Annotated in this window: 50 protein-coding genes and 1 tRNA gene (1 of these 51 running past the window's edge); 24 read left to right on the plus strand and 27 right to left on the minus strand. The window is 71.0% G+C overall.

Translation table 11 applies throughout. The features are described from left to right. Positions 1–344: 344 nt before the first annotated feature. A complete protein-coding gene (locus RUR49_RS21345) occupies positions 345–1166 on the minus strand; it encodes an N-formylglutamate amidohydrolase (RefSeq protein ID WP_409148464.1) in 822 nt (273 codons plus the stop codon). 64 nt (positions 1167–1230) lie between these two features. Further along, positions 1231–2640, minus strand: a complete 1410-nt coding sequence (locus tag RUR49_RS21350) for an aldehyde dehydrogenase family protein (RefSeq protein ID WP_409148465.1) — start codon at positions 2638–2640, stop codon at positions 1231–1233. A gap of 219 nt (positions 2641–2859) precedes the next feature. Here RUR49_RS21350 and RUR49_RS21355 point away from each other — a divergent pair, with 219 nt between their 5' ends. Beyond that, complete coding sequence (locus RUR49_RS21355) at positions 2860–3615, plus strand: SDR family NAD(P)-dependent oxidoreductase (protein WP_409148466.1); 756 nt, start codon at positions 2860–2862, stop codon at positions 3613–3615. Between the two features lie 318 nt (positions 3616–3933). Here RUR49_RS21355 and RUR49_RS21360 read toward each other — a convergent pair whose 3' ends face one another. Continuing rightward, positions 3934–5115: a cobalt-precorrin-5B (C(1))-methyltransferase gene (locus RUR49_RS21360; protein WP_409148467.1), complete on the minus strand. Its 1182-nt coding sequence runs from the start codon at positions 5113–5115 to the stop codon at positions 3934–3936. Positions 5116–5216: 101 nt separating this feature from the next. Here RUR49_RS21360 and cobA point away from each other — a divergent pair, with 101 nt between their 5' ends. Together cobA and RUR49_RS21370 are read left to right on the plus strand one after the other, a co-directional pair. Further along, entirely contained in the window at positions 5217–6047 is an 831-nt protein-coding gene (cobA, locus tag RUR49_RS21365; protein WP_409148468.1) for a uroporphyrinogen-III C-methyltransferase, read from the plus strand. Continuing rightward, positions 6044–7399 carry a cobyrinate a,c-diamide synthase gene (locus RUR49_RS21370; RefSeq protein ID WP_409148469.1) on the plus strand — a complete coding sequence of 452 codons (1356 nt, stop codon included), beginning with the start codon at positions 6044–6046 and terminating at the stop codon, positions 7397–7399. Before cobA ends, RUR49_RS21370 begins: the two co-directional genes overlap by 4 nt. Before the next feature lie 250 nt (positions 7400–7649). Here the strand turns inward: RUR49_RS21370 and RUR49_RS21375 are convergent, their stop codons facing one another. The 7 genes from RUR49_RS21375 to RUR49_RS21405 all read right to left on the minus strand — a co-directional run bounded on the left by RUR49_RS21375 (position 7650) and on the right by RUR49_RS21405 (position 15501). Beyond that, on the minus strand, positions 7650–8702 hold the full coding sequence (locus RUR49_RS21375) for an Ldh family oxidoreductase (RefSeq protein WP_409148470.1): 1053 nt from the start codon (positions 8700–8702) through the stop codon (positions 7650–7652). 48 nt (positions 8703–8750) lie between these two features. Beyond that, positions 8751–9695 (minus strand): dihydrodipicolinate synthase family protein, encoded by a 945-nt coding sequence (locus tag RUR49_RS21380; RefSeq protein ID WP_409148471.1) that lies wholly within the window; start codon positions 9693–9695, stop codon positions 8751–8753. Between the two features lie 110 nt (positions 9696–9805). Then, complete coding sequence (locus tag RUR49_RS21385) at positions 9806–11128, minus strand: TRAP transporter large permease subunit (RefSeq protein WP_409148472.1); 1323 nt, start codon at positions 11126–11128, stop codon at positions 9806–9808. Between the two features lie 51 nt (positions 11129–11179). Continuing rightward, positions 11180–11746, minus strand: coding sequence for a TRAP transporter small permease subunit (locus RUR49_RS21390; protein ID WP_409148473.1), 567 nt, complete (start codon positions 11744–11746; stop codon positions 11180–11182). Positions 11747–11926: 180 nt separating this feature from the next. Further along, on the minus strand, positions 11927–13093 hold the full coding sequence (locus RUR49_RS21395; RefSeq protein ID WP_409148474.1) for a TRAP transporter substrate-binding protein: 1167 nt from the start codon (positions 13091–13093) through the stop codon (positions 11927–11929). A 390-nt stretch (positions 13094–13483) separates the two neighbouring features. Then, positions 13484–14773 carry an ATP-dependent RecD-like DNA helicase gene (locus tag RUR49_RS21400; protein ID WP_409148475.1) on the minus strand — a complete coding sequence of 430 codons (1290 nt, stop codon included), beginning with the start codon at positions 14771–14773 and terminating at the stop codon, positions 13484–13486. Then, complete coding sequence (locus tag RUR49_RS21405) at positions 14773–15501, minus strand: GntR family transcriptional regulator (RefSeq protein ID WP_409148476.1); 729 nt, start codon at positions 15499–15501, stop codon at positions 14773–14775. The genes RUR49_RS21400 and RUR49_RS21405 overlap by 1 nt, the downstream gene beginning before the upstream one ends. 118 nt (positions 15502–15619) lie before the next feature. Between RUR49_RS21405 and RUR49_RS21410 the strand changes: the two genes are divergently transcribed. The 4 genes from RUR49_RS21410 to RUR49_RS21425 all read left to right on the plus strand — a co-directional run bounded on the left by RUR49_RS21410 (position 15620) and on the right by RUR49_RS21425 (position 19397). Then, positions 15620–16432, plus strand: a complete 813-nt coding sequence (locus RUR49_RS21410) for an FAD binding domain-containing protein (RefSeq protein WP_409148477.1) — start codon at positions 15620–15622, stop codon at positions 16430–16432. A 76-nt stretch (positions 16433–16508) separates the two neighbouring features. After that, positions 16509–17006: a (2Fe-2S)-binding protein gene (locus tag RUR49_RS21415; protein WP_409148478.1), complete on the plus strand. Its 498-nt coding sequence runs from the start codon at positions 16509–16511 to the stop codon at positions 17004–17006. A gap of 11 nt (positions 17007–17017) precedes the next feature. Continuing rightward, positions 17018–18394 carry a xanthine dehydrogenase family protein molybdopterin-binding subunit gene (locus tag RUR49_RS21420; protein WP_409148479.1) on the plus strand — a complete coding sequence of 459 codons (1377 nt, stop codon included), beginning with the start codon at positions 17018–17020 and terminating at the stop codon, positions 18392–18394. Then, positions 18387–19397: a xanthine dehydrogenase family protein molybdopterin-binding subunit gene (locus tag RUR49_RS21425; protein WP_409148480.1), complete on the plus strand. Its 1011-nt coding sequence runs from the start codon at positions 18387–18389 to the stop codon at positions 19395–19397. Before RUR49_RS21420 ends, RUR49_RS21425 begins: the two co-directional genes overlap by 8 nt. Before the next feature lie 30 nt (positions 19398–19427). Here RUR49_RS21425 and RUR49_RS21430 read toward each other — a convergent pair whose 3' ends face one another. The 5 genes from RUR49_RS21430 to RUR49_RS21450 all read right to left on the minus strand — a co-directional run bounded on the left by RUR49_RS21430 (position 19428) and on the right by RUR49_RS21450 (position 24811). Beyond that, positions 19428–19766 carry a DUF190 domain-containing protein gene (locus tag RUR49_RS21430; protein ID WP_409148481.1) on the minus strand — a complete coding sequence of 113 codons (339 nt, stop codon included), beginning with the start codon at positions 19764–19766 and terminating at the stop codon, positions 19428–19430. Positions 19767–19791: 25 nt separating this feature from the next. Further along, entirely contained in the window at positions 19792–20187 is a 396-nt protein-coding gene (gene crcB / locus RUR49_RS21435; RefSeq protein ID WP_409148482.1) for a fluoride efflux transporter CrcB, read from the minus strand. Positions 20188–20217: 30 nt separating this feature from the next. Further along, complete coding sequence (gene murA, locus RUR49_RS21440; RefSeq protein ID WP_409148483.1) at positions 20218–21507, minus strand: UDP-N-acetylglucosamine 1-carboxyvinyltransferase; 1290 nt, start codon at positions 21505–21507, stop codon at positions 20218–20220. 111 nt (positions 21508–21618) lie between these two features. Continuing rightward, positions 21619–24180, minus strand: a complete 2562-nt coding sequence (locus RUR49_RS21445; RefSeq protein WP_409148484.1) for an HWE histidine kinase domain-containing protein — start codon at positions 24178–24180, stop codon at positions 21619–21621. Continuing rightward, positions 24167–24811 carry a biliverdin-producing heme oxygenase gene (locus RUR49_RS21450; protein WP_409148485.1) on the minus strand — a complete coding sequence of 215 codons (645 nt, stop codon included), beginning with the start codon at positions 24809–24811 and terminating at the stop codon, positions 24167–24169. Before RUR49_RS21450 ends, RUR49_RS21445 begins: the two co-directional genes overlap by 14 nt. Before the next feature lie 396 nt (positions 24812–25207). On the opposite strand from RUR49_RS21450, the gene RUR49_RS21455 reads away from it, so the two are divergent. Beyond that, positions 25208–26626 carry a hypothetical protein gene (locus tag RUR49_RS21455; protein ID WP_409148486.1) on the plus strand — a complete coding sequence of 473 codons (1419 nt, stop codon included), beginning with the start codon at positions 25208–25210 and terminating at the stop codon, positions 26624–26626. Between the two features lie 182 nt (positions 26627–26808). Here the strand turns inward: RUR49_RS21455 and RUR49_RS21460 are convergent, their stop codons facing one another. Both RUR49_RS21460 and RUR49_RS21465 read right to left on the minus strand, forming a co-directional pair. Then, positions 26809–28548, minus strand: coding sequence for an ABC transporter permease (locus RUR49_RS21460; protein ID WP_409148487.1), 1740 nt, complete (start codon positions 28546–28548; stop codon positions 26809–26811). A 140-nt stretch (positions 28549–28688) separates the two neighbouring features. Continuing rightward, on the minus strand, positions 28689–32201 hold the full coding sequence (locus tag RUR49_RS21465; protein ID WP_409148488.1) for an ATP-binding protein: 3513 nt from the start codon (positions 32199–32201) through the stop codon (positions 28689–28691). A gap of 242 nt (positions 32202–32443) precedes the next feature. Here RUR49_RS21465 and RUR49_RS21470 point away from each other — a divergent pair, with 242 nt between their 5' ends. The 8 genes from RUR49_RS21470 to RUR49_RS21505 all read left to right on the plus strand — a co-directional run bounded on the left by RUR49_RS21470 (position 32444) and on the right by RUR49_RS21505 (position 39072). Then, entirely contained in the window at positions 32444–32851 is a 408-nt protein-coding gene (locus RUR49_RS21470) for a phasin family protein (RefSeq protein WP_409148489.1), read from the plus strand. 317 nt (positions 32852–33168) lie between these two features. Continuing rightward, entirely contained in the window at positions 33169–33678 is a 510-nt protein-coding gene (locus RUR49_RS21475; protein ID WP_409148490.1) for a phasin, read from the plus strand. Positions 33679–33953: 275 nt separating this feature from the next. Beyond that, a tRNA-His gene (locus tag RUR49_RS21480) sits at positions 33954–34030 on the plus strand. A 316-nt stretch (positions 34031–34346) separates the two neighbouring features. Further along, on the plus strand, positions 34347–35957 hold the full coding sequence (locus RUR49_RS21485; protein WP_409148491.1) for a hypothetical protein: 1611 nt from the start codon (positions 34347–34349) through the stop codon (positions 35955–35957). A 114-nt stretch (positions 35958–36071) separates the two neighbouring features. Then, the gene (locus RUR49_RS21490) at positions 36072–36548 is read left to right on the plus strand and encodes a DUF2948 family protein (protein ID WP_409148492.1); all 477 of its coding nucleotides are present in this window, start codon (positions 36072–36074) and stop codon (positions 36546–36548) included. 248 nt (positions 36549–36796) lie between these two features. Beyond that, the gene (hisD, locus tag RUR49_RS21495) at positions 36797–38089 is read left to right on the plus strand and encodes a histidinol dehydrogenase (RefSeq protein ID WP_409148493.1); all 1293 of its coding nucleotides are present in this window, start codon (positions 36797–36799) and stop codon (positions 38087–38089) included. A 13-nt stretch (positions 38090–38102) separates the two neighbouring features. Then, the gene (locus RUR49_RS21500; RefSeq protein ID WP_409148494.1) at positions 38103–38588 is read left to right on the plus strand and encodes a UPF0262 family protein; all 486 of its coding nucleotides are present in this window, start codon (positions 38103–38105) and stop codon (positions 38586–38588) included. A 58-nt stretch (positions 38589–38646) separates the two neighbouring features. Further along, positions 38647–39072, plus strand: coding sequence for a low molecular weight phosphatase family protein (locus tag RUR49_RS21505; protein WP_409148495.1), 426 nt, complete (start codon positions 38647–38649; stop codon positions 39070–39072). A 19-nt stretch (positions 39073–39091) separates the two neighbouring features. Here the strand turns inward: RUR49_RS21505 and RUR49_RS21510 are convergent, their stop codons facing one another. From RUR49_RS21510 to RUR49_RS21530, 5 genes are all read right to left on the minus strand, one after another. Next, positions 39092–40330 (minus strand): PLP-dependent aminotransferase family protein, encoded by a 1239-nt coding sequence (locus RUR49_RS21510; RefSeq protein WP_409148496.1) that lies wholly within the window; start codon positions 40328–40330, stop codon positions 39092–39094. Positions 40331–40570: 240 nt separating this feature from the next. Further along, positions 40571–41584, minus strand: coding sequence for an arginase family protein (locus RUR49_RS21515; RefSeq protein ID WP_409148497.1), 1014 nt, complete (start codon positions 41582–41584; stop codon positions 40571–40573). A 114-nt stretch (positions 41585–41698) separates the two neighbouring features. Further along, a complete protein-coding gene (locus RUR49_RS21520) occupies positions 41699–42460 on the minus strand; it encodes a LuxR C-terminal-related transcriptional regulator (RefSeq protein ID WP_409148498.1) in 762 nt (253 codons plus the stop codon). 101 nt (positions 42461–42561) lie between these two features. Beyond that, on the minus strand, positions 42562–43563 hold the full coding sequence (locus tag RUR49_RS21525) for an adenosine kinase (RefSeq protein ID WP_409148499.1): 1002 nt from the start codon (positions 43561–43563) through the stop codon (positions 42562–42564). 93 nt (positions 43564–43656) lie between these two features. Continuing rightward, a complete protein-coding gene (locus tag RUR49_RS21530; protein ID WP_409148500.1) occupies positions 43657–44439 on the minus strand; it encodes a 3-hydroxybutyrate dehydrogenase in 783 nt (260 codons plus the stop codon). Positions 44440–44633: 194 nt separating this feature from the next. Between RUR49_RS21530 and RUR49_RS21535 the strand changes: the two genes are divergently transcribed. The 3 genes from RUR49_RS21535 to ispG all read left to right on the plus strand — a co-directional run bounded on the left by RUR49_RS21535 (position 44634) and on the right by ispG (position 47459). Next, a complete protein-coding gene (locus tag RUR49_RS21535; RefSeq protein ID WP_409148501.1) occupies positions 44634–45125 on the plus strand; it encodes a Fur family transcriptional regulator in 492 nt (163 codons plus the stop codon). A 50-nt stretch (positions 45126–45175) separates the two neighbouring features. Then, complete coding sequence (locus tag RUR49_RS21540; protein ID WP_409148502.1) at positions 45176–46087, plus strand: DMT family transporter; 912 nt, start codon at positions 45176–45178, stop codon at positions 46085–46087. 82 nt (positions 46088–46169) lie between these two features. Then, positions 46170–47459, plus strand: coding sequence for a flavodoxin-dependent (E)-4-hydroxy-3-methylbut-2-enyl-diphosphate synthase (ispG, locus tag RUR49_RS21545; RefSeq protein ID WP_409148503.1), 1290 nt, complete (start codon positions 46170–46172; stop codon positions 47457–47459). Here ispG and RUR49_RS21550 read toward each other — a convergent pair. Next, positions 47420–47989, minus strand: coding sequence for a low molecular weight protein-tyrosine-phosphatase (locus RUR49_RS21550; RefSeq protein WP_409148504.1), 570 nt, complete (start codon positions 47987–47989; stop codon positions 47420–47422). The two genes, ispG and RUR49_RS21550, sit on opposite strands and share 40 nt — an antisense overlap. A 208-nt stretch (positions 47990–48197) precedes the next feature. On the opposite strand from RUR49_RS21550, the gene RUR49_RS21555 reads away from it, so the two are divergent. The 4 genes from RUR49_RS21555 (at position 48198) to RUR49_RS21570 (ending at position 51817) form a co-directional block, all read left to right on the plus strand. Further along, positions 48198–48605: a YkvA family protein gene (locus RUR49_RS21555; protein WP_409148505.1), complete on the plus strand. Its 408-nt coding sequence runs from the start codon at positions 48198–48200 to the stop codon at positions 48603–48605. A gap of 181 nt (positions 48606–48786) precedes the next feature. Beyond that, the gene (locus tag RUR49_RS21560; protein WP_409148506.1) at positions 48787–50292 is read left to right on the plus strand and encodes a sensor histidine kinase; all 1506 of its coding nucleotides are present in this window, start codon (positions 48787–48789) and stop codon (positions 50290–50292) included. Further along, entirely contained in the window at positions 50289–50726 is a 438-nt protein-coding gene (locus RUR49_RS21565; protein WP_409148507.1) for a response regulator, read from the plus strand. The genes RUR49_RS21560 and RUR49_RS21565 overlap by 4 nt, the downstream gene beginning before the upstream one ends. Beyond that, positions 50726–51817: a sensor histidine kinase gene (locus RUR49_RS21570; protein WP_409148508.1), complete on the plus strand. Its 1092-nt coding sequence runs from the start codon at positions 50726–50728 to the stop codon at positions 51815–51817. The genes RUR49_RS21565 and RUR49_RS21570 overlap by 1 nt, the downstream gene beginning before the upstream one ends. Before the next feature lie 95 nt (positions 51818–51912). Here RUR49_RS21570 and ilvC read toward each other — a convergent pair whose 3' ends face one another. From ilvC to miaA, 4 genes are all read right to left on the minus strand, one after another. Further along, positions 51913–52932: a ketol-acid reductoisomerase gene (ilvC, locus tag RUR49_RS21575; RefSeq protein ID WP_409148509.1), complete on the minus strand. Its 1020-nt coding sequence runs from the start codon at positions 52930–52932 to the stop codon at positions 51913–51915. 164 nt (positions 52933–53096) lie between these two features. Further along, positions 53097–53642, minus strand: coding sequence for an acetolactate synthase small subunit (gene ilvN / locus RUR49_RS21580; protein ID WP_409148510.1), 546 nt, complete (start codon positions 53640–53642; stop codon positions 53097–53099). Between the two features lie 10 nt (positions 53643–53652). Beyond that, positions 53653–55419, minus strand: coding sequence for an acetolactate synthase 3 large subunit (locus RUR49_RS21585; protein ID WP_409148511.1), 1767 nt, complete (start codon positions 55417–55419; stop codon positions 53653–53655). 260 nt (positions 55420–55679) lie between these two features. Next, a complete protein-coding gene (miaA, locus tag RUR49_RS21590) occupies positions 55680–56645 on the minus strand; it encodes a tRNA (adenosine(37)-N6)-dimethylallyltransferase MiaA (protein WP_409148512.1) in 966 nt (321 codons plus the stop codon). Here miaA and serB point away from each other — a divergent pair. Continuing rightward, positions 56644–56876, plus strand: partial view of a phosphoserine phosphatase SerB gene (gene serB, locus RUR49_RS21595; RefSeq protein ID WP_409148513.1) — the beginning only. 694 nt of this gene lie beyond the right edge of the window; 233 of the gene's 927 nt are visible here — the first part of the coding sequence; it begins with the start codon at positions 56644–56646; its stop codon lies off the right edge, out of view. The two genes, miaA and serB, sit on opposite strands and share 2 nt — an antisense overlap.

A 56876-nucleotide genomic window follows, 5' to 3' on the forward strand; every position in this document is an offset into this window, starting at 1 on the left:
GGGGGGGGGGGGGGGGGCCCGCGCCGCCGGGAGGCGGCGGGAAAGACAGCAACATCGGTGGCGGTGAGCCTCGTGCGCGGGCTCCCGCCCGCGGCCACCCCACCCCGCCGCGCCTTCGGCGCGACGACCCTCCCCCTCCAGGGGAGGGTGGGCAGACGACTGTTGGCTTGAGAGGTGCCGGCGACAGCCACGTCCACACGACCGCCTCCAACCCCTCCGAAGTCATTCCCGGGCTTGTCCCGGGAACCCATGCGACGACGCCGCGGGTGCCATGCAGAGAGAGTACCGTTCGGGGCTGGCGGATGGGTTCCCGGGACAAGCCCGGGAATGACCTCGAAAGGAGATCACCCGCCACGGCGCGCCTCCCAATCCGCCAGCGCCGTCTCCAGCGCCGCGCCGATGCGCGCGGCGTGCGCCGCGACGTCGGCCTCCGTCGCCAGCAGATCGTTACGGACCTCGAGGTAGAGGGCGACCCGGCCGCCGATGCGGGTGTCCTGCAGGGTGTAGCCCTCCGCCTCGCGCCAGTCGTAGGGCTCGTTGTCGCCCACCGGATCGTAGCCCTGCGCCGCCAGCGCGTCGATCAGCGGCGCGGCGAGAACCGCGCGCTCGCGCCAGAGCACGCCGACCGGCCAGGGTCGGCGGTGGGCGTGGTAGACGGGCGTGCAGGTGTGGACGGAAAGCACCACCTCGCGCCCGGCAAGCGCCCGGTCGGCGGCGGCATCGAACGGCGCCCGCGCCACTGCGATCCGCGCCGCCAAATCCTCCGCCGTCACCTCGAGATTGCCCGGCACCGGGATGCCCGAGCAGTCCGGCCGCGTGCATTCCCACGCCTGCTCCAGCCGGTTGAGGTCGAGGAACAGCCGCGACCAGCGCCCGATCGCCGCCGGCGCGCCGAGGCGGGCCGCGAGCGCCCGGGTCAGCGCCGCGGCCCCCGGGTCATAGCCGAAGTGGGAGGCGAGCAGTGCCGGAGGCAACCCGAGGTCCGCCCAAGGCGCCGGCACGGCGTTGCCGCCGTGCTCGCAGAGCAGCGCCAGCGGCCCCGGCCGGACGGCCGCGATCTCCTCGACGCCGGCGGCCGCGAGGGACGAAAGCGTCGCGGCATCCGGCAGGCGAGCGCCGGACGGGCCTTGGCGCGGGGGGATGGGCACGGGCGAGACGACGGTCATGAACCCCTCTCGGTCACTCCCCGCCAGCCGCCGATCGGCGACCGGTTCGATCCGGTGCCCCGCCTCAGCCGAGGCGGCGGCGGACGTGGAAGGACTTAGCCTGCGTCGCCTCCAGCACGCCGGTGCGGGCATTCGCCCGGCCGATGCCGGAGGCCTTCACCCCGCCCCACGGCAGGTAGAGGTCGGCGTGGTCGCAGCGATTGACGAACACCGTGCCGGCCTCGAGATCGCTCGCGATCGCCTCGGCTTCCGCGATGTCGGCCGACCAGACGCTCGCCGTCAGGCCGTACTCGCTGTCGTTCATCAGCGCGACCGCCTCTTCGTCCGACGACACCGTCTGGATGCAGGCGACCGGGCCGAACAGTTCGTCGCGCATGATCGGCATGTCGGCGGTGCAGGAGGCGAGCACCTCGGGCTCGACATAGGCGCGGCCGAGCTCGGCGGCGCCGAAGCGGTTCGCCGCGTGGGTGCGCCTGGCCCCCATCGCCAGCGCCTGCGCGACCTGGGCGTTGATCTGCTCGGCGGCGACCGCCCGCACCACCGGGCCGATCATCGGCTTGCCGTCGAGCGGATGGCCGAGCGTCCAGTTCGCCGCATCCGCCGTGAACGCCTCGATGAAGCGGGCGGCGATGTCCTTGTGCACATAGATGCGCTCGACCGAGCAGCACGACTGGCCGGCATTCGAGAAGCAGCCCTCGGTCAGGAGCGGGATGGCATCAGTGAGGTCGGCGTCCGGGCGGAGATAGGTCGGGTCCTTGCCGCCGAGCTCGAGGTGGACGTGGGTGTGGGTGCCGGCCGCGGCGGCATGGACGCGCCGGCCGCCGCCGACCGAGCCGATGAAGCGCACGGCGCCGAGCCGGTTCGAGCCGATCAGCGCCTCGGCCGCCGGGTGCGAGAGGTGCAGCGCCTGGAAGACGCCGGCCGGTCCGCCGGCGGCCGCGAAGGCTTCCGCCGCGATCTCGGCCGTGAGCGGCGTCTGCGGCGAGTGCTTGAGGATGACGACGTTGCCGGCGATGAGCGGCTCGGTGACGAGCATCGACATCATCGCCGTCGGATAGTTCCACGGGCAGATCGACAGCGTCACGCCGAGCGGCTCGCGGCGCACGTAGCGGCGGATGCCAGGGTCGGTCGGATAGGCGGCATCCGCCAGCACCTCGGCCGCCTCGCGCATGGCGATCTCGCCGACGAGCTTCAGGCGCGGCATCTCGTCGGCCTGCCACCGCGGCCGCCCCATCGAGCGCGACAGCGTGTCGGCGAGGTCGCCGCTGCGCTTCTCCATCTCGACGAGCCACGCCCTGACGACGGCGACGCGGGCGTCGAGCGGCGTCCGCCGCCAGGTCTTCTGCGCCGCCTCCGCGGCCGCCATCGCCGCCTCCACCTCGGTGGCGGTGGCGTAGGGGCGGGTGACGTAGCTCTGATCGTCGACCGGCGAGATCACCTCGAAGGCGTGCGGCGCGACGGCGGTAACGGGCATGGGAGAGGCTCCGGACGGCGGCAGACGCGCCGGGCGGCGCGCGGGAGGCCGAGCGTTAGCACGATTTTCCGTTTTAGAAAATCTTTGCGATTTCGCTTGATCGGGTCCGGGACGCATGGCAACGATTTTCGCCGGATCGGCGGTCGGCCGGGCTTTGGCCGGTGCGCCGCCGCGCGTCATCGCGAGCGAACCGCTCGCTCACTTTCGGGGAAGGCTGCCATGCTCCGCTACGACTTTTCCGGCCGCACGGCGGTCGTCACCGGGGCCGGCGGCGGCATGGGCGAGGCGATCGCCCGCGACCTCCTGAAGGCCGGCGCTTCCGTCACCGCGATCGACATCAAGCCGGCGCCCGAGAGCCTGTCGGGCTTCGGTGACCGCCTCGTCTTCGTGCAGGGCGACCTGCGCGACGCCGCCTTCGTCGAGAAGACGATGGTGGACACCGCCGCCCGCACCGGCCGCCTCGACTATCTCGCCAACGTCGCCGGCGTGCTCTGGTTCGGCCGCGACAAGGGCTTCCTCGACATCGAGCTTTCCGTCTGGGACGAGGTGATGGACATCAACCTCAAGACGATGCTGCTGACGTCGCGCTTCGCCGTGCCGCTGATGAAGAAGACCGGCGGCGGCGCCATGGTGCACTTCTCCACCATCCAGTGGCTGCGCGGCGACCTGAAGCCCCAGGAGGCCTATCAGGCCTCGAAGGCGGGGGTGTGCGCGCTGTCGAAGTCGATCGCCATGCAGTGTGCCCGCGACGGCATCCGCTCCAACGCCATCCTCCCCGGCCCGGCTCTCACGCCGCTGCAGGCGCGCTGGGATTCGGCCGAAATCCAGGCGGCGGTCGCCGACTACGTGCCGATCGGCCGCATCGGCACGGCCGAGGACATGGCCAACGCGACGCTGTTCCTGCTGTCGGACGCCGCGTCGTTCATCACGGGCGTGGAGCTGGCGGTGGATGGTGGCGTGCTGATGCGGACGTGAGGGGGGGGGTACCCTCTCCTTCGCCCCCTCTCCGATCCCCACCCCGGACGCGAATACGCTCGGCTCAGGGCCGGAGGCCCTGCTAGCTTCTCAAACCGACGACAAAACCTCTGAGTCATTCCCGGCCTTGTGCCGGGAACCCATCCCCCTCCCCGCACGCCGGCGCCGAGGGTGGGCCAGCGTCGCATGGGTTCCCGGCACAAGGCCGGGAATGACTGCGGTTGGGGTGTTGCCCACTGACCTGGCGGCCTGTGGTTCGCCGGCCCCACGCGATGAGAAGCACCGCCGGCAGCCCCAGTTCCCCGGGGCGCGGGTGCCTCACCCCAGATGCCGCCCCTCGAACGGCGCGCGGCCGACGATCTTTCCGCCGCGGTCGAACACCACCACCTCGACGTCGATGCCGGCGCCGCGGACCACCTCGGCGGCGGTGGCGCGGGCGAGTTTCGCCACCCGGTTACCGAGCGCGACCGCGTCCTCGCCAGCGAGCGAGAACGCCTCGAGCACCGTGTTCGCCGCCCGGATCGCCGTCACCCGCTCCGGCCGCACGCCGCAGGCCTCCGCCGTCGACGCCAGGAATCCGAAATCCACCGTGCCGCGCTTCGAGTGCAGGTCGAGCATGCCCTGGGCGAGCTTCGACATCTTGGCGACGCCGCCGGCGACCGTGACGCGCCCCACCGGGTGGGTGCGCAAGTACTTGAGCATCCCCCCGACGAAGTCGCCCATGTCGATCAGCGCCAGTTCCGGCAGGCCGTGCAGTGCCCGCACAGCCGCCTCGGACGTCGATCCGGTCGCCCCGGCGAGGTGTCCGAGGTGGGCGGCCCGCGCCACGTCGATGCCGCGGTGGATGGCGTGAATCCAGGCGGCGCACGAATAGGGCACGACGATGCCGGTGGTGCCGAGGATGGAGATGCCGCCGAGGATGCCGAGCCGCGGGTTCCAGGTGCGCTCGGCAATCAGTTCACCGTCCGGCACCGAGATCTCCACCACCACGTCGCCGGCGCCGCTGTGGGTGGCCGCCACCTCGGCGATGGCGGCGGCGATCATCTGGCGCGGCACCGGATTGATCGCCGGCTCGCCGGGTTCGAGGGGCAGGCCCGGCAGCGTCACCGTGCCGACGCCAGGCCCGGCGCGGAAGACGACGCCCGAGCCGGGGGCGCCGCGGCTGACGGTCGCGACGATCAGCGCCCCGTGCGTCACGTCCGGGTCGTCGCCAGCGTCCTTGACGACGGCGGCCATCGCCGCGCCGTCATCCAGTCGGGTCGTGGCCAGCACGAAGGCGGGCGTCAGTCCGGCCGGCAGCGTCACCATCACCGGGTCGGGAAAGTCGCCCGTCAGCAGCGCGGTGTAGGCGGCCTTGGCGGCGGCGGTGGCGCAGGCGCCCGTCGTCCAGCCGCGGCGCAGCGGCCGGCCGAGATCGGCCGCCGCCTCGTCGGCCGCGTCGCCGGCGTCTTCGCCGGGCCGTTCGTCATCCGGTCTTTCGTCGGCTTCCGCTGCACCCATGCCTTCCACTCGACGCTTCCCACCGTCTATAGGACGACGGCGGACGGGCGTCATCCCGGCCGCGCCGGCACGGCCGGCCGACGGACCAGGAGCGCGAGCAGGTGAGCGGCAGGGAGCATGCGGAGCGGATCGCCGGCCTCGTCGTCGGCTTCCTCGACGACGTGCCGCCGCTCGTGCCGGGCGAGGTGGCGCTCGTCGGCGCCGGCCCCGGCGACCCGTCGATGCTGACCCTCGCCGCCGTCGCCGCCCTCTCCCAGGCCGAGGTGATCGTCCACGACGCCCTCGTCGACGACCGCATCCTGGCGCTCGCCCCCCCCACGGCCATCCTCGAATATGCCGGCAAGCGGGGCGGCAAGCCGTCGGCGAAGCAGGCCGACATCACACTGCGGCTGATTTCCCACGCCCGCGCCGGCAAGCGGGTCGTTCGGCTGAAGGGCGGCGACCCGTTCGTCTTCGGCCGCGGCGGCGAGGAGGTGCTGGCGCTGTCGCTGGAGGGGGTCCGCTTCCGCGTCGTGCCCGGGCTGACGTCTGGGCTGGCGGGCCTTGCCGCGGCGGGCATCCCGGCGACGCTGCGCGAGGTCAACCAGGCGGTGATCCTCGCCACCGGCCACGCCGGCACGGGCGCGGGCAGCCTCGACTGGGCGGCGCTCGCCGCCACCGGCCAGCCGATCGTCCTCTACATGGCGATGGCGAGCCTCGGCCCGATCGCCGAAGCCCTGATCGCCGGCGGCCTGCCGCCCGGCACCTCTGCTGCCGTCGTCGCCTCCGCCACCACCGGCCGCGAGGCGGTCGTCGTCTCGACGCTTTCCCGCATCGCCGAGGACGCAGCCGCCGCCGGCATCGACCCGCCGGCGATCGTGGCGATCGGCGAGATCGTCGCGGTCCGCGCCCGCCTCCTCGGCACCGCCCGGCTGATCGAGGCGATGCGGTGAAGGCCCCCCCGCGCGGCCTCGTCGTCGCCGCGCCGCGCTCCGGCTCCGGCAAGACCTCCGTCACCCTCGGCCTGATCGCCGCCCTTCGCAGGCGCGGACTGACGGTCGCCGCCGCCAAGGCCGGGCCGGACTATATCGACACCGCCTTCCACGCCGCCGCCACCGGCCGGCCGGGCGTCAACCTCGACACCTGGTCGATGCGTGGCGGCCTGCTCGACGCGCTCGCCGCCACCCAGGCCGACGGCGCCGACGTGATGATCGTCGAGGGCCTGATGGGCCTGTTCGATGGAGTCGCCGCGCCCGGCGCCTGCGGCGACGGCTCCACCGCTGACCTCGCCGCGCGTCTCGGCCTGCCGGTGCTGCTGGTGCTCGACGTCTCCGGGCAGTCGCAGACCGCCGGGGCGGTGGCGAAGGGTTTTGCGACATTTCGGCCGGACGTGACGGTGGCGGGCGTCATCCTCAACCGCGTCGCCAGCCCCCGCCACACGGCACTCGCCTCCCGCGGCATCGCGGCGGCGGGGCTTCCGGTGCTGGGCGCCCTGCCGCGCACCGACGGCCTCAGCGTGCCGGAGCGCCACCTCGGCCTCGTGCAGGCGGAGGAGCACGAGCGCCTCGATGCCTTCGTCGCCGAACTCGGCGACTTCGTCGCGGCGAACTGCGACCTCGACGCGATCGTCGCGGCGGCCCGGCCGTTGCGCGCACCGGGACAGGCCGATGCTGCGACTGACGGCGGTCGGCCCGCCGATGCCGTCGGTCTGCCGCCGCCGGGCCAGCGCATCGCGCTCGCTCGCGATGCCGCGTTCTCCTTCGTCTATCCGCATCTGCTGGCCGGCTGGCGCGCCGCGGGCGCCGAGATCGTGCCGTTCTCGCCGCTCGGCGACGAGGCGCCAGACGTAAGCGCCGACGTCTGCTGGCTGCCCGGAGGCTATCCGGAGCTGCACGCCGGCCGCCTCGCCGGCAACGCCCGCTTCCTCGCCGGCCTGCGGGCCTTCGCGGCGTCGAAGCCGGTGCACGGCGAGTGCGGCGGCCACATGGTGCTCGGCGAGGGGATCGAGGACGCCGACGGCGTCCGCCACGCCATGGCGGGGCTGCTCGCCCATGCCACCAGCTTTGCGAAGCGCCGCCTCCACCTCGGCTACCGGCGGGCGGTTCTCGCGGAGGGGTGCCCGCTCGGCGCCGCCGGCGACGCCTTCCGCGGCCACGAGTTCCACTATGCGAGCGTGACCGAGGCGGGCGGCGACGCGCCACTGTTCGCGGTCACCGACGCGAACGGGGCGGTCGTCGCAGATGGCAGCGGCGGAAGGCGGGGGATGGTGACGGGGTCGTTCTTCCACCTGATCGATAGAGGGTAGGCGCCGGATCCTGCCGCTGCGCGTCCCTCCCCTGCCAGGGGGAGGGACTTGCGCGACGCGTCCTCCCCCTGCCAGGGGGGAGGACAGCCGGCGAAGCCGGCAGGTGGGGGCCCGTCGATCCGGAAGACGACGTCAGCTGTCTACATCCGGATTTCACGGGCCCCACCCTGGCCGCTTCGCGGCCTGTCCCTCCCCCTGGCAGGGGAGGGACGCGTCGCGGGTGTTGAAACGCCGCGGCCCAAAGCGCCGGCTATCCCCCGACCGCCTCCACCCCCGCCACCCCATGCTTTTCCGCCAGCGCCGCGATCTGCGCCGCGACCTCGGGGTGCAATTCCACCCCCTCCTTCAGCGCCCGCGCCTTGCGCGCCAGCGCCGCCTCGCCCGGCATCCGCACGGGCACGGCCGGGTCGCGCGGCGTCGCGGCCCGGCAGGCATCCGCCAGCCAGTCGACCTGCGCGAGGAACGGCGTGAGCCCCGCGAACAGCGCCGGGGCGAAGGCGATGACCGTCACCCCGGCGCCCCAGTCCGTCGGCTTTTCGGCGCGGCCGTAGCCGCCGAGGCCCTGGGTCAGCGCCTCCACCATCAAGGACAGCGCAAAACCCTTGTGGCCGTGGTCGAGGCCGCCGACCGGCAGCAGCGCGCCGCCGGCGCTCGCAACCGCCGGGTCGTCGCTCGCCCGGCCCTTGGCATCGACGAGCCAGGCGCCGGGCAGCCGGCCGCCCTCCCGCGCGGTGCGGGCGACGAGACCGTTGGTGGTGATCGAGGTGGAGATGTCGATGAGGACCGGCCCGCCTGTCGCCGGCAGGGCGACGGCGAGCGGGTTCGGCGTCATCACCGGCGTGATGCCGCCATGCGGGGCGACGGTCGCCACAGCAGGATCGGAGGAGAGCACGATGACGGCGAAGCCGTCCCGCGCGGGCTTCTCGAGGAAGGCGGCGAGGCAGGCGATGTGGTGGCTGCGGCTGATGACCACGACGCCGACACCCTGGGTCGCAGCCTTGGCGGTCGCCGCCGCGACGGCGAGGCCGGTCGTCCACACACCGGGAAGCCGACGCCCGTCCCAGACGGCCGCGGCCGGCGCATCGGAGACGATGGCGGGCAGCCCCTCTCGCTCCATCGTGCCGGCGGAGAGCGCGCCGAGATAGGGGCCGAGGAGGGCGAGCCCGTGGGTGGTGTGGCCGAGCAGGTCCGCCTCGACGAGGCCCGCAGCCACCGCGGCGGCCGGTTCGGCGGGCAGGCCGGCGCCGGCGAGCAGCCGCTCGGAGAAGGCGACGAGGTCTTCCGCCCGGTAGCGCTCGCTCATGGTACGCTCCCTCGCCTCCCCGCGGTGCATCGCCCGGAGGGCGCAGCCCTACACCAGCGCCCGCACGGCGAAGCCGAAGCTCTCCTCGAGCGTGCGGAGGAGCTCGCGACCCTTCTCGACGGGGGCCGGCAGCAGCGGCGGGCGGACGTTGCGCCAGCGACGGTCGCCGGTGGTCTCGGCCAGCACCGCCTTCATCGCCGGGATCGGCGCATAGGGCTGCACGGTCTTCCGGAAGGCGTCAACGACCGCCTGCCGCGCCCCGCCGCCGCCGTCGCCGTGCCTGGCGACCACCTCGGCCACCGCCGGTGCGTTGAGGTTGGCCGTCGCGGTGATGCAGCCGGGGGCGCCGAGCGCCAGCATCGCATCGAGGCCGATCTCGGAGCCCGGATAGATCGCAAGCTTCGGGAAGCGGGCGAGCAGGGCCCGGGTGTTCTCGGCGTCGCCGGAGGAATCCTTCAGGCCGACGACCGTCTCGGGGAACGCCTCGGCGAGGCGGCCGACGAGGTCGAGCGACAGCGGCGTCTGCGACACCGGCGGGATGTGGTAGAGATAGATGCGCAGCGCCGGCCGGTCGACGGCCTCGATGAGCTTCTCGAAATAGGCGTAGAGCCCGTCGTCGCTGACGCCCTTGAAGTAGAACGGCGGCAGCGTCATCGCGCCGGCGCAGCCGAGATCGACGGCGTGGCGCGTCAGCTCCGCCGTGTCGGGGAACGAACACAGCCCCGTGCCCGGGATCAGCCGCTTCGGGTCGACGCCGGCCTCCACCAGCGCCTCGAGCAGCCGCTTGCGCTCGTCGATGCCGACCGAGAGCGCCTCGCCCGTCGTGCCGAAGGGGGCGAGGCCGGCGCAGCCGTTCGCCAGCAGGTGCTGGGCGTGGGCGACATAGAGCTCGGGCACCACCGCCAGCGCGTCGTCGAAGGGCGTGAGGTTGGGCGCGATGACGCCCCGAATGATGCCGTCCGAACCCGCGACAGACGAACCAGCGACCGACATGCCGAACTCCTGCGACCGGGACCGCCGCGAGACTGCGGCGGCCGTCGCAGCCCTCTTAGCAGACGCCGGCCGTCGCGGCACCCGCCCCTGGGCCCGCCGAGGTCAGACCCTCACCGGCCGTAGATCGCCTGCGGCAGCCACAGCCCGATCTGCGGGAAGGTGTAGAACAGCACCATGGTGATGCCGACCATGATGAGGAATGGCAGGATGCCGCGGAAGATATCGACGAGCTCGATACTTCGCGATTGGATGCCCTTGAGGTAATAGGCCGACATCGCCATCGGCGGCGTCAGGAAGCTCGTCTGGATGTTGAGGGCGACGAGGACGCCGAACAAGAGCGGATCGACGCCGAAGGCGGGCAGCAGCGGCAGGAAGATCGGCACGAAGATGATGATGATTTCCGTCCACTCGAGCGGCCAGCCGAGCAGGAAGATGATCAGCTGCGTCAGGAGCAGGAACTGCAGCGGCGTCAGATTGAGCCCGAGCATGAACTGTTCGACGACGTGGTGGCCGCCGAGGAGCGAGAAGACCGACGAGAACGTCCACGAGCCGACGAACAGCCAGCACACCATGGCGGTGGCGCGGGCCGTCAGGAACACCGATTCCTTGAAGCCGGTGAAGGTCAGCCCGCGATAGGCGAGCGCCAGCACGACGGCACCGAGGGCGCCGATGCCGGCCGCCTCGTGGGGCGTCGCAAAGCCGAACAGGATGGCGCCGAGCACGGACGTGATCAGCACGAACAGCGGCAGGAACGAGGTCGCGAGCTTTCCGGCCACCTCGCTGAAGGGCACGTGCTGTCCGGCCATCGCCGGCCGCGGGGCGGATTTCGGGTCGATGACCGCCCGCCCGACCACGTAGACGACGTAGAGGCCGGCGAGCAGGAAGCCGGGGATCAATGCCGCCGCATAGAGGCGAACGATCGATTCGCCCGCCATCGCGCCATAGAGGATCAGCATGATCGAGGGCGGGATGAGGATGCCGAGCGTGCCGCCGGCGCAGACGATGCCGGCCGCGAGCTTCTTGTCGTAGCCGGCCTTCACCATCTGCGGGAAGGCGAGCAGGCCCATCAGCGTCACCACCGCGCCGACGATGCCGGTGGCGGTGGCGAACATCGCGCAGGTGATCAGCGTCGCGACGCCGAGCGAACCCGGCACGTTGCGCAGCGCCAGCTGCAGGCTGTCGAAGAGCCGCCCGAGGACGTTCGCCCGTTCGACGATGTAGCCCATGAACAGGAACAGCGGCACGGCGATCAGCACGTCGTTCGACATCACGCCGTAGGCGCGCTGGATGAACAACGGAAAGATGGAATCGCCGATCGCGTAGTAGCCGAAGCCGACGGAGAGCGCGATCAGCGTGAAGGCGATGGGAAAGCCGATCAGGATGGTGACGATGAACACACCCAGCATCAGGATCCCGATCATCGGATCGGACATTTGTTCACTCCGGTGCGCGGGACGGGGGGAGGCGGGCGGCGGCGGACACGCTCAGGCGCGCCCCTTCTCCTGGATGAGCTGGCGTTCGAGTTCCTCGACGTCGTGCATGCGCGGCGGCCAGCGGCCGGTGCGGATGCAGTCGACGCAGCGGATCACCTCGGCGATGCCCTGCAGGAACAGGAACACGCCGGAGATCGGGATGAGCGCCTTGAAGGGGTAGACGATCGGGCCGTTCGGGCTGAACGACGACGCCTCGCCCATCATCCAGGACATCCGGGCGAAGAAGAAGCCGGAGTAGACGAGGGCGATCACCGCCGGAAAGAAGGCGATGATGTAGAGCACGAGGTCGATCCAGGCCTGCGTGCGCGGCTTCAGGAAGCGGTAGATCACGTCGGCGCGCACGTGGCCGTTGCGCGACAGCGTGTAGGCGCCGGCCATCAGGAACAGCGCACCATAGAGCATGTAGCTGGTGTCGTAGGCCCAGCCGGTCGGCCGCCGGAAGGCGTAGCGGACCACCACCTCGTAGGTGACGACGCCCGTCAGGATGACGACGCACCAGGCGAACAGCTTTCCCGACAGCGCCGACAGCTCGTCGATGACGAACAGGAACTTCTGCATCGTGTGTGCTCCGCGGCGCACCGTGCCGCCGGCCGACTTGATCTACCCCGCGCGGCCTGCCTTCGCCGACCGTCAGGCCCGCAGCCGGCGGAACGTCGCGTCCCGCCGGAGATCGCACACCCCTCGCACCACCCCCCGCCCGACGGCTTTCGCCGGGCGGGGGACGGACGCGACGGGGCCTCAGCCCTGGCCGAAGAAGTGCTGGTAGGCCGGCTCCTTCGGCGCGTTCGCGTCGAAGAAATAGGAGCCCATCGACTTCACGAACGCCTTCTGGCTGTCGATCACCTTGGTGAAGAACTGGCCGGTCTGTTCGTTGCCGCTGGCGTTGGCGATGACGCGGTCCCACGAGGCGAGCTGCGCCTCGAGCACGCTCTCGGGCGTGCGCGTCACCTTCACCCCTGCCTCCTTCAGCGCGGCGAGGTCCTGCGGATAGCGGGCCATCGCCTTCCAGTACATGTCGGAGGAAGCGGCATAGGCGCCGTAGCGCAGGATCGCCCGCAGATCGGGGTCCAGCGCCTCGTATTTCTGCTTGTTGAAGATCACCTCGAAGCACTCGCTGTCCTGGTGATAGGACTGCAGCATGTAGTTCTTCGAGACGTCGGCGAAGCCGAGGATGCGGTCCGACGAGGGGTTGTTGAACTCGGCCGCGTCGAGCAGGCCGCGGTCCATCGACGGCACGATGTCCGGGCCGCCGACGATGGTGACGGCCGCGCCCATGTCGTTGAACAGGTCCGCCGACAGGCCGACGGTCCGGTACTTGAGGTTCTGCAACTGCTCGGCGCTGGTGATCTCGTCCTTGAACCAGCCGAGCGGCTGGGTCGGCATCGGGCCGGTGAGGAAGCCGGTGAGCGGCAGGTTGAGGATGTCGTTGACGAGCTCGTTGTAGAGCGCCTCGCCGCCGCCGTGGTAGAACCACGACAGGAACTGGTTGGCGTCCCAGCCGAAGGCCGGCGGCGTGCCGAACAGCGAGTAGGCCTTGTGCTTGCCGTACCAGTAGGCGGTGACGCCGTGGCCTCCGTCCAGCGCGCCGGCGAGCACCGCGTCCTGCATCTGCAGCGCACCGACGACGGCGCCGGCGGGCAGCAGCTCGAGCTTCAGGCGTCCGCCCGACATCTCGTTGACCATCTTCACGTAGTCGGCGGCGAACTCGTGGAAGATGTCGCGCGCCGGCCAGGTCGACTGGAAGCGCCAGGTCGTCGTCTGGGCGCGCGCGATGGCGGGCATCGCCACCGCGCCGGCGCCGGCGACGGCCGCTCCGGCGAGAAACTTGCGCCGCCCGATGCCGGGCTTCGCGCCGTCGGTGGCAGGTGTGGGGGTGGCGACAGGCGTGGTGGTGTCGTCGGTCATGGTGATCCTCCCCTGAGGTTTCTTCCCGGGCCGCCGTTTTCGGCTGGCCCCTGTTGTTGGTTCGCCGCCGTTCCGGCGGTCGCCTCCTGGTTCGCCGCCGTTCCGGCGGTCTTGGCTGTCGTGTTCAGGCCGTAGCGCGGTATACGACGGGACGCCGTCTTCGGTTCTTTCCCGCCCAACGACGACTTGCGAGCATCGAGCCGCGCGAGTCTTCCCCGCACGCTCGCCGCACGACGACGATGGAATGCAGTTAAACGCGCCCGTGACGGCAATACAAGCGCGCACGCAGGGCCTACGTCCTTCGACCAATTCTTTGGATTGGCAGAGCGTTGTGCTGCAGTGCGATAGGGCAGTTGTCGGACAGCCCCGCCGATCCGCCGTTCTAGTCGGCTAAGCGCGCTCCAGAGCCTCGACGAACGCCACCACCCGCGGGTCGACGCGGATGTCGCGGGGGCGCAGCGGCTGCACCAGCGACAGGCCGGCGAGCGAGCGCGCCCGCGACAGCGCAACATAGGCCTGGCCGGGCGCGAAGGAGTAGCCGAGGTCGATGCGCACGTCCTCGAGCGTCAGGCCCTGCGCCTTGTGGACGGTCACCGCCCACGCCGGCACCAGCGGCAGCTGCGTGTAGCTGCCGACCACCTTCGAGGTGATGCGCTCGCCGCTCTCGTCCGCCTCGTAGCGGATGCGTTCCCAGGTGTAGGGCTCGAGTTCCATCTCGATGCCGCTGTCGAAGCGCACCCGCGCACAGTCCTCGTTCAGCCCGACGACGGTGCCGGTCGAGCCGTTGACGAAGCGGCGGGCGACGTCGTTGCGCACCGCCATGACGCGGGCGCCGACCTTGAGCATGAGCCGCTCGGGCACCGGCAGCCGGTCGCCGGCGAGGCCGAACTCGCCGGCGCTGGTGCCGGTGAAGCCGATCTCCCGTGCGGGCAGCCGCGCCATGCCCTCGGCGTTGTAGGCGTCGACGCGGGCGTTGGTGCCGGCGAGCAGCACCGGCGCGCGGCCCTCCCGGTGCGGCCCGACGCAGGCCTCGTTGAGCGCCGCCACCGCCCGCTCGACGTCGCGCCCGCGGCGGAGATCGTCGAGCCAGCCGACGAAGGTCGGATCACTTTGCCGGTGCACGGTGGTGAAGCCGACGCCGGCGACCGGTGCGCCGGCGAGCACGCGGGCGTGGAAGGCGTAGGGGCCCTCGTAGCCGAGGCCGGCGAGGATCTCCTGCTCGACCATCGGCACCACCGGCGCGAGTTGCAGGAAGTCGCCGACGAGCACGACCTGCACGCCGCCGAACGGCTCGTCGCGATTGCGCGCGATGCGGAGCGACAGGTCCATGGCGTCGACGAGGTCGGCGCGCGCCATCGACACCTCGTCGACGACGAGACGCTCGAGCTTGCGCATCAGCCGCCGGGCGAACGGCCGCGGCTTGATCTCGTCGCGGTTCAGCAGCCGCGGCGGCAGGCCGAAGAAGGAGTGGATGGTCTGGCCGCCGACATTCAGCGCCGCGACGCCCGTCGGCGCGACGAACACCTGGCGACGACCTTCGTCCTTGCGCAGCCTCTGCAGGAAGGTGGTCTTGCCGGTGCCGGCGCCGCCGTGCACGAGCACCAGCGGCGCATCGCCCTCGATGAGCGCCAGCGCCCGCGCCGCCGCGTCGGACGGCGCCTCGCCGTCCTCGGCCGACACTACTCCGCCGCCGTGGAAAGGTTGCCGAACGGCACCGGCAGCGTCTCGAAGAAGTCCTGGTGGACGCGGGCGAGGCGGGCGGCCTCCTCGGCGTCGCCGCGGGCCATCGCGTCGACGATCGGCTGATGGCTGGTGGCGGCCTCCATCAGGTCGAGGCCCTCGGTCATCAGCGTGATCGTCGTGCGCGTCTCGATGGCGAGCGACGACCAGATCGCGAGCAGGAGCGCATTGCCGGACGACACCATGACGGCGCGGTGAAAAGCGACGCTCTCGTCGCCGAGGCGCGCGACGTCGCCGGCGGCGGCGGCGGCCACCATCGCGTCGACGTTGGCCTGCAGGTCGGCGACGTCACCGGCCCGGCGCTGGGTCGCGAGCCGCGTCGCCGCCTCCTCCAGCGAGCCGCGCACGACGTAGATCTCACGGATGCGCTCGGCCACGTCGGCGGCGACGTAGGTGCCGCGGCGCGGATTGTTGACGACGAGGCCGGTCGCCTCGAGCTCGCGGAACGCCTCGCGCACCGGGCCCTGGCTGGTGTCGAACTCGGCCGCGATGCGCATCTCCAGCAGCCGCTGCCCGGCCGCATAGCGCCCCGCCAGGATGCCGGTGAGCAGGGCATGCTTGATGACATGGCGCAGCGGCGCGGACGCCGTGGCGCCGGCCGCCGCACGACGCCCGTCGCGTCGCCTGCCCGCCTTCGAGAATCCTGCCGTATCGTCGATCGTCTCCACGGCGGGACCCTAGCGTGGCGCCATCCGCATTGACAATCATCGTCGGTCTTATCGATAATCGAACTCCTAAAAGATCACCCGCCGCCATGAAGCGCGCGGGGATGGGAGGGACGAAACGATGCTCACGGCCGTGCGCGCGCCGGAGGTGCTGTCCGACGCCGTCTCCCTGCTCTCCGCGGATGCCGGCGCGCTTCTGATCGGCGGTGGTACCACTACGGTGCCTGGCCTCAACCGCGGGACCCCCACCACGATCGCCGTCAGCCTGCGCCGCCTGCGGAGCGGCCTCGCGGGGGTCACGCTGGAGGGCGACGTCGTCACCGTCGGCGCCCTCACGCCGCTTGCCGCGCTCGAGCGCGAGCCGCGGCTCGCCTTCCTGCACGCGGCACTCGCCACCGTCGGTTCGCCGACGCTGCGCTCGACCGCCACGGTGGGCGGCAACTTCTTCGTCGAGGAGCCCTATGGCGACGTCGCCTGCGCGCTGATCGCGCTCGGCGCCACCGGGACCGTCGTCGGCCCCACGGGCGAGGAGATCCTCGCGGCGGAGGCGATCGCCGCCGACGGACTTCCGCACGGCCGCATCCTGACGTCGCTGTCGTTCCGCCTGCCGCCGGACGGTGCCTGGCGCTTCCGCAAGGCGGCACGGCGCGCCCTCAACTCGGCCTCGATCGTCACGGTGGCAGCCGTCGTCGTCGAGGACGGCGGTGTCGTCTCCACTGCCCGCGTCGCCCTGTCGGGTGCGACGCGCCGGCCGAAGCGCTCGCCCGCGGCGGAGGCCGCCCTGGTCGGCCGCCCGCTCGACCATGCGACCGCCGAGGCCGCCGGACGGGCGGCGCTCGCCGACGCCGAGGCCTTCGACGACGAGTACGCCTCCGCGTGGTACCGCGCCCGCGTGCTGCCAGTGCACGTCCGCCGGGCGCTGATCGGCGACTGAGCCGACGCGGCGCTCGACGACCCGCCTGCAACGACGACAACGGCGAAAACGCCGACAGTCCTGGGAGGGACAGCCCATGCGACCGAGCATCGTCTCGCTCGAGGTGAACGGCAGCCACCGCGATTTCCTCGCCCAGCCAGGCACGACGCTGCTCACCGCCCTGCGCGAGGCGCTGGGGCTCACCGCCACCCGCAAGGGCTGCGAGACCGGCTCCTGCGGCGCCTGCACGGTGATCCTCGACGGCGAGCCGGTGATGAGCTGCCTCTGCCTGGTCGAGCCGCTCGACGGCGCCCGCGTCGAGACGCTGGAGGGTGTGGCCACCGGGCCGGACGAACTGCACCCGCTGCAGCAGGCCTTCATCGACGGCTTCGCCACCCAGTGCGGCTTCTGCACCGCCGGCATGATCATGGCGGCGAAGGCGCTGATCGACCGCAACCCGGATCCGAGCCGCGAGGACGTCATCGTCGCGATCTCCGGCAACGTCTGCCGGTGCACCGGCTACGAGGCGATCATCGACGCGATCCTCGAGGCGGCCGCCGACCTGCGCGCCGTCCGCCCCTCGAGAGCCGCCTGAGGAGCACCGCGATGGAAGAGATCCTCACCCAGTACTTCGCCGACGAGCGCGGCGAGCCGCTGAAGGTGGTCGGCACCACCGTCGAGCGCTCCGACGCGCGCGGCCACGTCACCGGGCGCACGCAGTTCTACGAGGACGTCTCGTTCCCCGGGATGCTGCACCTGAAGATGGTGCGCTCGACCCGCCACCACGCCCTCATCACCGGCATCGACACCAGCGCGGCGATGGCCGTGCCGGGCGTCGTGCGGGTGCTCACCCACAAGGACGTGCCGCACAACTGGTACACGATCCTGCGCCTGATCGGCGTCGAGCCGAACGACGAGCCGGTGCTGCCGGAGGATCGCGTGCTCTTCCTCGGCGAGCAGATCTGCGCCGTGCTGGCCGAAACGCTCGCCGCCGCTGAGGAGGGCGCCTCGAAGGTCGTCGTCTCCTACGAGGACCTGCCGGCCGTCTTCGACGTCGAGGAGGCCGTGAAGCCCGAGACGCCGGCGATCAAGCCGCACGGCAAGAACCATTTCGTCTACGAGGGCCACCACTGCCGGCGCATCCGCTTCGGCGACGTCGAGGCGGCGTTTGCCACCGCCGACCACGTCGTCGAGCACCGCTACCAGTCGGCACCGATCGAGCACGCCCCGACCGAAACCACCGGCTGCATCGTCAAGCCCGAGGGCTCCGGCCGCTTCACGGTCTATTCGAACACCCAGGCGCTTTTCTTCACCCTCGACAACATGGCGCTGATCCTCGGCCTGCCCTTCGGCAAGCTGCGCCTCGTCGGCGGCACGGTGGGCGGCGGCTTCGGCGGCAAGGTGGACGTCATCGTCGAGCCGATCGCGACGCTCGCCGCCATGCTCACCGGTAAGCCGGTTAAGTATGCCTACAGCCGCCACGAGGAGATGCAGGTCTCGAGCCCCCGGGCGGCCGAGCGCATCTACATCAAGGACGGCGTGATGGCCGACGGCCGGATCGTCGCCCGCAAGGTGACGCTCTATGTCGACGCCGGCGCCTATTCGCGCCACAGCCCCTATGGCACCACCAAGGCCGCCGCCCACATGCCGGGGCCCTATTCGATCCCGAACGTCCACGTCGATGCTCACTGCGTCTACACCAACCGCACGCCGTCCTCGGCGATGCGCGGCTTCGGCGTGACGATCGGCGACTTCGCGCTGGAGGTTCAGATGGACCGGCTGGCGCGGATGCTCGGCATCGACCCCTTCGAGTTCCGCCTGATCAATGCCTACCGCGACGGCGACACCAAGGCCCACCGCAAGACGGTGGAGGGCGCGGCCCTCGTCGAGGTGGTGCAGGAAGCGGCGCGCATCTCCGGCCGCACCCTGCCCGGCCGCTTCGCTCAGATGACCTCGCTCACCCGGGAGGCCGCGCATGGCTAGGCTCAGAGGCCGGGGCATGGCCTCGGTCAACTATCCGACCGGCATGAACCTCGGCGGCGACCCCTCGCAGGCGCTGATCCACGCCACCACCACCGGCAGCTTCGTCATCTCGCTGTCGAGCGTCGATCTCGGCCAGGGCCTGAAGACCATCATGGCGCAGATCGCCGCCGAGACGCTCGGCGTGCCCTACGGCAACGTCATGGTCGACACCGCCGACACCGACACCGGCCCGCACTGCATGGGCACGTTCGCGAGCCGCGCCACCCACCGCGTCGGCAACGCCGTGATCATGGCCGCCAAGGAGGCGCGCGAGGTGATGATGCAGGTCGCCGCCGACGAGCTCGAGGTCGATCCCGACGACCTGATGGGCGACGGCGAGGGCCGCATCCACGTCGTCGGCTCGCCGGAAAAGGGCATCGGCCTCGTCGAGCTGGCGCTCGCCGCCCACTTCAAGCACGGCCGCACCATCTCCGGCCGCGGCATCTACATGAAGCCGAAGAGCGACGTCGATCCCGAAACCGGCAAGATGGACCCGGACTCCGCCCAGGCCCACGCCTGCACGGTCGCCGAGGTCGAGGTCGACGACGAGACCGGCGAGGTCTTCGTCCTGAAGCTCACCAACGTCTACGAGATCGGCCGCGCCATGAACCCGGCGATGGCCCACCAGCAGATCGTCGGCGGCGCCTGGATGGGCATCAGCCACGCCCTCTACGAGACCACCGAGCCCTACTACCCGGACCGCTCGCACGGCCCGACCGACTTCGCCGGCTACCTGATGCCGGGGCCGGGCGATCTCGCCGAGATGCGCTCGGCAATCATCGAGCGCCCGGCCAAGAACGGCCCCTACGGCGCCAAGGGCATCGGCGAGATGACGGCGAACTCGCCGATCCCGGCGATCGCCAACGCCATCTTCGACGCCTGCGGCGTCCGCGTCGACGAGATGCCGATCACCCCGGAACGGGTGCTGCGCGGCCTCGACGCCCTGCGCGGGGTGCCGGCCTGACGTGACACGCCTGGCGCGCCCGCGCGCGCCTCAGGCCTCGCGCGGGCCGTAGCGGCGGACGCTGACCGGCTCGGTGGTGACCAGACCGTTCTCGAGCAGCGCGTCCACCGTCGGCAGGAACGTCTCGATGCGGTCGGCGGCGTCGACGATGATGACGACGACCGGCAGGTCGCGCGACAGCGCCAGCACGTTCGACATGTGCAGGCCGTTGTGGCCGTAGCTCATCGCCCCGCGCAGCACGGTGGCACCGGCGAGCCCCTGGTCGCGGGCCGCCTTGACGAGGACCTCGAAGGCCGGCCGGCCGTCATGGCGCTGCCCCTCCCCCATGTAGACCGTGAGGCGGACGGCGTCGTTGCCGGGCATGTCCATGACAGGTCCTCCCCCGCCGCCGGTCTCAGCGGCTCTGGTTGATCAGTCCCGCCACCACCGCGCCCAGCCAGACGGACAGCAGGCAGGCGGCGACCGAGACGACGATGTTCAGGCCGGCGCGCGTCATGTCGCCGTCGCGCAGCAGCGTCAGCGTCTGCAGGCTGAAGGTGGAGAAGGTGGTGAAGCCGCCGCAGAAGCCGGCGATGACGAAGATGCGCGCGTCGGTCGGCACGTAAAGCCGGCCGTCGGGCCCGGTGAGCACCGCCGTGAAGCCGATGATGAACGAGCCGAGCACGTTCACCGTCAGCGTGCCCCACGGGAACACCTCCTCGAGGCGCTCGGCGACCGTCATGCCGAGCCAGAAGCGACAGACGCTGCCGAGCGCGCCGCCGAGCGCGACCCACATCGTGGTCATCAGCATCGGCCGCCCTCCCGGCGCGCCCGCGGGCCCTCAGCCCGAGATGCGCTCGATCTCGGCGCCGCAGCGGCCGAGCTTGTCTTCCAGCCGCTCGAAACCGCGGTCGAGGTGGTAGACGCGGTTGATCGTCGTCTCGCCTTCCGCAGCGAGCCCGGCGATCACCAGCGAGACGGAAGCGCGCAGGTCGGTCGCCATGACCGGCGCCCCCTTCAGCTTGGCGCCACCCTCGATCGTCGCCCGCTGGCCGTCGAGGGTGATGCGGGCGCCGAGCCGGGCGAGCTCCTGCACGTGCATAAAGCGGTTCTCGAAGATCGTCTCGGTGATGTGCGAGACGCCGTCGGCGCGCGTCGTCATCGCCATCAGCTGCGCCTGCAGGTCGGTCGGGAAGCCCGGGAACGGCGCGGTCGTCACGTCCACCGGGGCAAGCCCGTGGCCGTTGCGGGTGATCCGCACCCCGGAATTCGTCCGCTCGACGCCGACGCCGGCGCCGGCGAGCAGCGCCAGCGGCGCCTCGATGAGGTCGGCGCTGGCGCCCTCGAGCAGCACGTCGCCGCCGACGGTCGCCACAGCCATCGCATAAGTGCCGGTCTCGATGCGGTCGGGCAGCACGCGGTGGCGGGCGCCGCCGAGGCGCGACACGCCTTCGACGTGGATGGTCGAGGTGCCGGCGCCCTCGATGCGGGCGCCCATCGCCATCAGGCACCGGGCGAGATCGACGATCTCCGGCTCACGGGCGGCGTTCTCGATCACCGTCTCGCCGCGGGCGAGCGTCGCCGCCATCAGGAGCGTGTGGGTCGCGCCGACCGACACTTTCGGCAGCACGACGCGGCCACCCTGCATGCCCTTGCGGGCGCGCGCCACGACATAGCCCGCGTCGATGTCGATCTCGGCGCCGAGCCCCTTCAGGCCCTCGATGAAGAAGTCCACCGGCCGCGTGCCGATGGCGCAGCCGCCCGGCAGCGAGACGCGCGCCTCGCCCATGCGCGCCAGCAGCGGCCCGATCACCCAGAAGCTCGCCCGCATCGTCGAGACGAGTTCGTAGGGGGCGGTGGTGTCGACGATGGCGCGCGCCGAAAGGTGCACGGTCTGGCCGGTCATGCCGTCCTGGCCGTTGCGCTTGCCCTCGATCGAGTGGTCGACGCCGTGATTCGACAGGATGTGGAACAGCTGCTGCACGTCGCGCAGCCGCGGCACGTTTTCCAGCGTCAGCGTCTCGTCGGTGAGGAGGCTCGCGATCATCAGCGGCAGCGCCGCGTTCTTCGCCCCCGAGATCGGAATGGTGCCGTTCAGGCGCTGCCCGCCGACGATCCTGATCCTGTCCATGAAGCTCCCGCCGCCCAAGGCCGCCCCGGCCGTCCGCGAAAGCCCGGGGTAGCCCGGCCAGCCGGGCGGCGCAAGGGCGGCGGCCGATCATCCACCGCGAGGCGCCTGCGCCTATCCCCCGTCCCCCAGCACCTTGGCGATGGCCGCCGTCAGGGCCGGGGCGCCATAGGGCTTGCGGACCACCGGCACGCTGGCGAAGACGGCGGGGATCATCGTCGAGTCGCCATAGCCGGTGGCGAAGACGAAGGGCACGCCGCGGCGCTGCAGATCCTCGGCGACGGGGATCGAGGTGGCGACGCCGAGGTTGACGTCGAGGACGGCGACATCCGGGGCGCTCGCGGCGATGCGGCGCAACGCCTCCGGGACCGAGGCGGCCGTGGTGACCTGCGTCAGCCCCGACGCCGCCAGCATCTGCTCGACGTCCATCGCGATCAGCAACTGGTCCTCGACCAGAAGCACCCGGATCGAGCCGTCGAGCACCGACCGCTCGCCGGGGGCGACGGTGCCGGCCCGCGGCTTCGTCAGGCCGGTGAGTTGGCTGGCGTCGGAGAGGTGCCTGGCCGGCACCCGGATGCGCGCCTCCACCCCCTCCGGCTTGTAGGAGACGCTGCTTTCGCCGCCGAGGTCGTAGGGAATCGAGCGCTCGATCAGCGCCGAGCCGAAGCCTTCCCGCGACGGCGGCGCAACCCGCGGTCCGCCGCGCTCACGCCAGACCACCGAGCAGCCGTTCTCGTCATCGCGCCGCCAGGTCACGTCGAGGCGGCCGGACGGCACCGACAGCGCCCCGTACTTCGCCGCGTTGGTCGAGAGCTCGTGCAGCACCAGCGCCAGCACCGAGAAGGCGCGCGCGTCGAGCCACACCGGCGGACCTTCGAGCGTGATCGTCGGGCCGGCACTGCGATAGGGCGAGAGCTCCGCCTCGAGCAGGTCGGAGAACAACCCGCCGCCGTCGCCGCGCACCACCTGGTCGTGGGCCACGGCGAGCGCCTGGATACGCCCCTCCAGCGTCTCGACATATTGGGCGAGGGTGCGGCCCTCCGCTACCGGGTGGCCGACCACCGACTTGATGACCGCGAGGATGTTCTTGACGCGGTGGTTGAGTTCCTCGTTCAGCATGCGCTGGCGCACGTCCGCCTTGTCGCGCTCCTCGGCCATCAGCTCGTTGTGGCGCAGCACCACCTCTGCCAGCATCGAGCGCGCCGCCTCGCCGATCTCGCGGTCGAGCTCGGTCCACGGCTGCGACTGCATCCGCACCGTCTCCTTCCAGATCGCGAAGCTCTTGCGCGGCGTCAGCCGGTCGCCGAGCGGACCGGTCGCATAGGACTTGTCGGGATTGCCGGCCCACTCGAGCGTGCGCACCAGCTCCTTGCGGAAAAAGAACAGATAGTCGCGCGGCGTCTGCGACAGCGGCACCGCCAGCACGCCGGTGGTCCGGTCGGCATAGGCCTCCGCGTCCGGCAGCACCCGCGACAGCGCGTGGGTGGCGAACACCCGGCCCTCGGCGACGCGGCCGACGTGGCGGGCGAGCGCCGGGATCGCGGAGCCTGGCGGCGTCGCGCCGGTCGCAGACCAGCTGCCGTTCAGCCACAGCCCGATGCCGTCGCACGGCAGCAGTCGGCCGAGGTCGCCGAGGTGCTCGGCGATCAGCGCCCCCACGTCGACGCGCTGCGGTGCGAGGTGCAGCAGCCGCTCCAGCGCCCGCCGGGCATGGGTGGCGGAATCGAGCTTGCGCTGCTGCGTCAGCGCGTGGAGGTGCAGCGAGAAGAACGCGCCGAAGATCTCCGCGGCGACGCGCTGTGCCATCGACAGCGCCCGCGGCTCGTAGTGGTGGCAGGCGATCAGCCCCCAGAGCGCGCCGCGCACCACGATCGACACCGACATCGAGGCGGCGACGCCCATGTTGCGCAGGTACTCGCAGTGAATCGGCGAGACGGAGCGCAGGTGCGCGAACGACAGGTCGAGCGGCGCCTGCGCCTCCGCGTCCGCCGGCTCAAGCGGCACGCGCGCGGCGTCGGCATCGGTGATGATGCGGATAGTGTTGCGGCGATAGAGGGCGCGCGCCTGCTGGGGGATGTCGCTCGCCGGGAAGTACTGGCCGAGGAAGCGCTCGAGGTCGGCTCGTTTCGCCTCGCTCACCACCTTGCCGGCGCCGTCCTCCTCGAAGCGGTAGACCATCACCCGGTCGTAGCCGAGCAGCCCGCGCGCGAGCCGCGCCGCCTCGTCGCACAGGCGGCCGACATCGTCGATGTCGCCGAGCCGGCCGATCAGCAGGCGCGACAGCTCGAGCGGCTGCATGCCGTCGATAGCTGCCGGCTCGAACTCGACGATGACGTTGCCGAGATAGCGGTGCACTGCGACGTCGAACCGCCCGCCCGCGAGCACCAGCCCGAACAGCAGCGCCGGCCGGCCGGCGGCGGTCGCGGTGGCGAGCGCGTTGCGGATGGCGTGCGCCGCCTGCGCCCCCGCCACGGTGTCCAGCGCGGCACCGACGAGGGGGCCCTCGCCGCCGAGTGCCGCCTGCGCGTTCGCCGACGCCCGCACGATCACCGTCGCTTCCTCGTCGCAAGCGATCAGACAGCCGTGCGGCTGGATGCTGCCGGGGATGTGGATCGGCTCGCGGTCGCAGTTGGTGAGGTCGACCGGCTCGCCCGGCTGCGGCTCAGGCGAGGGCATGGGCGGTTCCGCGGCTCATGGAATCCGTAAAGGCGCGCTCGGCCGCCGCAAAGGTCGCGAGCGCCGCCGCCAGCACCGCTTCCTCGTCTAGATCCGCCTCGTCCAGCCATGCCGCGAAAGCGCGGAAGTCCACCCCGCCGCGGCTCTGGGCGACGAGGTGGCGGGCTCCGAAGCGCTCGTCGAGGCCGAGCGACCGGGCCTCCACGACGAGGACGCGGGCCCCGAGTGCCGACCCTTCCAACACATAGAGACGCCCTGCGGCCTCCTCCAGAGTCGCGACCGGAGGCACCTGTTGAGGGCGCACGGCGGCCGGCACGCCGAGATCAGCCATGTCCAGCGTGATCAGCGGCGACAGCGGCGTGAAGCTCCAGTCGCGGACGTCGGTGGGCAGTGCACCGCCGGCAAGCGCCGCCTCGCAGGGAGCCCGGAAGGTGTGCAATCCGGCGAGATAGCGCCGGTAGTCCGTCACGCTCTTGAAGGCTCCGACGGCCTCGTCGACCGCCGCATGGCGCGTGGCGGTGCGCTCCCGCAGTCGGAAGCGCAAAGTCGATGGAGGCATACGGACGATTCCCGAAGAGCGGAGGAAGGTTTGAGGTTGGCCGTAACGCCGACAAACGATGGCAGGTTCCACGAACGCGACGATTCTCTCCTGCCCCGGCTGTTCACGGGCGGAAGGAAACGGAAGGATCTGCCTCCGCTACGGTCATCGCCCCGTTGATCAAAGAGTTGTGATGGCAGGCGCTTCGGGCGGACGCCATCCCTCGGATCCAGGCGTTTCCCGGGCGAACGCGAGGGATTTGGCCAGTGGGGGCATGGCGGGGTACCCGAAAAGGCAGGGCACCACCCGATGAGCTTTCCCCACCGGCTCGCGCAGCGTCGCCGCGACACAGGATCCGGCTCGACACCCCAGGTATGCCGAATATACTGCATTATCAAACGGTTCCAACGGGACCTATGGTACCCGCTCACCATGGGCCGGCTATACTGTAACGCCTTGATCTAGTGCATCATTGTTCGGAAACGATTGGTGGATGTCCGCCTCGATGGACCCACCGCACAATCGCAGGAAGGCCTGATCATGCCGGTTTCGGCTACCGCCACCGCAGCAGTGTGTGTAGCAATATTCGGGGTCCATTATCCCGGTTTGAAGGAATATCATATCGGTATCAGCGACGGGACATCATCGGGAACAGAGCTGATATACAAGGTACATGAAAATAGTATTGGGGCGTTCAATTTCACCAATGCCGGAAAGCGGGTCGTTTTCGAGAACGGCGATCCCCGGTCCGGGCGGGAACTGTGGGTGACTGACGGAACGAAAAACGGCACCAGGCTCTTGAAGGACATATACAGGGGAGCGACCTTCTCGTCCGACCCGAGCCCCAAGATCGGCAGCAATTCCTTTGCCTCATCGAAGAACCTGGCGATTTTTCCAGCCACCGACAACAACAATGGTCGAGAACTCTGGTCCACGGATGGAACGGCAGAGGGAACGACCATCGTAAAAGATCTGTTGATTGGCGAAGCGAGCGGCATCGGCATCACGGACAAATATGTTGTCAGCAATGGCGAGAAGACATATTTTCGCTCCAGAGAGACGACCTTTGGATTGTCACTCTGGTCAACTACAGGAACATCTAAATCAACTAGAATTGCATCAAATGACGGCTTGAACATGAATGCGCTGTCTGGCAGCGCAATGCTGAAGAATTCTCTGATCTTCAGTTACGGGCGGCAGCTCTGGATTACCGAGGGCACCGAGAAGAGTGCCCAGATGATTCATGAGATCGAGGGGCTCGGGAACTTTTCCAATCTGACCCATCAGACAGACGGCAGGTTCGTTCTTTTCGGCAGCGATACCGACCAGCACGGCCGAGAGCCGTGGGTCACCGATGGAACGGCCGACGGGACGAAGCTGCTCAAGAACCTGGTACCATTCGATGGCAATTCCGATCCCGGCGACTGGTACGACGGCGGTGGATTTACGGTGTTTTCGGCGATTGCCGACGGGAAGGGACGCGAACTTTGGGTAACCAAGGGAAATGAGAAATCGACCAAATTGCTGATGGACGTCAACAAGGGGCCTTTGGGAAGCATTTTCTACGGGTTTGCCAAGGTCGGCAAGAGCGTTGTCTTCGTGGCGAGGGTTGTGGAAGATATTGGAAGCTACAATCGTCTCTTCGCAACGGATGGAACACCCAAGGGCACAAAGCAATTGTCGTCGCGCGCCGTGGTTGCGCCCGGACAGATACAGTCTCTTGGAAAATCTGCCGTCTATATCGATGCAAGGGATGGTGAGTTGTGGTCCACCGGGCTCGGCTTCAACAGGCAGAAAAAGGTGAGTAATTTCGGCAATAAGGGCGGCAGGAGGGAAATGTTCAGTATCGTGTACATGACGACGGTCAACCTCTACCAACGAGGTTCCAAGGCGCGTCCGTGCCCCTGATCGACCCTTCCGAAGTCGCTCATCATGGCGCAATCTTCCTGTGGATCGAGGTCTTATCAGGGGCCTCGAGCCGATGACGCCTTGCGCTCGCGCGAACCGCGCGGGCGAGCAAGTGCCTCGAAGCCGAGAGCACGGGCGCACCTTTCTCTGCTTGAATCGCTGCGATCCCGGCGCGACAAACCCTACCGCCGCACGGCCGCCGTCGTCCGGGCCAGGAGTACCACCGGCAGCAGGCCGACCAGCACGATGGCCAGCGCCGCGACCGCGCTCTCCTCGAAGTGCTCGCGCGAGGCGGCCGCGTACACGAGCGTCGCCAGCGTCTCGAAGTTGAACGGCTTCAGGAGGATCGTCGCCGGCAGTTCCTTCATCGCGTCGACGAAGACGAGCAGCGCCGCCGTCGCCAGCGCCGGCCGCATCAGCGGCAGCAGCACGCGCCGGAGCGTGCCGAGCGCGCCCCGCCCGAGGGTGCGCGCCGCCATGTCGAGGTGCGGCGAGAGCTTGGCCATCCCCGCCTCCACCGAGCCGACCGACATCGCCATGAAGCGGGCGGCGTAGGCGTAGATCAGGCCGGCGCCGGAGCCGGCCAGAAGCAGCCCCGTCGACAGGCCGAAGAGCTGGCGCATCATGCCGTCGACGGCGTTGTCGAGGGCGGCGAGCGGCACGAATATGCCGACCGCCAGCACCGTGCCCGGCACCGCGTAGCCGACGGAGGCGATCGCCGCGGCCACCTTCACGGGCTTGCGCGGCTGCAGGCGCACCGCATAGGCGATCGCCGTGCCGGCTGCCACCGTGACGGCGGCGGCGATCAGCGCGAACGACAGGCTGTTCCAGGCGGCGGCGTGCAGGACCGGGTCGGAAAGCTGTTCGGTCCGCCGCAGCGCCGAGGAGAGCAGCACGCCCGCCGGCACCGCGAAGCCGAGCAGCACCGGCACGGCGCAGGCGCAGGCGGCGAGTGCGCCACGCACCCCCGTCAGCGGCACCGGCACCAGCGGCACGTGGCGGGTGGAGGCGGTGGCGAAGCGGCGGCCGCGTCGGGCGCCGCGCTCGGTCAGCACCAGCGCCAGCACGACGACGAGCATGGCGCAGGCGATCTGGGCGGCGCCGGCGAGGCTGCCGCGATTGAGCCAGGTGTCGTAGATCGACACCGTCAGGGTGCGCACGCCGAAGAACTGCACCGCGCCGATGTCGTTCAGGCACTCCATCAAGGCGAGGCTGACGCCGACGACGATCGCCGGGCGGGCGAGCGGCAGCGCCACCTGGAAGAACACCCGTCCCGGTCCGGCGCCGAGCGTGCGGGCAACGTCGATGGCGGTGGCCGACTGCAGCAGGAAGGCGGCGCGGGCCGAGAGATAGACGTAAGGGTAGAGAACGAGCCCCATCACGACGATGGCACCGGGCAGCGAGCGCACCTGCGGGAACCAGTAGTCGCGCCGGGTGGCGGCGCCGGTCGCGGCGCGGATCGCCGTCTGCAGCGGACCGGTGAAGTCCATCACCTCGACGGCGGCATAGGCGACGATGTAGGTCGGCACCGCCAGCGGCAGCAGCAGCGCCCAGGTGAACAGCCGGCGGCCGGGGAAGCTGAAGGCCGCCGTCAGCCAGGCGGTGCCGACGCCGACGACGACGGTGACGAGCCCGACGCCGAGCATCAGGAGGAGCGTCGTCATCACGGCGCCCGGCAGCACCGTGGTGGCGAGGTGCCGCCACACCCCCTCCGCAGGCGTCGCCGCGATGCCCGCGAGCGCCACCAGCGGCGCCACGGCGAGGGCTGCCAGCACCATCACCAGCGCGACGATGCCGGCGTCGTGACGGGCGCGCTGCGGCACGGCGGCTGCGGTCACCGTCCCGGTGGCAGCGTCGCGTCCGCCGGGCGGAGCCGCGGGCGGCCTCGCCGGCTGGTCGACGGTGCGGATGGAAGCATTCATGCGCGGCCCTGCCGGCCGCCACAGGGGAGCGGCCGACCTGACGGGTCGTTAGCGAGCGGCCGGCCGGTGTGTCAACTCCGGCAAATCACGGCAACACTTTGGAATGCTTCTATTATCAGTAACTGGAGCGGCGCCTGCGCTCAGGCTGCAAGAACCCGCGCGGCCGGGAACAGCACCTCGACCAGCGTGCCGCGACCGGGCGCCGACTGGATCTGGAAGGTGGCGGCGTTTGCCTCCACCAGCGCCTTCGTCAGCGGCAGGCCGAGGCCGGTGCCCTCGTGGCCGCCGTTCACCTGGCGGAACGGCTGCAGCGCCAGGGCGATCTCCTCGCCGGACATGCCGATGCCGGTGTCGCGCACCCGCAGCGACACGCCACCGCCCTCGTCGCGGCGGGTGGAGACGATCACCTGGCCGCCGGCGGCGTTGAACTTCACCGCATTCGACAGGAGGTTCAAGAGGATCTGGCGCAGGCTTCGCCGGTCGGCGAGCACGTCCGGCAGGCCGGCGGCGAGCGTCGATCGCACGAACACCCGCTCGGCGCTGGCCCGCGGCTGGATCAGGGCGATCGAGGACTGCACCACCTCGTTCAGCGACACCGCCTCCGGCGCGAGATCGGCGCGGCCCGCCTCGATCTTGGCGAGGTCGAGGAGGTCGTTGACGAGGCTCATGATGTGGGCGCCGGAGGCGCGCACGTCGCGCAGGTACTCGCGGTAGCGCTCGTTGCCGAGCGGCCCGAACTTCTCCTCCAGCATCACCTCGGCGAAGCCGATGATGGCGTTCAGGGGCGTGCGGATCTCGTGGCTGACCCGCGCCAGCACCTCCGACTTGTGGGCGCTCGCCCGCTCCGCCTCGCGGGTGGCGAGCGTCAGCGCCGCCTCGGTCTCGCGGAAGCGGGTGAGGTCGCGCAGGACGATGCAGAGCCCCGGCGGCGGCGAGCCGGCGAGGCGGCCGAAGCCCGCCGCCACCGGCACCTGGCCGCGCTCGGGGTGCAGCACCATCAAATCCCGCTCCAGCGGTGCCGGCGGCTCCGGTCCTTCGGCGAAGAGGTCTGCCAGCACCGACCCGACCGGCAGCCGGCTGTCGAGGGCCACCAGATGAGTGACGAGGGCGCCCTCGATCTCGGCGACGGGACGGCCGAGGAGGGCGGCAGCGGCCGGATTGGCCGTGGTCACCAGGCCGCGGCGATCGACCAGCAGCACCGCCTCGGCGAGCGCCGTCACCACCGCGCCGCGCGGTGCCTCGGCGAAGGCCGACGACGGCAGCGACGGGGCGGCCGGTACCGTCTCGGCCGGTCGCGGCGCCGCTTCGGCCGGCTCCGGCGACAGCACCACCATCAGCGCCCGGCCGCCGCGCCACGGCACCCGGTGCAGCCGCGCGGTGACGGGCAGGCGGGTGCCGTCGGCCCGCTCCACGGCGACACGCCGCTCCACCGGTGCATCCGGCGCCGGCGTCGCGAACACCGCCGAGAGACCTCCGGCGGCCGACAGCGCCGCCGCGTCGGCATGGCCGAGCAGCGCGAGCGCCGCCGGGTTGGCGTGAACGACGTCGCCGTCCCGGCAGATCAGCACGCCGACCGGCATGCGGTCGACGATGTCGGTGTCCTCGGCGGGCGCCGGCGGGGCCATCGCCGACGACGGTGCCACCGTGGGCGGCGGTGAGGCCGCTGCGTCACCCCGGCCGCGGAACGGCGCCTCTCCGCCGCGAGGATCCCGCGGTGGCGCGGCCGCGACCGTCGGGAGACCGCCCGGCCAGGCCTCGTCGTCGTCCTCGTCTGCGACGGGCGCGGCCGCGGCGGCGCGACGGGCCGCTGCCCGTGGTTCCTCACCCTCGATGCGGGCGCCGAGGGCCGCCGCAATCAGATGCAGCGCCTCCTGCTCCGGCCGGCTGAGATGGCCGGCGGACCGGCGATCGCCCGGTTCCGACACCGGATCGAGCCCACCGTCCGACACCGGTCGCGGCCCGCTCGCGGCGGGCGGTGGCGGAGAAGGCTGCCAGGACTCTCGCTCCGGCGGTTGCGGCGCCGGCGTCGACGCCGGCTCGGGCAAGACCGCCGCGTGCGCCGCTGGTGCGGGCGACGCCATCGCTGTGACGGCCTCCGCCAGCGGCGGCGGAGCGGCGAGCGGCACGGGCGCCACCGGGGCAGCCGGTGGCGGATTCGCCGCCGGCGCGGCGACGGCGGTGGACGGTGTAGGCGGCACGGGCGCTGCAGCCGGCTTCGCCATGTCGGCCGCCGCTGGCTCCGCGGCCGTCTCGGGCTCGATGACCGGCTCGATTACGGCGTCCGGAGGTGCCTTCGCCTCGGCGGCGCGGACGAGGCCGAAGCCGCGGTAGCCGCCGAAGCGGCCGCCCTCGTCGGTGGTGGCGATGGCGGCGAAGTCGATGGGCACGGCCCAGCCGTCGTCGGCCGGCCAGACCACCCAGTGGCCGCTCCAAGCGGCGCGGCTCGCGAGCGCCTTGTCGATCCGCCGCTCGACGTCGAAACCGAGGCGGTCGGCGACCTGCCGCCAGGTCTGCCCGACGACGTCGCCGGCGCGCACGCCGACCTCCTCGACGAGTTCCGGCGAGACGAAGGTGAACCGGTCGGCGGCGTCCATCTGCCACGAGAACCGCCGCGTGCGGCGGCGGCCGGACGGCGGCGGCGGCATCGGCGGGAAGGCCGGCGCCGGCGGCTCCGGCGCTACGACCGGGGGCGGCGGCGCGGCGGCCTCCGGCGGTGGAGCGGCGGGCGGTGCAGCGGAGGGCGGTGCGGCGGCGACGGCGGCCGGAGGTGGCGGTGGCGGTGGCGGCGTCTGCACGGTCGGCGAAGGAGGCGGCGGTGGCGCCTCGACGACGGGCGCGGCAGCGAGCGCCTCCGGTGCCACCAGTTCGAAGGCGCGCGCGCGCGGTGGCGGCGCCGGCTCGGGGTGCCGCCGGCGCTCGGGCGGAGGCTGCCGCACGTCCCACCGCGGCGCCGATCGTTCGGATGCGCCGTGCGAGGCGTCGCTCCAGCGGGCCTCACGGAACCGGTCGTCGCGGTCACCGCCGGGATGGCGGGATGGCTCCGGGGCGGGGACGACGAGCAACGTCGCGGCGTCGGCGAGCGCCAGCGCGCGCGGGCTGCCGGGCAGTTGCTGACCCGCGGCGCGGAGCGCGCCCGCGACGCCGCCGTAGGCCCCGGCCGCCTCGCCCGCGCCGGCCGAGGCGCGAACCGCGCCGCCGCGATCGATCACCGCCGCGAAGCCATCGCCGGCGACCAGCCGGCAGGCGGCGGCGGCGGGATCGCTAAGGGTGTCGCCGAGCGGCTCCATGACGTCGACGAGCAGGGCCGGCTCGCCGCCCGGCAGGCGCACCGGCTCGAGGCGGCAGGTGATCGGGCGGCTGGCGAGATCGACCTCGAGGCGCAGGCGCTCGAGCCCGCCGCGCGGGTAGTAGCCGCCGGCGAGGCGCCGGCGGAGCGCCGACAGGAGGGCGGAGGCGAGCGCCTCACGGCGCGGCTGCGGATCGTCGAGGCCGCCGATGCCGAGGGCACGGGCGGCGGAGGGGTTGAACCACAGGAGATCGCCAGCGCTGCGATCGACGACGACCACGACGCGGTGCGACAGCAGGTGGCGGCCGATGCCTGCCACCCCGGTCAGGGTCAGATAGCGCTCACGATCGACACCGAGGATCGGCACGCTCCCGCAACTCCCCCGTTCGACCCCCGTTCGCAAGTCCGCCGACGCCGATCGTTAAGGGAATGGTAATATCAATGGCATCCGCACCGGTCCATCGCCGCGAGCCGCCGGGACGGGGCCGCGTCGATCGGTGGTTAACGCCGGGCCGCGGTTCGTGCGACACTCGCCGGCGGTGGGGCTCGCGGGGCCACCCGAGGGTCACCCTCGGGGGCCACGCGACCAGGGACAAGGGAGCGATCGCCATGCCGACCGACAAGACCGGGCAGTTCGAGATTCCGCCGGAGATGCGCCGCTACGCCGAGACGACCGTCGACCAGGCGCGCAAGGCCTTCGAGGACTTCATGGCCTCGGCCCAGAAGACGGTGTCGACCGTCGACGCGCAGTCGAAGAAGGCCAAGGACGGTGCCGTCGACTTCAACGAGCAGATGCTCTCTGCCGCCGAGGACAACATCGCCGCCGCCTTCCGCCTCGCCCAGCGGCTGGTGCAGTCGACCAGCGTGCAGGAGGCGATGGAACTGCAGGCGAAGTACCTGCAGGAGCGCATGGCGGTGATGACCGAGCAGGCCCGCCACGTCGGCGAGGCGACCGCCAAGGCCGCCGGCGACCTCACCGCCCAGGCGATGAAGGCGGCCAACCCCGACCGGCGCTGAGGGCCGTCCGCTCCGCCGGCGACCGCGGTCGCCGGCCGACGACGGCGCCCGTCGGGCCCGGCTCGGCTGCCTGATCCGGCGGCACCCAGCAGGCGGTCGCCGCGGGTTTCGGCTGGGGCGCCCCCGCCGGTGCCCAGATTTTATTGTGCAGTGCAATAAAATGTTGCATTGCGGGATAGGTTGCCCTATCTTGTGGATAACGGCCGGATGAGGCCGTGGCCCGGCCGCCAGCGGCGCGCCGGCGTGTGTCTCATGTCGTCGGAACGGACGTTCCTTGTCCCTCGCGACGGCGCCGACCCCGAGAAGGAACCCGACCGATGACCGACAAGCCTGCCAAGCCCGCCGCCAGGAAGGCCGCCGAGACCCTCACCGCCGAGCCGTTCGCCATGCCGACGATGCCGAATGTCGAAGTGCCGGCGGCGGTTCGCGAGATGGCCGAGAAGAGCGTCGCGCAGGCCAAGGACGCCTACGAGAAGATGAAGTCCGCCGCCGAAGAGGCGACCGACGTTCTCGAGGATACCTACGAGACCACCCGCAAGGGCGTCGTCACCCTCAACATGAAGGCGATCGACACCGTCAAGGCGAACTCCGACGCCACCTTCGCCTTCGCCCGCGACCTGCTCGCGGTGAAGTCGCTGTCCGAGGCGATCGAGCTGCAGACCGCCTTCACCCGCAAGGCCTTCGAGGCGATGACCGCCCAGGCGAAGGAGTTCCAGGAGCTCGCCACCAAGCTCGCCACCGAGAGCTCCGCCCCGATGAAGGACGCTTTCCAGAAGGCCGGCAAGGACTTCCAGAAGGCGAGCAAGGACCTTCAGAAGGTCGCCTGAGGCTCGATCGACCGGTCGGCGGCCGGAGGGCCGCCGCCGGACGGCGAGACGATCGACGCCATCGCGGCCGCCCCCGGGCGGCCGTTTGGCGTTTCGGGTGCCGGCGGGCGACCAAGGCGGTCGCGACTGGCCGCGAGCATCGTCAATGCCGTGGCCGCGCGGTCGGCATCCACGCCGGCCGGCCGACGCGGCGCCGGTCGCGCTTGAAATGCCTCGCCGATGGTCCTATGACGGCGCTCGTCGGCGGGCGCTCAAGCGTCCGGCCCGGCATACGGGCGGCTGTAGCTCAGTTGGTTAGAGCGTCGGATTGTGGATCCGAAGGTCCCTGGTTCGAGACCAGGCAGCCGTACCATTCCTCCCCTTCCCCGGCGAACCTCCGCGGCGCTGAGCGCATGGCTTGACAGTGAAGCCGCGTCTGCGCTCCGGTGATCGCAACCAGACCGCGAACGGTCGGCGCACCGCCACGCGACTGCCGGTGCCTCCGGGAGAGGCCGCCACCGTTCAGGGTGGTGGATGATGGCAGCGACCAGGACCCGACGATGCACTCCTCCAGCGGCGCTCCGCCGGCCGACGTATCACCCGCCGGCGCCGTCACGGCGGATGCCCCCCTCGCGGATGCTTCGCCTGCCCCTGCCTCCAGTGTCGGCGCTCCTTCTGCGGGTACCCCCTTGCGGCGCGGCAACTTCATCACCCGCCACTGGCGCGGCGAGCTGCCTTTATGGGTGTCGTATTGGGTGATCGGCTTCGGCGGCACCTTCGCCGCCCGGCTCGCGATCCTCGCCGTGGAAAACGGGCTGCCCCGAACGCCGATCGGCACCGAAGCGGTCTACTTCGCCGAATTCGTCGTGACCTGGGTGATCGCCCTGTCGGTTGCGGTCTGGCAGGTGGTCGGCACCTGGCGATCCGCGACGCGCAACGCGGCCGCCCGCCGCGCCGCCGGCCGGCGACCGGTCTGGGCGACGCTGGCGAAGGCCGTGATGGTGGTGTCGGTCGTCGCCACAGCGGTGCAGGTGCTGCGCGCCGGCGTGCCGCAGGCGATCGACGTCTACGAGGCCGTCATCCTGGGCGACCCCGACCTTCCGGTCTTCGACATCCGCGTGATGCGGCAGGGGCGCGAAGCAGAGTTCAACGGAGGCATCCGCCTCGGCGCCGCCGAGGCCTTGCGCGAAACGCTCGACCGCAACCCGAATCTAGAGGTGCTGCACCTCACGAGCATCGGCGGCCGCTTCGTCGAGGCGGAGAAGATGTACGCCCTCGTCCGCGCCCGCGGCCTCAACACGTACGTCCCGTGGAACTGCGAGTCCGCCTGCACGCTCGTCCTCGCAGCCGGCCGGCAGCGATGGGTCGACCCGGACGCCACCATCGGCTTCCACGGCCCGAGCTTCGGCGCCTTCGACCAGCTCGCGGCGGAGGAAGGCACGCGGGAGTGGCGGAGGTCGCTCGTCGATGCCGGCTACGAGCCAGCCTTCGTCGACCGCGGCATTGCCATTCCCGCCGAGGAGATGTGGCATCCGACCCACGACGAATTGAGGGCGGCGCGCGTCATCACCGACACGGCGGACGGCTCGCAGTTCGCGGTTTCCGGCTATGGCACGGAGGTCGACCGGGATCACGTCGAACTCGTGTCGGAGGTCTATCCGGCATACTTCGAGCTCGAGCAGCGCTCGCCTGCCCTATTCGGCGCGGCGGTGGACCGGCTCGTCGCCGCCTACGACGCCGGCAGTACACAGCGCGAGATCGATCGCCTGACGCGCACTGCCATCGGCCCAGCGCTCGTCGCTCACGCGCCGGATGCCGACGATGAGGTGCTCGTCCTCTACTCGGCCCTCAGCACGGCGGAACTCGAGGCGATCCGCGGGGTCTCGTCCGGCCTCTGCTACCTTGCCGCGACCGGCGGCGACTTCGATGTTTCCGGCACGCGCTATGTGGGCGAAGACCTGAGGGCGCTCGAATGGCAGGTGATCGAGCAGGTCATCGCGACTGCATCCCCTCGCCCGGCCCCGTCCGATGCGGCTGTCTCCACGGCCCTCGCTCGGCTCGACGCCGCGCTCGCCGAGCGCCTCGGTGACGAGCGGCTCGCCCTGCTTTCGGCGAGCGAGGTGCCGGCCGAGCGGGAGAACGAGTATTGCGCCGCCGTGATCGAGATCGGACGGTTGATCAGTGAACTTCCCGAAGACGAAGCCGCCATCATCCTGCGCCGGCTGACGCTGTCGCGGCGCGACGGAACCGTCGATCCGGCCCTTCCCGTCGCCGTGCAGCGGCACTTTCTCGTCCAGTAGGGCGGTGAGCCCCGCCTGACATTGCGGCAGGCCCCTCGAGACACTAGGTAGGGCGGGCCGGTGGACCCCCTCGGTGCCGCCGGTATCGCCGCCCCTCCCGGAACGATCGCGCCCATGTCCGAGGCCAAGACCACCAAGCCCGCGACCGCCAGGCTCGCCGCCCTCGACGCCGACGACCTCGCGGTCGTCTCGGCGCACGTGCAGGACGCCGTCGTGCGCGTCGGCGATCTCCTGTGGTCGCCGGCCGAGCGCCGCTTCGCCCTCGCCATGAACCGCTACGCCTGGGAGGCCGCCGACGCGAAGGGCGCGCGCGGCCCCGGCGAGCGGCGCCGCGCCGCCCTGCAGTTCGACCGGGTGCTCTCGGCCAAGACCTGCCGCATCCGCCGCGACGTGCCGGATGCGGTGCTGTCGCTCCTCGCCGTCACCTTCGAGCCCGCGGCCGATCCGGCGCTGGCGCCATCGGGCGCGGTCGTGCTGACGTTTGCCGGTGGCGGCGGCGTGCGGCTCGAGGTCGAGTGCATCGAGGCCCGCCTCGCCGATCTCGGCGCCGCCTGGGAGGCCCGCGCCAAGCCGGCCCACGAGGTCGGCTGAGGGACGGGGTCGGACGGACCGCGGCCTGCAAGGCGGGGTGCCTCCTCACTACGCCCGGACTCGTGGCGCCCCCCCTCCGACCGGCTTCGCCGGCCACCTCCCCCGCGAGGGGGGAGGGTTCGCGTCGAGAGTGGGCCGGCCGGGGCGGCGCACCGCATTCACCCGCCTCCCGAAACCGACTATGGAAGCGGCGCGGCCGCCCTCCGGCGTGCCGGCGCTTTTCTGACCCGCATCCTGGAGCCCCGCCTGTGGCGATCCGCCTGTCGACCGCCGAGCCCGATTTCGAGGCCCGCTTCGCAGCCTTCCTCGCCACCAAGCGGGAAGTGTCGGAGGAGGTCGACGCTGCCGCCGCCGAGATCATCGCGGCGGTGCGGCGCGACGGCGACAAGGCGCTGATTTCGCTGTCACAGCGCTTCGACCGCGTCGACCTCGGGGCGCTCGGCATCGCGGTGACGGATGCCGAACTGGACGCCGCCGCGGCCATGATCGACGCGGAGACGATGGCGGCCCTGACCCTCGCCCGCGACCGCATTGAGGCGCACCACCGCCGCCAGAAGCCCGCCGACGACCGCTACACCGATGCGCTCGGCATCGAGCTCGGCCACCGCTGGACGGCGATCGAGGCGGTCGGGCTCTATGTGCCGGGCGGCACGGCGAGCTATCCGAGCTCCGTGCTGATGAACGCCGTGCCGGCCAAGGTCGCCGGCGTCGACCGCCTCGTCATGGTGGTGCCGGCCCCGGACGGGGTGATCAACCCGCTGGTGCTCGCCGCAGCGCGGCTCGCCGGCGTCGACGAGGTCTACCGCGTCGGTGGCGCCCAGGCGGTGGCGGCGCTGGCCTACGGCACCGAGACGATCCGGCCGGTGGCGAAGATCGTCGGCCCCGGCAACGCGTTCGTGGCGGCGGCGAAGCGGCGCGTCTTCGGCACCGTCGGCATCGACATGATCGCCGGGCCGTCCGAGGTGCTGGTGATCGCCGACGGCCAGAACGATCCCGACTGGATCGCCGCCGACCTGCTCGCCCAGGCCGAGCACGACACCGCGGCGCAGTCGATCCTGATGACCGACGACCGCGCGCTCGCCGAGGCAGTCGAGGCCGCCGTCGAGCGCCAGCTGAAGCTGCTACCGCGCACCACCGTCGCCTCGCAGAGCTGGCGCGACTTCGGCGCCGTGATCATCCTTCGCACACTCGACGAGGCGGTGGCGCTGTCCGACCGCATCGCGCCGGAGCACCTGGAGCTCGCCGTCGCCGATCCCGAGCCGCTCTGCGCGCGGGTGCGCAACGCCGGGGCGATCTTCCTCGGCCGGCAGACGCCGGAGGTGATCGGCGACTATGTCGGCGGCTCCAACCACGTGCTGCCGACGGCGCGCTCGGCGCGGTTCTCGTCGGGCCTCGGCGTGCTCGACTTCATGAAGCGCACCTCGATCCTGCGCTGCGAGGGCGAGGGACTGCGCGCGCTGGCGCCGGCGGCGATCGCCCTCGCCCGCGCCGAGGGGCTCGAAGCCCACGCACGCTCCGTGGCGATCCGCGTCAACCTGTGACAGTCTGCCGGCCATGCCCGAGGCCCGCGATCCCCGCTACCGCCTGACCGCCGTCGTCCTCGACGAGGCCTCGATCGCGCGCTCGACGCCGGACGTCGAGCACGAGCGCATCGCGGCGATCTGGGACCTCGTCGAGGACGCCGACTTCCGCCCGTCCGGTCATGCGGGCGGGCCCTACAAGCTGTCGATCGGCCTCCTCGACAAGAAGCTGATGCTGGAGATCACCGACGCGGGGGGCGCGCCGGTGGCGGCCCACATCCTGTCGCTCAATCCGCTGCGCAAGATCGTCAAGGACTACTTCCTGATCTGCGAGAGCTACTACCAGGCGATCCGCACGGCGACGCCGAGCCAGATCGAGGCGATCGACATGGGCCGGCGCGGCGTCCACGACGAGGGCTCGCGGGTGCTGCGCGAGCGCCTCGACGGCAAGGTCGCCGTCGACCACGACACCGCGCGACGGCTTTTCACGCTGATCTGCGCGCTGCACTGGAAGGGCTGAGAGGCTGTCGGGCGACCCGGACGCCGCCGCCAAGGACGCCCCGGCGCGACCGGGCGCGGTGCTGTTCGTCTGCGGCCAGAACGTCGTGCGCTCGCCGATGGCCGCCGCCATCGCCCGTCACCTGTTCCCGCGCTCGATGTATGTGCGCTCGGCCGGCGTCCGGCCCGGCGACCTCGACCCGTTCACCGCCGCGGTGATGGCGGAGATCGGCCTCGACATCGGCTCGCACCGGGCGAAGACGCTCGAGGACCTCGAGGACACCAACTTCGACCTCGCGATCACGCTCGCCCCGGAGGCGCACCACCGCGTGCTGGACCTGACGCGCACCCAGGCGCTCGAGGTCGAGTACTGGCCGACGGCGGATCCCACGATCGCCACCGGCTCGCGCGAGCAGATCCTGCAGTCCTACCGGCTGGTGCGCGACCAGTTGGAGGCGCGCATCCGCAAGCGCTTCGGCCTGCCGGCGAAGGCACCGGCGGGGTAGCCGTCGTCGTTCCGTCCGATCAGCCGGCCGGCTGGCGTTCGCGGGCGACGTTGTCGCGGAAGGCAGGCACGCCGTTCGCCTCGAAGCAGAGCTGCGCGATGCGCGCGACGCCCTCGCGGATCTCGTCCTCGGTGGTGAGCGCGAAGCAGAGGCGGATGCGGTTGCGGCCGTGCTCGGCGTCGGCCGCCCACTCCTGGCCGATGTTGTATTGGATGCCCTCTTTCGCCGCCGCCGCCGCGAAGGAGCGGCCATCGACCGCCTCCGGCAGCTTCAGCCAGAGATAGATGCCGCCGTCCGGCTCGGTGAACTCGGCGGTGACGCCGAACTCCCGGCGCACCGCCTCGGCCGTGACCCTCATCTTGTGGTGGAGCCGCGCGCGGATCTCGGCGAGGTGGGCGTCGTAGTGCTCGGCGAAGTACTCCGCGACGATCATCTGGTCGAGGAGGCCGGTGCCGCCGTCGCGCTTCATCTGGACGATCTGCTGCAGCACGGCGGGATCGGCGACGACGTAGCCGAGGCGCACCGCCGGCGCGAAGGTCTTCGACAGCGTCGAGATGTAGATCACCTGATCGGGGGCGAGGGCGTAGAGCGCCGGCGGCGTCTGCCCGCCCCAGAAGACGTCGGAGTAGCAGTCGTCCTCGACGATCGGCAGGGCGTGGCGGCGGGCGAGATCGATCAGCGCGCGGCGGCGGTCGAGCGGGAGGACCGTGCCGGTGGGGTTCTGGACGGTCGGGACGGTGTAGAGGAACTTCGGCTTCACGCCTCGCGCGGCGAGCTCTTCGAGCTGCGTCTCCAGCGCGTCGACGCGGATGCCCTGTTCGTCCATGGCGACCGGCACGAGTTCCGCCCCCTCGCGGCGCATCCGGGTGATGGCGCCGTGGTAGGTGAATTCCTCGACGAGCACGACGTCGCCGGGGGTCAGGAACAGCCAGTCGACGAGGTCGATCGCCTGGCCGGAGCCGGAGGTGACGAGGATGCGCTCGATGCCGACGTCGATGCCGCGGGTCTTACGCATCATCTCGGCCAGCACCCGGCGGAGACCCTCGTACCCGAGCGCGCGGGGGCCGCTGAAGTAGCGGGCGAGCGCCGTGCCCTCGCGCCGGATGACGCGCTCGGCGGCGGCGGCGAGCTTCTCGCAGGGGATGAGCTCGGGGGCATTGTGGCCGGAGTTCATCAGGATGCGCGGCTTCGTCGGCGCCGGCGGCGGGATGGCGGGGAGGCCAGCGCGGAAGAGGTGCTTGTAGGCGAAGTCCGTCATTGGGTGTCCCCGTCCGCCGCAGGCGCGTCGGGCGCGACGCTAGCCGTGGCGACCGGCATTCAGAAGCGGCTTCGATGGAACCGAGTGTTCCATCGTCGCAACGATGCGGGACCGCCGGCGCGGCTCATCAGCCCTCCGCGCGCCAGTCCGGCTCGAAGACGAACAGGCGTCGGAAGACGAACCTGGCAGAGCCGCACCGGACCGAGGCGAAGCTGGCCGACGCTAGCCTGCGTCCGCCGCTCAGCCTCGGGCCGCGCCATCGCCGCTGCCCGCCGCGCCGCGCTTCCGGGCGACACCTTCCGCCATGATCGTCACGACGTCGTGCATCATCGCGCTGATGTGCAGCGCCGTGACCTGCGACGGGTCGAGGTGGGGGACGAAGCAGACGACGTCGCCGCCGATGACGTCCATGCCGCGAAAGCCGCGCAGCAGGTGGAGCATCTCGCGGATGGTGAGGCCGCCCGCCTCTGGATCGGCCACCGCCGGCGCGTCGGAGAGCGACAGCACGTCGAGGTCGATGGTCACGAACACCGGACCGTCGCCGATGATGCGGCGGATCTCGGCGAGGGCGGCCGGGATGCCGATCTCCTCGATCTCGCGCAGCGACAGGAGCCGGTAGCCGGCGTCACGCGACCAGTCGTCCATCTGCGGGTGGACCATCGGGCCGTTGAGGCCGACATGCACCGTGCGGGACGGCTCGATCAGGCCTTCCTCGCAGGCGAGGCGGAAGCCGTTGCCGGCATGGCAGCGGACGCCGGCGGAGTCGCCGTAGCTGTCGGTGTGGGAATCGAAGTGGATGAGCCCGACCGGGGCCTTGCGCCGCGAGTTCGATCCGGCGATCGCCCGCAGCACCGGCAGCGTGCAGGCGTGGTCGCCGCCGACGGTGAACGGGATCGCACCGGCGGCGTCGAGGCGGGCATAGAAGGCTTCGATGTCGATCACCGCCCGGTCGGCGATCGTCGGCGTCGGGATCGGCACGTCGCCGAAATCGCAGATGCGCGCGAGCTCGAAGGGATTGATGCCGAACTCGCGGTGGCCGCGGTGATAGGCCTGCGAGCGGTGGCGGACGGCGCGCGGGGCGAGATACTGGGTGCGCTCGATCGGATTGACGGCGAGCGGCAGGCCGACGAGGGCGATGTCGGCCTTGGCGAAGTCGGTCTCGATCGGGCATCCGAGCAGCTTCGGGAAGCCGTTCCAGTAGAAATAGCTCTCGAGCAGCTGTCCCGCCTGCTCGGCACTCGGATCGAAGCTCATGGCGGCGCCGCCTCCCGATACGGACGGAGGGCGGCCCAGCTGGCGCCCGCTCCCCCGGCGGGCCGCATGCCAGCAGGGCGGGGCGTTGGCCATCCCCACGCATGGGGGGTTTGGTCAGCGCGCCTGAAGGACGCCGATCGCGAACACCGTTGCAGCGTGGCGGTTCTCCTGGCCGAGCTTGGCGAGGATGGCGGCGACGTGGTCCTGCACCGTGCCGAGCCGCACGCCGAGGATCGCGGCGATCTCCCGGTTCTGCTTGCCCTCGGTCATCCAGAACAGCACCTCGCTCTCGCGCGGGGTGAGACCGAGGCCCTGCAGGCGGCGCTCTGCGTCGCCCTGGCGGCGGTCGCCCCAGGGGTCGTCGTGGCGCTCGAAGGCGAGCCGGACGTGCGGCGCGAAGGCGTCGAGGAGCTCGCAGTCGTGCAGGCTGAAATCGGGGTCGCGCCGGTTGAAGGAGAGCGCCACGATTGTCTCGTCGTCGACGGCGATCGGCAAGGCGAGGCAGTAGCGCAGGTCCTGGCGGGCGAGGCAGTGGCGGTAGTAGGCCGACTGCGTCCAGTCGGCGAGGTCGACGACGTCCGAGACGCGGCGGGCGCGCGGATCACTCGTCTGGCTGTAGTAGGGGACAAGCGGGAACTCGTCGGAGTGGCTCGTGTAGTAGGCCACTTCCTCGGCGGTGAACGGCTCGGGCGGGCTCGTCTCGGTGATGATGCGGCCCCGGGCGCGGTCGAAGACCTGGAAGACCGTGACGTCGGCTTCGATCAGGCGCCGCATGCCGGCGACGACCGAGGCGGCGAAGTCGCCCCGCGTCCTCGCGGCGTTGATCCGCAGGACCGCCTCGAAGAGCTCCTGCCACGTCCGAGGCTCGATCAGCATCGGCGATGCGTTCCTCACGGCGCCACCCGCCGCCGACGGTCAGCCTAGCCGCCGGGCGCCGCGGACTCCACCCGCGCCGCCCGCGTGCCTCGGCGCTGCCGTCAGATCTCGAAGCCGTCCTGGCGGGCGAGGTCGACGAGCTTTGCCTGCGGGCGCGGGCCGACGTGGCCGATGCACTCGGCTGCCGCGATGCCACCGAGGCGGGCGCAGTCGGGAAGCTCCAGGCCGCGGGCGAGGCCGGTGAGGAAGCCCGAGGCGAACAGGTCGCCGGCGCCGGTGAGGTCGACGACCTTGTCGACCGGATGGGCGCGGACGTGGTGCGTCTCCTCGCGGGTGACGGCCATCGAGCCGGCGGCGCCGAGCGTGACGATCGCGAGCCCGGCGTCCTCGCGGACGGCCGCGATCGCAGTGTCGAGGTCAGACGTCTCGTAGAGCGCCTTCAACTCGTGCTCGTTGGCAAACAGCGTGTCGACGGTGCCGGTGCGCAGCAGCGACAGGAATTCCGGCCGCCAGCGGTCGACGCAGAAGGAGTCCGACAGGGTGATGGCGACGCGGCGGCCGGCCGCGTGGGCGACGTCGGACGCGCGCCGGAACGCCTCCTTGGCGGCCGGCGGATCCCACAGGTAGCCCTCGAGGTAGGTGATCGCCGAGGCCTCGACGGTGGCCGGGTCGACGTCTGAGGGCCGGAGCTCCTGGCAAGCGCCGAGATAGGTGTTCATCGTGCGCTCGCCGTCCGGCGTGATCAGGATGATCGAGCGGGCCGTGGGAGCGCCGTCCTTCAGGGGCGGGGTGGCGAAGTGGATGCCGGCGCCGCGCATGTCGTGGCCGTAGGCGTCACCGGGCTCGTCCGCCGCCACCTTGCCGACGAAGGCGGCACGACCGCCGAGCGAGGCGACGCCGGAGGCGGTGTTGCCGGCGCAGCCGCCGGGGATGCGCACCGCCGCGCCGATCCTGTCGTAGAGGCGCACCGCTTCCTCCGCATCGACGAGCCGCATCGAGCCCTTCGTCAGGCCTTCGGCGACGAGGAAGTCCTCCTCGACCGTGGCGAGCACGTCGAAGATGGCGTTGCCGATGCAGAGCACGTCGAAGCGGGTGTCGGTCATGGAAGCGGAATCCGGGCGGCTGGCGGTGGGAGAGTGCGCGAACGGCGCCGCAGTGGCGCCGTTGCCGGGTGTGGCAGGCTGTCGGCCCAGGTCTTACGCGGCCGTCCAGCCGCCGTCGATGGGCAGGATGGCGCCGGTGATCTGGGCCGCCTCGTCGGAGGCGAGGAAGCAGGCGAAGGCCGCGACCTGCTCGACGGTGACGAACTCCTTCGTCGGCTGGGCGGCGAGCATGACGTCCTTCTTCACCTGCTCGGCCGTCATGCCGCGTGCCTTCATCGTGTCGGGGATCTGGCTCTCGACGAGCGGCGTCCAGACATAGCCCGGGCAGATGGCGTTGACGGTGATGCCGGACTGCGCCGTCTCCAGCGCCACGGTCTTCGTCAGGCCGGCGATGCCGTGCTTGGCGGCGACGTAGGCCGCCTTGTAGGGCGAGGCGACGAGGGCGTGGGCGGAGGCAGTCGAGATGATGCGGCCCCACTTGCGCGCCTTCATCCCCGGCACCGCCGCGCGGATGGCGTGGAAGGCGGCCGACAGGTTGATGGCGATGATCTGGTCCCACTTTTCCAGCGGGAACTCCTCGACCGGCGCGACGAACTGGATGCCAGCATTGTTGACGAGCACGTCGACCGAGCCGAAGCGCTTCTCGGCGTCGGCGATCATCTGGGCGATCTCGGCCGGCTTCGTCATGTCGGCGCCGGAATAGGCGGCCTGCACGCCGAAATCGGCGGTGATCCGGGCCCGCTCCGCCTCGATCGCCGCGGCGTCGCCGAAGCCGTTGATCGTCACGTTCAGGCCCTTCGCCGCGAAGGCGCGCGCGATCGCGAGCCCGATGCCGGAGGTCGATCCCGTCACGACGGCGTTCTTGCCCTTCAGCATGTCGTCTCTCCAGTGGTTGCGAGCACCGCTTTTAGACGGTTGCTGCGCTGCGAACCAGTGACCGCTGCGCTGCAGCGACGCGGCGCCTGCGGGCGTGCTATCGTCGGCCCATGATGCGCGAACGACAGGCCGGGGCGCCCCGGCCCCATGATCATCACCACGACCATCCCGCCGCGGCCGACACGGTGGGCACGATGTTCCCGCCTGCCGGCCACGACCACGACGCGTGCGCCGTCGATACCCTGGCGCGCGCCGAGGCGACCTGCCGGGCGCAGGGGCTGACGCTGTCGCCCGGACGCCGCCGCGTGCTGGAGGCACTCGCCCGCAGCCACGCCCCCGTCGGCGCCTACGACCTCATCGAGCAGCTCGCCGCGGAAGGGCCGCGCCCGGCGCCGATCACCGTCTACCGTGCGCTGTCCTTCCTCACCGAGAACGGGCTCGCCCACCGCATCGAGCGGCTGAACGCCTTCGTCGCCTGTGCCGGCCACCACGACGCGGCCCGGCCGCTCGTGTTCCTCATCTGCGACCGCTGTGGCCAGGTCGGCGAGGTCGCCGCCGACGAGGTCGGCATCGACCTCGAGCGCACCTGCGCGCCGGCCGGCTTCCGCCCGCGCTCGGCGGCCCTCGAGATTCTCGGCGTCTGCCGGCACTGCGCCAACACCCCCGAGCCGTCCCACGCCGACTGAGGCGCCCTCTCCGTCCAGCCCCTCCCCGCCTCCTCGCGTCCGGATCACCCATGCCCACCACCGCCCTGCGGCCTGCCCGCAGCTTCGACGCGTCGGTGATCGCGCTGCTCGTGATGCTGTGCGCCAGCTGGGGGCTGCAGCAGGCGGGCATCAAGATCGCGATGGCGGAGATCCCGCCGATGACGCAGATGGCGATCCGCTCGTCCGGCGGCGCGCTCCTGATGCTCGCCTACGCCTTCGCGCGCGGCGTGCCGGTGTTCCGCGCCGACGGCACCATCCTCTACGGCCTCGGCATCGGACTGCTGTTCGGCGCCGAGTTCGTGCTGATCTATCTCGGCCTGTCGTGGACGGCGGCGAGCCGCTCCGTCGTCTTCCTCTACACCGCGCCCTTCTTCGTCGCGCTCGGCGCCGTCTGGCTCCTGCCGGGCGAACGGCTCCGGCGCGGGCAGTGGCTGGGGCTCGCCTTGTCGTTCATCGGCGTCGTGGTGGCGCTCGGCGTGCCGGTGCCGGGCGCGAGCGGGGCGAGCCTCGTCGGCGACCTGTTCTGCCTCGCCGGCGGCGCGCTGTGGGGGGCGACGACCCTGATGATCCGCGCCACCCGCCTGCGCTACGCCCCGCCGGAGAAGGTGATCCTCTACCAGCTGGTCGTCTCCGCCGCGATGGCGTGGGTGACGGCGGCACTGCTGGGGGAAGAGATCGCCGGGCCCGTGTCATTCGAGGCGATCAGCTGGATGACCTACCAGACGGTGTGGATCGCCTTCGTCACCTTCGTCTTCTGGTTCCGCCTCGTCAGCCGACATCCCGCCGGGCCGCTGCAGGCGGCGACCGCGATGACGCCGCTGTTCGGCGTCGCCTTCGGCGTCGTCCTCATCGGCGAGCCCCTGACGTGGTCGCTGGCGCTTGCTGCCGTCCTCGTCGTGGTGGGGCTGATGTTCGTCAACGCCCGCGTCAAGCGCGCTTGACGCCAGCCGGGTTGACGCCCTTGGGTTGACGCCGCCCGGCCCCTCTGGCACGCCTTCGAGAGGGGACGCCGGACCGAGGCCGATGACAGCTCACACGCCCGTCGCAGACTTCGCCGCATCCGTCGAGGCCCGCCCGACCGTGGCCGGCCCGGCACTACGCCGCGAGAGCGTCGCCGTCGATGTCGGCGGCGTCATGGTCGGCGGCGGCGCGCCGATCGTCGTGCAGTCGATGACGAACACCGACACCGCCGACATCGAGGCGACCGTCCGCCAGGTGGCGGCACTCGCCCGCGCCGGCTCGGAGATCGTCCGCATCACCGTCGACCGGCCGGAAGCGGCCGCCGCCGTGCCGGTAATCCGCGACCGGCTCGCCCGCATGGGGCTGCCGGTGCCGCTCGTCGGCGACTTCCACTATGTCGGCCACAAGCTCCTCGCCGATTACCCGGCCTGCGCCGAGGCGCTCGCGAAGTACCGCATCAATCCCGGCAATGTCGGCTTCCGCGAGAAGCGCGACCGTCAGTTCGGCGCAATCGTCGAGCTCGCCGCGAAGCTCGACAAGGCGGTCCGCATCGGCGTCAACTGGGGCTCGCTCGACCAGGAGCTGCTCACCCTTCTGATGGACGAGAACGCTGCTTCGCCGACGCCCCTGCCGGCGCCTGCGATGCTGCGCGAGGCGATCGTGCGCTCGGCGATTTTGTCGGCGCAGCGCGCCGAGGAGATCGGTCTGCCGGCCAGCCGCATCATCCTGTCGGCGAAGGTGAGCCAGGTGCAGGAGCTGATCGCGGTCTATCGCGAGCTCGCCCGCCGCGGCCCCTATGCGCTCCACCTCGGCCTCACCGAGGCCGGCATGGGTTCGAAGGGCATCGTCGCCTCCTCTGCCGCCCTCGGGGTGCTGCTGCAGGAGGGTATCGGCGACACCATCCGCATCTCGCTGACGCCCGAGCCGAACGGCGACCGCACGCTCGAGGTGAAGGTCGCCCAAGAGCTCCTGCAGACGATGGGCTTCCGCGCCTTCGTGCCGGTGGTCTCCGCCTGCCCGGGCTGCGGACGGACGACCTCGACGGTGTTCCAGGAGCTCGCCAAGGAGATCGAGGCCCACCTCACCGAACGGATGCCGGTGTGGCGGGAGACCTATCCGGGCGTCGAGACGATGAAGGTCGCGGTGATGGGCTGCATCGTCAACGGCCCGGGCGAGTCGAAGCACGCCGACATCGGCATCTCGCTGCCCGGTACCGGCGAGACGCCGACCGCGCCGGTGTTCATCGACGGCGCCAAGGCGGCGACGCTGCGCGGGCCAACGATCGCCGCCGAGTTCAAGGCGATGGTCGAGACCTACGTCGAGCGCCGCTTCGGCGCCGCCCGTCCGAGCTGAGGCTCGCCGAGCAGCCGGTCGAGCAGGCGCTCGGCGGCCCGGCTCACCGTCTCGAGCACGGCCTTAAACTCCGCCGGGCCGTCGTAGTAGGGATCCGGCACGGCCTTCGCCCGCCCCTCCGCCACCTCCAGCAGCAGCCCGACGTGGGCCGTCGCGTGGTCCGGCGCCGCGGCGTCGAGGGCGGTGAGGTTCGCCCCGTCCATCGCCAGGATCCAGTCGAAGGCGACGAAGTCGCCGGGGCGCACCGGCCGCGAACGTTGGCCGGAGATGTCGAGGCCGCGCGCCGCAGCGGTGGCGATGGCGCGTCGATCGGGCTGATCGCCCTCGTGGAAGTCGGAGATGCCGGCGGAATCGATCCGGAAGCGGTGCTCGAGCCCGCGAGCGGCGACGGCGTGCCGGAAGGCGCCTTCCGCCAGCGGCGACCGGCAGATGTTGCCGAGGCAGACGAACAGGACGCCGATGCGATCCTCGCCCTCTTCTGGCGCCGGGAACGGCCCCTCGGCTCGCGGTTCGGGATCGCTTCGGCTCATGGCGGTCGTCTCCCGCGGGCGGCTGAGGGCGTGAGGCCTCTGGTAGCACCCGGCTGCGAAGGCGCCAACGCCGCGGGGCGCGCGAAGACGGCCCCATCCGACGCGGATCTGACCCGTCCTCTTGCAGCGCCGTGGCACCGGGGCCATCTGCGATCTGAACCAATGCCGGCTCGCCGCGTTGTCCGCCGGTCAAGGAGAGACCACCGCCATGCCCCGCCCGTCCGCCTCCGCCACCTATCCCGGTGACGATTTCGACGCCGACACCGCCTATGGCGGCTTCGCGCACGAGGCGCGCGCCGAGGGCAACGAACGGCGTGTCCGCCGCGGCTTCTGGCCGACGATGAAGCGGGCGGCGAGCCACGTGCCCTTCGCCGACGAGCTCGTCGCCGCCTACTACTGTGCGCTAGACCGCCGGACGCCGCTACGCGTGCGGGCGATGCTGCTCGGGGCGCTTGCCTATTTCGTCATGCCGGTCGACATGGTTCCCGACATCCTCGCCGGCATCGGCTTCACCGACGACGTCACCGTCCTCCTCGGTGTCCTCGGTGTGGTGCGCGCCCACATCACCGACGAGCACCGCACCGCCGCGCGCCAGGCGCTCGACAGCGCACGCTGAACCCGGCCGGCCAGAGAAACCGCCGGTGCTGCCGGAAAAATAAAATCGGCCCTCGGGAACCTTTCGCTTGCCGCGCGGTTCTCAGGACGGGAAGACGATGCGCCGCGCTGGGATGCCGGGTGACCGGACGTCCGGCGCGGATCGACGTGTTGTCACGCCCTTCTCCACGGACTCCCTCCTGTTGCCACGCACCGTCACCTACACACCGCACTGGTACACCGGTCAGCCGCTGCTGATCCTGGCCGGATTCCTGGTGCTCGCCGCCATCGGCGCCACCTCGGCCTGGCTCGTCTTCAAGTCGCAGGAGGACGCCGCGGCGGTCGCGGCCAGCGTGCAGGTCCAATACGACCTGACCACCCAGCAGGCGCGCATCCGCCGGGTCGAGAGCTTTCAACGCGGCTACGTCCTCACCGGTGAGCAGCGCATGCTCGAAGAGTACGAGCAGGCGGCCGCGCTGGTGCCACCGGCGACGCAACGCTTGCGCGAGGTACTCGCCGACGATCCCGAACAGTCCGCCCGGCTCGAGGCGCTCGTTCCGATCATCGATGAGAAGCTCGCCGAACTCGCCGAGACGGTCGCCCTCGTGGCCGCAGGCGACGCCGCCGGTGCGCTGGCGACGGTTCGCAGCGGTCGGGGCGAAAGCCTGATGGAGCAGATCGCCGACGGCTTCGAGGCAATGCGCGAGATCGAACGGCGCGATTCCGCCGAGCGGTCGAGCGCTGCCCGGCTCTCCAGCCTCGCGCTCATCGTGGTGACGGTGGCCGGCATCCTCATCATCCTCGGCGTCGCCGCCTTCGCGCTCTATCTCGTCGGCAAGGCGACGCGAGAGCTCGCCGAGGCCCACGCGGCACTGGCGTCGGCGAATGTCGATCTCGAGGCCCGCGTCGCCGAGCGCACGTCCGACCTCAGTGAGGCGAACCTCGAGATCCAGCGCTTCGCCTACATCGTCAGCCACGACCTCAGGGCACCGCTCGTCAACATCATGGGCTTCACGAGCGAGCTCGAGGCGTTGCGGTCCGATGCCTTTACGCGCCTGCAGGAGCTGCGCGCCAAGGCGGGCGAGGAAGAGGGCGAGGACGGCGAGCTCGCCTCGGACTTCGACGAGGCGCTGCGCTTCATCAAGTCGTCGATCGACAAGATGGACCGGCTCATCAACGCCATCCTGCGGCTGTCGCGCGAGGGCCGTCGCGAGTTCCGCCCGGAAGTGATCGACGCCAAGGCGGTCGCCGAGGGCATCGGCGCCTCGTTCGCCCATCGCCTGCAGGAGATCGACGCGTCGCTGGTGATCGGCACGCTGCCCTCGCTCGAGACGGACCGGCTGGCGCTCGAACAGGTCTTCACCAATCTGATCGATAATGCCATCAAGTACCGGCGACGTGACGTGCCGGCCCGAGTCGAGATCAGCGGCCGGTTCGATGGCCGCTCGGTCGTCTACGAGGTGAGCGACAACGGCCGCGGCATCGACGCGCGCGACCTCGAACGGGTGTTCGAGCTCTTCCGGCGCGCGGGTGCGCAGGACCAGCCCGGCGAGGGCATCGGTCTCGCCCACGTGAAGACACTCGTGCGGCGCCTCGGCGGCGCCATCACGGTGCGATCAGAATTGAATAAGGGAACGACCTTTACGGTGCGCCTGCCACGGCGCTGGCTGGCGCCCACCCAGGAACGACTGCAGGAGGAACCGGGATGACCGTTCCCGTCACCATCGTCATGATCGAGGACGACGAGGGCCACGCGCGCCTCATCGAGAAGAACATCCGGCGCGCCGGCGTCAACAATGAGATCGTGCCGTTTCGCGACGGTACCGGCGCCATCAACTACCTGTTCGGCGCCGACGGCACCGCGCTGGTCAACCGCGGCAAGCCGCTTCTGATCCTGCTCGACCTCAACCTGCCGGACATGACCGGCATCGACATCCTGAAGCGGGTCAAGGAGAACGAACACCTGAAGCGCATCCCGGTGGTCGTCCTCACCACCACCGACGACAAGCGTGAGATCCAGCGCTGCTACGATCTCGGCTGCAACGTCTACGTGACGAAACCGGTCAACTACGAGAATTTCGCCAATGCCATCCGGCAGCTCGGCCTGTTCTTCGCGGTGATCCAGGTCCCCGAGGCGGAGTGATGGCCGAACGGGCGGTGCGCGTCCTCTATATCGACGACGACGCCGGCCTGGCGCGGCTCGTGCAGAAGCACCTTCAGCGACGCGGCTACCACGTCGAGACCGCCCCCGATGGCGATGCGGGGCTCGCCCGCATCGCGGCGGGCGGTGTCGACGTCGTCGCCCTCGACCACTACATGCCCGGCCGCGACGGGCTATCGACCCTCGCCGCCATCCGCGGGATGACCGATCCGCCGCCCGTCGTCTACGTCACCGGCACCCAGGAGGGCAGCGTCGCCGTCGCGGCCCTGAAGGCCGGCGCCGTCGACTATGTCGTCAAGGACGTGCAGGGGGAGTTCCTCGAACTCCTGCAGGCCGCCATCGACGGCGCTTTGGAGACGGTGCGCGTCCGCCGCGAGCGCGATGCCGCCGAGGCCGAGCTGCGCGCCTCGCGCGACCGCTTCGAGGCGCTCGCCACCGAGCGGGCGGTGCTCCTCAACGAGGTCAACCACCGCGTCGGCAACAGCCTGCAGCTGATCGCCGCCCTGCTGCAGCTGCAGTCGACCGCCGCCAGCAACCAGGAAATCCGCGACGCACTGTCGGAGGCGCGCAACCGCGTCATCGCGGTCGCGCAGGTGCACCGGCGCCTCTATGCCTCCGGCCAGGTCCACACGGTGGGTGTCGACCAGTATCTCGGCTCGCTCGTCTCCGACATCCGCCTCGCCGGCCACGCCGAGCGCTCGGCTGCGATGATTTCGGTCGAGGCCGAGCCGATCGAGATCGAGCCAGACCGCGCCGTCGCCCTCGGCGTCGTCGTCACCGAACTCATCCTCAACGCCCAGAAATACGCCTATCCCGACGGCAGCGGGCCGGTCCGGGTGCGCTTCGGCTGCCGCGAGAGCCGCGAGTGCGACCTCATCGTCGAGGACGACGGCGTCGGCTTCGATGCCGGCGGCGCGCCGCGCTCCACCGGCCTCGGCCGGCGCATCGTCGCGGCGATGGCCGCCAAGCTCGGCGGCGAGATCGTCTTCGACCCCGTCGAGCGCGGCACCCGCGTCCGCCTGTCCTTCCCGCTGAAGCTCGACACCAGCGGCGCCGAGGCGATGGCGAGCTGAGGCCCGGCCGGCGCAAATGAGAACGGCGGCGCAAGGCGCCGCCGTCGTCACAACATGCAGAAGGAGGCCCGGCCTCGCAGCCGGGCCGTCTCCGCTCAGTTCTTCGTCTTGTCGACCAGCGCCTTCGCCTTGATCCACGGCATCATGTCGCGAAGCCGGGCGCCGACCTCCTCGATCGGATGGCCGGCCATGGCGGCGCGGGTCGCCTTGAACGAGGTCTGGTTGACCTTGTTCTCGAGCATCCAGTCGCGGGTGAACTTGCCGGACTGGATGTCCTTCAGCACCTTGCGCATCTCCGCCTTCGTCTCATCGGTGATGATGCGAGGGCCGGTGACGTACTCGCCGAACTCGGCGGTGTTGGAGATCGAGTAGTTCATGTTGGCGATGCCGCCCTCGTAGATGAGGTCGACGATCAGCTTCACCTCGTGCAGGCACTCGAAGTAAGCCATCTCCGGAGCATAGCCGGCCTCGACCAGCGTCTCGAAGCCGGCCTTGATGAGCTCGACGAGGCCGCCGCAGAGCACGACCTGCTCGCCGAACAGATCGGTCTCGCATTCCTCGCGGAACGTTGTCTCGATGATGCCGGCGCGGCCGCCGCCGATGGCGCTCGCATAGGACAGGCCGAGATCATGGGCGTTGCCGGAGGAATCCTGCGCGATCGCGATCAGGCAGGGCACGCCGCCGCCGCGCTGGTACTCCGAGCGCACCGTGTGGCCGGGACCCTTGGGGGCGACCATCAGCACGTCGAGGTCGGCGCGCGGCTCGATCAGGTTGAAGTGGACGTTGAGGCCGTGCGCGAAGAGCAGCGCGGCGCCCTGCTTCATGTTGGGGGCGAGGCTCTCGCGGTAGATGTCGCCCTGGAGCTCGTCGGGGGTGAGCATCATCACCACGTCGGCCCACTTGGCGGCGTCGGCGGGGCTCATCACCGGCAGACCGGCGGCCTCGGCCTTCTTGGCCGTGGGGGAGCCCGGACGCAGCGCCACCGCCACCTCCTTGACGCCCGAGTCCTTCAGGTTCAGCGCATGGGCGTGGCCCTGGCTGCCGTAGCCGACGATGGCGACCTTCTTGCCCTTGATGAGGTTCAGGTCGGCATCCCGATCGTAGTAGACGCGCATCGTTGTTCTGTCCTTGCTTGGGCGGAGTGAGAAGGCTCGGTGGGTGGAGGACCGGCGGCCGCCGGCTCGGAAGTTCACGCGCGCGTATTAAGCCGGCACGCGCCGCGAAGCAACGCGGCCCGCGCCGGGGCTGGCGCGGGCCGTCGTCTTCAAGGTCTGCGGGCTCAGAGGCCCTCGGCGCCGCGGGCTATGGCGGCGATGCCGGTGCGCGACACCTCCACCTTGCCGAGCGCCGCCATCAGGTCGATGAAGCGGTCGATCTCCTCGGTCAGGCCGGTGATCTCGAACACGAACGACTCGAGCGTCGCGTCCACCGTCTTCACCGCGAAGGCCTGCGCCAGCCGCAGCGCCTCGACGCGCGCCTCGCCGCGGCCGATCAGCTTGACGAGCGCGAGCTCGCGCTCGATCGCCGCGCCGCCGACGGTGAGGTCGGCGACCCGGTGCACGGGCACAAGGCGCGCGAGCTGGCTCTTGATCTGCTCGATCACCATCGGCGCGCCGGTGGTGACGATGGTGATGCGCGAGACGTGCTTGTCGTGCTGCGTCTCCGAGACCGTCAGGCTGTCGATATTGTAGCCGCGGCCGGAGAACAGCCCGATGACGCGGGCGAGCACACCCGGCTCGTTGTCGACGACGACGGACAGCGTGTGCTTCTCGCTCGGATCGGGGGCGCGCATCGGGTTCTTCTTCTCTTCCACCTTCATCAGCATCGGACCGCCCTCAAACCAGCATCTTGCCAGCGTCGTCGATCGCCTCGGCGAGGTCCTCGTCGGTGACCTCCTCGCCGAGCAGCATCTCGTTGTGCCCCTTGCCCGACGGGATCATCGGGAAGCAGTTGGCGAGATTGGCGACGCGACAGTCGAACAGCACCGGCCGCTTCACCGAGATCATCTCGGTGATGGCGTCGTCGAGCTCGTCCGGCTTTTCACAGCGGATGCCGTGGCAGCCATAGGCGTCGGCGAGCTTGACGAAGTCCGGCAGCGCCTCGGTGTAGGAATGCGACAGGCGGTTGCCGTGCAGCAGCTGCTGCCACTGGCGGACCATGCCCATGTACTGGTTGTTGAGGATGAAGATCTTGATCGGCAGGTCGTACTGCGCGGCCGTCGACATCTCCTGCATGGTCATCAGCACAGAGGCGTCGCCGGCGATGTCGACGACCAGGCTACCCGGATGGGCGAGCTGGACGCCGATCGCCGCCGGCAGGCCGTAGCCCATGGTGCCGAGGCCGCCCGAGGTCATCCAGCGGTTCGGCTCCTCGAACTTGAAGAACTGCGCCGCCCACATCTGGTGCTGGCCGACCTCGGTCGTCACGTAGACGTCCTTGTCGCGCGTCAGCGCATAAAGCCGCTCGATGGCGTACTGGGGCATGATGACGTCGCGGCGGCGCTGATAGGCGAGGCTCTTCTTCGCCCGCCAGCCGTCGATCTCGCTCCACCAGCGCTCCTGCGCCTTGCGGTCGGAGACGTGCGCCTCCGAGCGCCACAGGCGCACCATGTCTTCGAGCACGTGAGCGACGTCGCCGACGATCGGCACGTCGACCTTCACCGTCTTGTTGATCGAGGACGGGTCGATGTCGATGTGGATCTTCTTCGAGTTCGGCGAGAAGGCGTCGAGGCGGCCGGTGATGCGGTCGTCGAAGCGGGCGCCGACGCAGATCATCACGTCGCAGTCGTGCATCGCCAGATTCGCCTCGTAGGTGCCGTGCATGCCGAGCATGCCCAGCCACTGCCGGTCGGAGGCCGGGAAGGCGCCGAGGCCCATCAGCGTCGAGGTGATCGGGAAGCCGGTCAGCCGGACGAGCTCGCGCAGGAGCTGGCTCGCCGCCGGGCCGGAATTGATGACGCCACCGCCGGTGTAGAACACCGGTCGCTTGGCGTGCGCCATCAATTCGACGGCGGCGTGGATGGCCGACAGGTCGCCCTTCACCTTCGGACGGTATGTCTTGTGGACGACGTTCTTCGGGCCCGTGTAGATGCCGCGGGTGAACTGGATGTCCTTCGGGATGTCGACGACCACCGGGCCGGGGCGGCCGCTGGTGGCGACATAGAACGCCTCGTGCAGAATGCGCGGCAGGTCCTCGATGCGCTTCACCAGCCAGTTGTGCTTGGTGCACGGCCGGGTGATGCCGACGGTGTCGCACTCCTGGAAGGCGTCGTTGCCGATCAGGTGCGTCGCCACCTGGCCGGTGATGACGACCATCGGGATCGAATCCATCAGCGCATCGGTCAGCGGCGTGACGATGTTGGTGGCACCGGGGCCCGAGGTGACCAGGCAGACGCCCGGCTTGCCGGTCGAGCGGGCATAGCCCTCGGCGGCATGGCCGGCGCCCTGCTCGTGGCGCACGAGGATGTGGCGGACCTTCTCCTGCTGGAAGATCTCGTCATAGATCGGCAGCACCGCGCCGCCCGGATAGCCGAACAGCGTGTCGACCCCGTGGTCGGCCAGCGCCTGGACGACCATCTCGGCTCCCGTCATCTCCCGCGTCATCGTCTTCACTCCGGCTCGGCTGTTCCCGCCGTCTCCGCCCGCCTGTCGCGCGGGCAACAAAAAAGGCCCCCGAAGGAGCCTCGCGTGTGCGCACCACCGTAGACCCGGATGGTCATACCATCCCGGCGGCGCGCCTCCCGATTACGATAAGCTTCAGGCTCGTCATGGGTCTCTCGGTCTTCCCGCCCGGCGCGTCCGGCCCGGAGGCCTTTGCTGTCCGTCGATTTCGCGGCGGACCCTAGACGCGGCTCCGCAGCCGGTCAAGGGGCGATTTCCGGATGTTGCGAAATCGACGCCGCGGCTTCCGCAATGTTGCGCGGCTCGATCCGGCCCCAGTCGCCCATGCGGTTGCGTAACCAGGTTTCCTGCCGCTTGGCGTAGCGGCGGGTGTCGACGACGGACCGGCGGATCGCCTCCTCCAGCGCGACCTCCCCGCGGGCTGCGGCGGCGAGCGGCGCGACGCCGATCGCCCGCATCGCCGGCAGCGCCGGGTCGAGGCCGAGGGCCGCGAAGGCCGCCGCCTCCTCTACGCCACCAGCCGCCACCATCGCCTCGAAGCGCTCGGCGATGCGCTGGTGCAGCCAGGCGCGGTCGGGGGCGATGACGACGCGGACGGTCGGATCGGGCAGCAGCGGCGGCGGTGGCGGCTCGGCCTGCCATTCGGTGAGCGAGCGGCCGGTCGCCTCGAACACTTCCAGCGCCCGCATCAGCCGCTGCGGATCGCTGTCGCGCAGACGCGCCGCACTCGCGGGATCACGGGCGGCGAGGCGAGCATGCAGACCGACGGGGCCGAGGCAGGCCGCCTGCTGGCGGATCTTCTCGCGCACCGCGTCGGGGATCTCCGGCACCATGGCCAGACCGCGCGTCAGCGCCTCGAAATAGAGCCCGGTGCCGCCGACGATGATCGCCGGCCGGCCGCTCTCCGCGGCTTCAACCAGCACCGGCGCGAGGTCGGCGAGCCAGCGGGCGACCGAATAGGCCTGGGCGCCCGCGACGTGCCCGTAGAGGCGGTGCGCCGCGCGCGACTCCTCCTCGGGCGACGGCCGGGCGGTCAGGACCTTGAGCTCGCGGTAGACCTGCATGGCGTCGGCATTGACGACGAAGCCGCCGGTGCGCGCGGCGACGGCGAGCGCCAAGGCCGACTTGCCGCTCGCCGTCGGCCCGGCTATCAGGATCGCCCGCGCGCGCCCCTCCCCGCGTCTCCCCGGGCCCCGGAATTCCTGCATGACCCTCGTCGCCACCCTCGTCTCGAACCCGTCCGCGCCCGCCGTCGATGAAACCGTCCTAGCCGCCGCCCGCGCCGCCCTGCCGGTGCCTGCCGAGGCGACGGTGCTCGCACCCGGTGTCGCGGCGGACCTCGTCTTCGCCGCCGATGGCGCTGCAGCTGCCGACGGACCGGCCGCCGGCGGCGCGATCCGCGCCATCGAGGACGCGGTGCGCGCAGCACTCCGGGGCCG

The organism is Pseudoxanthobacter sp. M-2 (assembly GCF_046156265.1).
Lineage (GTDB): Bacteria > Pseudomonadota > Alphaproteobacteria > Rhizobiales > Segnochrobactraceae > CAMDHY01.

Excerpts from the sequence above, each read along its gene's own strand:
- RUR49_RS21355 (WP_409148466.1), top strand. The coding sequence starts at position 2,860 with ATGCTCCGCTACGACTTTTCCGGCCGCACGGCGGTCGTCACCGGGGCC.
- RUR49_RS21515 (WP_409148497.1), bottom strand. The coding sequence starts at position 41,584 with ATGAGCTTCGATCCGAGTGCCGAGCAGGCGGGACAGCTGCTCGAGAGC.
- RUR49_RS21460 (WP_409148487.1), bottom strand. The coding sequence starts at position 28,548 with ATGAATGCTTCCATCCGCACCGTCGACCAGCCGGCGAGGCCGCCCGCG.
- RUR49_RS21430 (WP_409148481.1), bottom strand. The coding sequence starts at position 19,766 with ATGGACATGCCCGGCAACGACGCCGTCCGCCTCACGGTCTACATGGGG.
- RUR49_RS21410 (WP_409148477.1), top strand. The coding sequence starts at position 15,620 with ATGCTCACGGCCGTGCGCGCGCCGGAGGTGCTGTCCGACGCCGTCTCC.
- RUR49_RS21345 (WP_409148464.1), bottom strand. The coding sequence starts at position 1,166 with ATGACCGTCGTCTCGCCCGTGCCCATCCCCCCGCGCCAAGGCCCGTCC.
- RUR49_RS21470 (WP_409148489.1), top strand. The coding sequence starts at position 32,444 with ATGCCGACCGACAAGACCGGGCAGTTCGAGATTCCGCCGGAGATGCGC.
- RUR49_RS21350 (WP_409148465.1), bottom strand. The coding sequence starts at position 2,640 with ATGCCCGTTACCGCCGTCGCGCCGCACGCCTTCGAGGTGATCTCGCCG.
- RUR49_RS21390 (WP_409148473.1), bottom strand. The coding sequence starts at position 11,746 with ATGCAGAAGTTCCTGTTCGTCATCGACGAGCTGTCGGCGCTGTCGGGA.
- RUR49_RS21490 (WP_409148492.1), top strand. The coding sequence starts at position 36,072 with ATGTCCGAGGCCAAGACCACCAAGCCCGCGACCGCCAGGCTCGCCGCC.
- RUR49_RS21360 (WP_409148467.1), bottom strand. The coding sequence starts at position 5,115 with ATGGGTGCAGCGGAAGCCGACGAAAGACCGGATGACGAACGGCCCGGC.
- crcB (WP_409148482.1), bottom strand. The coding sequence starts at position 20,187 with ATGCTGATGACCACGATGTGGGTCGCGCTCGGCGGCGCGCTCGGCAGC.
- RUR49_RS21585 (WP_409148511.1), bottom strand. The coding sequence starts at position 55,419 with ATGACGCGGGAGATGACGGGAGCCGAGATGGTCGTCCAGGCGCTGGCC.
- ispG (WP_409148503.1), top strand. The coding sequence starts at position 46,170 with ATGACAGCTCACACGCCCGTCGCAGACTTCGCCGCATCCGTCGAGGCC.
- RUR49_RS21445 (WP_409148484.1), bottom strand. The coding sequence starts at position 24,180 with ATGCCCTCGCCTGAGCCGCAGCCGGGCGAGCCGGTCGACCTCACCAAC.
- RUR49_RS21540 (WP_409148502.1), top strand. The coding sequence starts at position 45,176 with ATGCCCACCACCGCCCTGCGGCCTGCCCGCAGCTTCGACGCGTCGGTG.
- RUR49_RS21425 (WP_409148480.1), top strand. The coding sequence starts at position 18,387 with ATGGCTAGGCTCAGAGGCCGGGGCATGGCCTCGGTCAACTATCCGACC.
- RUR49_RS21550 (WP_409148504.1), bottom strand. The coding sequence starts at position 47,989 with ATGAGCCGAAGCGATCCCGAACCGCGAGCCGAGGGGCCGTTCCCGGCG.
- RUR49_RS21415 (WP_409148478.1), top strand. The coding sequence starts at position 16,509 with ATGCGACCGAGCATCGTCTCGCTCGAGGTGAACGGCAGCCACCGCGAT.
- RUR49_RS21420 (WP_409148479.1), top strand. The coding sequence starts at position 17,018 with ATGGAAGAGATCCTCACCCAGTACTTCGCCGACGAGCGCGGCGAGCCG.
- RUR49_RS21530 (WP_409148500.1), bottom strand. The coding sequence starts at position 44,439 with ATGCTGAAGGGCAAGAACGCCGTCGTGACGGGATCGACCTCCGGCATC.
- RUR49_RS21510 (WP_409148496.1), bottom strand. The coding sequence starts at position 40,330 with ATGACGGACTTCGCCTACAAGCACCTCTTCCGCGCTGGCCTCCCCGCC.
- RUR49_RS21500 (WP_409148494.1), top strand. The coding sequence starts at position 38,103 with ATGCCCGAGGCCCGCGATCCCCGCTACCGCCTGACCGCCGTCGTCCTC.
- RUR49_RS21375 (WP_409148470.1), bottom strand. The coding sequence starts at position 8,702 with ATGAGCGAGCGCTACCGGGCGGAAGACCTCGTCGCCTTCTCCGAGCGG.
- RUR49_RS21555 (WP_409148505.1), top strand. The coding sequence starts at position 48,198 with ATGCCCCGCCCGTCCGCCTCCGCCACCTATCCCGGTGACGATTTCGAC.
- RUR49_RS21535 (WP_409148501.1), top strand. The coding sequence starts at position 44,634 with ATGTTCCCGCCTGCCGGCCACGACCACGACGCGTGCGCCGTCGATACC.
- RUR49_RS21395 (WP_409148474.1), bottom strand. The coding sequence starts at position 13,093 with ATGACCGACGACACCACCACGCCTGTCGCCACCCCCACACCTGCCACC.
- ilvC (WP_409148509.1), bottom strand. The coding sequence starts at position 52,932 with ATGCGCGTCTACTACGATCGGGATGCCGACCTGAACCTCATCAAGGGC.
- miaA (WP_409148512.1), bottom strand. The coding sequence starts at position 56,645 with ATGCAGGAATTCCGGGGCCCGGGGAGACGCGGGGAGGGGCGCGCGCGG.
- RUR49_RS21520 (WP_409148498.1), bottom strand. The coding sequence starts at position 42,460 with ATGCTGATCGAGCCTCGGACGTGGCAGGAGCTCTTCGAGGCGGTCCTG.
- RUR49_RS21525 (WP_409148499.1), bottom strand. The coding sequence starts at position 43,563 with ATGACCGACACCCGCTTCGACGTGCTCTGCATCGGCAACGCCATCTTC.
- RUR49_RS21380 (WP_409148471.1), bottom strand. The coding sequence starts at position 9,695 with ATGTCGGTCGCTGGTTCGTCTGTCGCGGGTTCGGACGGCATCATTCGG.
- RUR49_RS21570 (WP_409148508.1), top strand. The coding sequence starts at position 50,726 with ATGGCCGAACGGGCGGTGCGCGTCCTCTATATCGACGACGACGCCGGC.
- murA (WP_409148483.1), bottom strand. The coding sequence starts at position 21,507 with ATGGACAGGATCAGGATCGTCGGCGGGCAGCGCCTGAACGGCACCATT.
- ilvN (WP_409148510.1), bottom strand. The coding sequence starts at position 53,642 with ATGCTGATGAAGGTGGAAGAGAAGAAGAACCCGATGCGCGCCCCCGAT.
- RUR49_RS21385 (WP_409148472.1), bottom strand. The coding sequence starts at position 11,128 with ATGTCCGATCCGATGATCGGGATCCTGATGCTGGGTGTGTTCATCGTC.
- RUR49_RS21565 (WP_409148507.1), top strand. The coding sequence starts at position 50,289 with ATGACCGTTCCCGTCACCATCGTCATGATCGAGGACGACGAGGGCCAC.
- RUR49_RS21475 (WP_409148490.1), top strand. The coding sequence starts at position 33,169 with ATGACCGACAAGCCTGCCAAGCCCGCCGCCAGGAAGGCCGCCGAGACC.